At 71.4% G+C, this 56,719-nt stretch carries 51 protein-coding genes (2 of these 51 running past the window's edge); 27 read left to right on the forward strand and 24 right to left on the reverse strand.

Going from position 1 to position 56,719, the window contains the following annotated elements; genetic code table 11:
* On the reverse strand, positions 1 to 3,785 hold the 5' portion of the coding sequence (locus J4573_RS40405; protein WP_208261431.1) for an ATP-binding protein. 1,714 nt of this gene lie to the left of the window's left edge; only the first 3,785 of its 5,499 coding nucleotides appear in the window; the start codon lies at positions 3,783 to 3,785; its stop codon lies beyond the left edge, outside the window.
* 373 nt (positions 3,786 to 4,158) lie between these two features.
* Between J4573_RS40405 and J4573_RS40410 the strand changes: the two genes are divergently transcribed.
* Complete coding sequence (locus tag J4573_RS40410) at positions 4,159 to 4,773, forward strand: TetR/AcrR family transcriptional regulator (protein WP_208261432.1); 615 nt, start codon at positions 4,159 to 4,161, stop codon at positions 4,771 to 4,773.
* A complete protein-coding gene (locus J4573_RS40415) occupies positions 4,770 to 6,968 on the forward strand; it encodes an MMPL family transporter (protein WP_208261433.1) in 2,199 nt (732 codons plus the stop codon). The genes J4573_RS40410 and J4573_RS40415 overlap by 4 nt, the downstream gene beginning before the upstream one ends.
* A gap of 5 nt (positions 6,969 to 6,973) precedes the next feature.
* Here J4573_RS40415 and J4573_RS40420 read toward each other — a convergent pair whose 3' ends face one another.
* Positions 6,974 to 7,825, reverse strand: coding sequence for a CE1 family esterase (locus J4573_RS40420; RefSeq protein ID WP_208261434.1), 852 nt, complete (start codon positions 7,823 to 7,825; stop codon positions 6,974 to 6,976).
* Positions 7,826 to 7,932: 107 nt separating this feature from the next.
* Here J4573_RS40420 and J4573_RS40425 point away from each other — a divergent pair, with 107 nt between their 5' ends.
* The 3 genes from J4573_RS40425 to J4573_RS40435 all read left to right on the forward strand — a co-directional run bounded on the left by J4573_RS40425 (position 7,933) and on the right by J4573_RS40435 (position 10,294).
* Positions 7,933 to 9,648, forward strand: coding sequence for a serine/threonine-protein kinase (locus tag J4573_RS40425; protein ID WP_208261435.1), 1,716 nt, complete (start codon positions 7,933 to 7,935; stop codon positions 9,646 to 9,648).
* A gap of 76 nt (positions 9,649 to 9,724) precedes the next feature.
* Positions 9,725 to 10,075 carry a nuclear transport factor 2 family protein gene (locus J4573_RS40430; RefSeq protein WP_208261436.1) on the forward strand — a complete coding sequence of 117 codons (351 nt, stop codon included), beginning with the start codon at positions 9,725 to 9,727 and terminating at the stop codon, positions 10,073 to 10,075.
* Between the two features lie 57 nt (positions 10,076 to 10,132).
* Positions 10,133 to 10,294, forward strand: coding sequence for a hypothetical protein (locus tag J4573_RS40435; protein ID WP_208261437.1), 162 nt, complete (start codon positions 10,133 to 10,135; stop codon positions 10,292 to 10,294).
* Here J4573_RS40435 and J4573_RS40440 read toward each other — a convergent pair.
* Entirely contained in the window at positions 10,287 to 12,581 is a 2,295-nt protein-coding gene (locus J4573_RS40440) for an alpha/beta hydrolase family protein (RefSeq protein ID WP_208261438.1), read from the reverse strand. The genes J4573_RS40435 and J4573_RS40440 overlap by 8 nt on opposite strands.
* Positions 12,582 to 12,591: 10 nt before the next feature.
* On the reverse strand, positions 12,592 to 13,548 hold the full coding sequence (locus tag J4573_RS40445) for an alpha/beta hydrolase (RefSeq protein WP_208261439.1): 957 nt from the start codon (positions 13,546 to 13,548) through the stop codon (positions 12,592 to 12,594).
* Positions 13,549 to 13,733: 185 nt separating this feature from the next.
* Between J4573_RS40445 and J4573_RS40450 the strand changes: the two genes are divergently transcribed.
* Complete coding sequence (locus tag J4573_RS40450; RefSeq protein ID WP_208261440.1) at positions 13,734 to 14,270, forward strand: hypothetical protein; 537 nt, start codon at positions 13,734 to 13,736, stop codon at positions 14,268 to 14,270.
* A 66-nt stretch (positions 14,271 to 14,336) separates the two neighbouring features.
* Here J4573_RS40450 and J4573_RS40455 read toward each other — a convergent pair whose 3' ends face one another.
* The 3 genes from J4573_RS40455 to J4573_RS40465 all read right to left on the reverse strand — a co-directional run bounded on the left by J4573_RS40455 (position 14,337) and on the right by J4573_RS40465 (position 17,400).
* A complete protein-coding gene (locus tag J4573_RS40455; protein WP_208261441.1) occupies positions 14,337 to 16,598 on the reverse strand; it encodes an acetoacetate decarboxylase family protein in 2,262 nt (753 codons plus the stop codon).
* Between the two features lie 108 nt (positions 16,599 to 16,706).
* Positions 16,707 to 16,889 (reverse strand): hypothetical protein, encoded by a 183-nt coding sequence (locus J4573_RS40460; protein ID WP_208261442.1) that lies wholly within the window; start codon positions 16,887 to 16,889, stop codon positions 16,707 to 16,709.
* A gap of 37 nt (positions 16,890 to 16,926) precedes the next feature.
* The gene (locus tag J4573_RS40465) at positions 16,927 to 17,400 is read right to left on the reverse strand and encodes a hypothetical protein (protein WP_208261443.1); all 474 of its coding nucleotides are present in this window, start codon (positions 17,398 to 17,400) and stop codon (positions 16,927 to 16,929) included.
* An 88-nt stretch (positions 17,401 to 17,488) separates the two neighbouring features.
* On the opposite strand from J4573_RS40465, the gene J4573_RS40470 reads away from it, so the two are divergent.
* From J4573_RS40470 to J4573_RS40480, 3 genes are all read left to right on the forward strand, one after another.
* Entirely contained in the window at positions 17,489 to 18,751 is a 1,263-nt protein-coding gene (locus J4573_RS40470; protein WP_208261444.1) for an acyltransferase family protein, read from the forward strand.
* Between the two features lie 109 nt (positions 18,752 to 18,860).
* The gene (gene tatA, locus J4573_RS40475) at positions 18,861 to 19,124 is read left to right on the forward strand and encodes a Sec-independent protein translocase subunit TatA (protein ID WP_208261445.1); all 264 of its coding nucleotides are present in this window, start codon (positions 18,861 to 18,863) and stop codon (positions 19,122 to 19,124) included.
* Positions 19,125 to 19,211: 87 nt separating this feature from the next.
* Entirely contained in the window at positions 19,212 to 21,092 is a 1,881-nt protein-coding gene (locus J4573_RS40480; RefSeq protein ID WP_307797294.1) for a CASTOR/POLLUX-related putative ion channel, read from the forward strand.
* Between the two features lie 25 nt (positions 21,093 to 21,117).
* On the opposite strand, the gene J4573_RS40485 is transcribed toward J4573_RS40480, so the two are convergent.
* The 4 genes from J4573_RS40485 to J4573_RS40500 form a co-directional block, all read right to left on the reverse strand.
* Positions 21,118 to 21,411, reverse strand: coding sequence for a hypothetical protein (locus tag J4573_RS40485; protein ID WP_208261446.1), 294 nt, complete (start codon positions 21,409 to 21,411; stop codon positions 21,118 to 21,120).
* Between the two features lie 171 nt (positions 21,412 to 21,582).
* Complete coding sequence (locus tag J4573_RS40490; protein ID WP_243774348.1) at positions 21,583 to 23,028, reverse strand: LCP family protein; 1,446 nt, start codon at positions 23,026 to 23,028, stop codon at positions 21,583 to 21,585.
* A gap of 151 nt (positions 23,029 to 23,179) precedes the next feature.
* Positions 23,180 to 25,897, reverse strand: a complete 2,718-nt coding sequence (gene mgtA / locus J4573_RS40495; protein ID WP_208261447.1) for a magnesium-translocating P-type ATPase — start codon at positions 25,895 to 25,897, stop codon at positions 23,180 to 23,182.
* The gene (locus J4573_RS40500) at positions 25,881 to 26,249 is read right to left on the reverse strand and encodes an ArsR/SmtB family transcription factor (protein ID WP_243774349.1); all 369 of its coding nucleotides are present in this window, start codon (positions 26,247 to 26,249) and stop codon (positions 25,881 to 25,883) included. Before J4573_RS40500 ends, mgtA begins: the two co-directional genes overlap by 17 nt.
* Before the next feature lie 157 nt (positions 26,250 to 26,406).
* On the opposite strand from J4573_RS40500, the gene J4573_RS40505 reads away from it, so the two are divergent.
* Genes J4573_RS40505 through J4573_RS40515 form a run of 3 tightly spaced genes read left to right on the forward strand, consistent with a single transcriptional unit; the run spans position 26,407 to position 29,205 of the window.
* Complete coding sequence (locus tag J4573_RS40505; RefSeq protein ID WP_208261448.1) at positions 26,407 to 27,255, forward strand: Scr1 family TA system antitoxin-like transcriptional regulator; 849 nt, start codon at positions 26,407 to 26,409, stop codon at positions 27,253 to 27,255.
* A gap of 59 nt (positions 27,256 to 27,314) precedes the next feature.
* The gene (locus J4573_RS40510; RefSeq protein ID WP_208261449.1) at positions 27,315 to 28,172 is read left to right on the forward strand and encodes a GNAT family N-acetyltransferase; all 858 of its coding nucleotides are present in this window, start codon (positions 27,315 to 27,317) and stop codon (positions 28,170 to 28,172) included.
* Between the two features lie 40 nt (positions 28,173 to 28,212).
* Entirely contained in the window at positions 28,213 to 29,205 is a 993-nt protein-coding gene (locus J4573_RS40515) for a hypothetical protein (protein ID WP_208261450.1), read from the forward strand.
* A 9-nt stretch (positions 29,206 to 29,214) separates the two neighbouring features.
* On the opposite strand, the gene J4573_RS40520 is transcribed toward J4573_RS40515, so the two are convergent.
* The 4 genes from J4573_RS40520 to J4573_RS40535 are packed head-to-tail and all read right to left on the reverse strand — an operon-like array spanning position 29,215 to position 32,817.
* Positions 29,215 to 30,333 (reverse strand): serine hydrolase domain-containing protein, encoded by a 1,119-nt coding sequence (locus J4573_RS40520; RefSeq protein ID WP_208261451.1) that lies wholly within the window; start codon positions 30,331 to 30,333, stop codon positions 29,215 to 29,217.
* A gap of 40 nt (positions 30,334 to 30,373) precedes the next feature.
* On the reverse strand, positions 30,374 to 31,519 hold the full coding sequence (locus J4573_RS54655) for a sensor histidine kinase (RefSeq protein ID WP_208261452.1): 1,146 nt from the start codon (positions 31,517 to 31,519) through the stop codon (positions 30,374 to 30,376).
* 26 nt (positions 31,520 to 31,545) lie between these two features.
* Positions 31,546 to 32,208, reverse strand: a complete 663-nt coding sequence (locus J4573_RS40530; protein WP_243774350.1) for a response regulator — start codon at positions 32,206 to 32,208, stop codon at positions 31,546 to 31,548.
* A gap of 9 nt (positions 32,209 to 32,217) precedes the next feature.
* The gene (locus J4573_RS40535) at positions 32,218 to 32,817 is read right to left on the reverse strand and encodes a TetR/AcrR family transcriptional regulator (protein WP_208261453.1); all 600 of its coding nucleotides are present in this window, start codon (positions 32,815 to 32,817) and stop codon (positions 32,218 to 32,220) included.
* 64 nt (positions 32,818 to 32,881) lie between these two features.
* Here J4573_RS40535 and J4573_RS40540 point away from each other — a divergent pair, with 64 nt between their 5' ends.
* Positions 32,882 to 33,694: a class I SAM-dependent methyltransferase gene (locus J4573_RS40540; protein WP_208261454.1), complete on the forward strand. Its 813-nt coding sequence runs from the start codon at positions 32,882 to 32,884 to the stop codon at positions 33,692 to 33,694.
* A 56-nt stretch (positions 33,695 to 33,750) separates the two neighbouring features.
* Here J4573_RS40540 and J4573_RS40545 read toward each other — a convergent pair whose 3' ends face one another.
* Complete coding sequence (locus J4573_RS40545) at positions 33,751 to 34,671, reverse strand: VOC family protein (protein ID WP_208261455.1); 921 nt, start codon at positions 34,669 to 34,671, stop codon at positions 33,751 to 33,753.
* 246 nt (positions 34,672 to 34,917) lie between these two features.
* Between J4573_RS40545 and J4573_RS40550 the strand changes: the two genes are divergently transcribed.
* Both J4573_RS40550 and J4573_RS40555 read left to right on the forward strand, forming a co-directional pair.
* Positions 34,918 to 35,301, forward strand: coding sequence for a SpoIIAA family protein (locus J4573_RS40550; protein ID WP_208261456.1), 384 nt, complete (start codon positions 34,918 to 34,920; stop codon positions 35,299 to 35,301).
* Between the two features lie 26 nt (positions 35,302 to 35,327).
* Positions 35,328 to 35,795 carry a hypothetical protein gene (locus tag J4573_RS40555; RefSeq protein WP_208261457.1) on the forward strand — a complete coding sequence of 156 codons (468 nt, stop codon included), beginning with the start codon at positions 35,328 to 35,330 and terminating at the stop codon, positions 35,793 to 35,795.
* A 48-nt stretch (positions 35,796 to 35,843) separates the two neighbouring features.
* On the opposite strand, the gene ligA is transcribed toward J4573_RS40555, so the two are convergent.
* Positions 35,844 to 37,835: an NAD-dependent DNA ligase LigA gene (gene ligA / locus J4573_RS40560; RefSeq protein ID WP_208261458.1), complete on the reverse strand. Its 1,992-nt coding sequence runs from the start codon at positions 37,833 to 37,835 to the stop codon at positions 35,844 to 35,846.
* A 37-nt stretch (positions 37,836 to 37,872) separates the two neighbouring features.
* A complete protein-coding gene (locus J4573_RS40565; protein WP_208261459.1) occupies positions 37,873 to 39,339 on the reverse strand; it encodes a pyridoxal phosphate-dependent aminotransferase in 1,467 nt (488 codons plus the stop codon).
* A gap of 320 nt (positions 39,340 to 39,659) precedes the next feature.
* Here J4573_RS40565 and J4573_RS40570 point away from each other — a divergent pair, with 320 nt between their 5' ends.
* The 3 genes from J4573_RS40570 to J4573_RS40580 all read left to right on the forward strand — a co-directional run bounded on the left by J4573_RS40570 (position 39,660) and on the right by J4573_RS40580 (position 42,114).
* The gene (locus J4573_RS40570) at positions 39,660 to 40,331 is read left to right on the forward strand and encodes a hypothetical protein (RefSeq protein WP_208261460.1); all 672 of its coding nucleotides are present in this window, start codon (positions 39,660 to 39,662) and stop codon (positions 40,329 to 40,331) included.
* Between the two features lie 156 nt (positions 40,332 to 40,487).
* A complete protein-coding gene (locus J4573_RS40575; protein ID WP_208261461.1) occupies positions 40,488 to 41,105 on the forward strand; it encodes an RNA polymerase sigma factor in 618 nt (205 codons plus the stop codon).
* The gene (locus J4573_RS40580; protein WP_208261462.1) at positions 41,089 to 42,114 is read left to right on the forward strand and encodes a CU044_5270 family protein; all 1,026 of its coding nucleotides are present in this window, start codon (positions 41,089 to 41,091) and stop codon (positions 42,112 to 42,114) included. The genes J4573_RS40575 and J4573_RS40580 overlap by 17 nt, the downstream gene beginning before the upstream one ends.
* Before the next feature lie 30 nt (positions 42,115 to 42,144).
* Here J4573_RS40580 and J4573_RS40585 read toward each other — a convergent pair whose 3' ends face one another.
* Positions 42,145 to 43,017 carry a tetratricopeptide repeat protein gene (locus J4573_RS40585; RefSeq protein WP_208261463.1) on the reverse strand — a complete coding sequence of 291 codons (873 nt, stop codon included), beginning with the start codon at positions 43,015 to 43,017 and terminating at the stop codon, positions 42,145 to 42,147.
* Between the two features lie 157 nt (positions 43,018 to 43,174).
* Here J4573_RS40585 and J4573_RS40590 point away from each other — a divergent pair, with 157 nt between their 5' ends.
* From J4573_RS40590 to J4573_RS40600, 3 genes are read left to right on the forward strand one after another with little or no spacing between them, the layout of a single operon-like run.
* A complete protein-coding gene (locus J4573_RS40590) occupies positions 43,175 to 43,585 on the forward strand; it encodes a hypothetical protein (RefSeq protein WP_208261464.1) in 411 nt (136 codons plus the stop codon).
* A gap of 5 nt (positions 43,586 to 43,590) precedes the next feature.
* Positions 43,591 to 43,737 (forward strand): hypothetical protein, encoded by a 147-nt coding sequence (locus tag J4573_RS40595; protein ID WP_208261465.1) that lies wholly within the window; start codon positions 43,591 to 43,593, stop codon positions 43,735 to 43,737.
* Between the two features lie 25 nt (positions 43,738 to 43,762).
* Positions 43,763 to 44,287, forward strand: a complete 525-nt coding sequence (locus J4573_RS40600) for a fibronectin type III-like domain-contianing protein (RefSeq protein WP_307797297.1) — start codon at positions 43,763 to 43,765, stop codon at positions 44,285 to 44,287.
* Here J4573_RS40600 and J4573_RS40605 read toward each other — a convergent pair.
* Positions 44,280 to 46,730, reverse strand: coding sequence for an MASE1 domain-containing protein (locus J4573_RS40605; RefSeq protein ID WP_208261467.1), 2,451 nt, complete (start codon positions 46,728 to 46,730; stop codon positions 44,280 to 44,282). The genes J4573_RS40600 and J4573_RS40605 overlap by 8 nt on opposite strands.
* Before the next feature lie 207 nt (positions 46,731 to 46,937).
* Between J4573_RS40605 and J4573_RS40610 the strand changes: the two genes are divergently transcribed.
* On the forward strand, positions 46,938 to 48,164 hold the full coding sequence (locus J4573_RS40610) for a hypothetical protein (protein WP_208261468.1): 1,227 nt from the start codon (positions 46,938 to 46,940) through the stop codon (positions 48,162 to 48,164).
* Here the strand turns inward: J4573_RS40610 and J4573_RS40615 are convergent.
* Both J4573_RS40615 and J4573_RS40620 read right to left on the reverse strand, forming a co-directional pair.
* Positions 48,161 to 49,684 carry a sensor histidine kinase gene (locus J4573_RS40615; protein ID WP_307797298.1) on the reverse strand — a complete coding sequence of 508 codons (1,524 nt, stop codon included), beginning with the start codon at positions 49,682 to 49,684 and terminating at the stop codon, positions 48,161 to 48,163. The two genes, J4573_RS40610 and J4573_RS40615, sit on opposite strands and share 4 nt — an antisense overlap.
* Before the next feature lie 11 nt (positions 49,685 to 49,695).
* Positions 49,696 to 50,367 (reverse strand): response regulator transcription factor, encoded by a 672-nt coding sequence (locus tag J4573_RS40620; RefSeq protein WP_307797299.1) that lies wholly within the window; start codon positions 50,365 to 50,367, stop codon positions 49,696 to 49,698.
* A 225-nt stretch (positions 50,368 to 50,592) separates the two neighbouring features.
* Between J4573_RS40620 and J4573_RS40625 the strand changes: the two genes are divergently transcribed.
* From J4573_RS40625 to J4573_RS40635, 3 genes are read left to right on the forward strand one after another with little or no spacing between them, the layout of a single operon-like run.
* Positions 50,593 to 51,963, forward strand: a complete 1,371-nt coding sequence (locus tag J4573_RS40625; RefSeq protein ID WP_208261470.1) for a ferredoxin reductase family protein — start codon at positions 50,593 to 50,595, stop codon at positions 51,961 to 51,963.
* Positions 51,964 to 51,975: 12 nt separating this feature from the next.
* Positions 51,976 to 52,401, forward strand: coding sequence for an FMN-binding protein (locus J4573_RS40630; protein ID WP_208261471.1), 426 nt, complete (start codon positions 51,976 to 51,978; stop codon positions 52,399 to 52,401).
* Between the two features lie 34 nt (positions 52,402 to 52,435).
* Positions 52,436 to 53,182 carry an FAD:protein FMN transferase gene (locus J4573_RS40635; protein WP_243774352.1) on the forward strand — a complete coding sequence of 249 codons (747 nt, stop codon included), beginning with the start codon at positions 52,436 to 52,438 and terminating at the stop codon, positions 53,180 to 53,182.
* Between the two features lie 69 nt (positions 53,183 to 53,251).
* Here J4573_RS40635 and J4573_RS40640 read toward each other — a convergent pair whose 3' ends face one another.
* Positions 53,252 to 53,746, reverse strand: a complete 495-nt coding sequence (locus J4573_RS40640; RefSeq protein WP_208261473.1) for a DUF2231 domain-containing protein — start codon at positions 53,744 to 53,746, stop codon at positions 53,252 to 53,254.
* Positions 53,747 to 53,914: 168 nt separating this feature from the next.
* On the reverse strand, positions 53,915 to 54,781 hold the full coding sequence (locus tag J4573_RS40645) for a universal stress protein (protein ID WP_243774353.1): 867 nt from the start codon (positions 54,779 to 54,781) through the stop codon (positions 53,915 to 53,917).
* Positions 54,782 to 54,972: 191 nt separating this feature from the next.
* On the opposite strand from J4573_RS40645, the gene J4573_RS40650 reads away from it, so the two are divergent.
* Entirely contained in the window at positions 54,973 to 55,959 is a 987-nt protein-coding gene (locus J4573_RS40650; protein ID WP_208261474.1) for a hypothetical protein, read from the forward strand.
* Positions 55,960 to 55,969: 10 nt separating this feature from the next.
* Positions 55,970 to 56,719: the 5' portion of a sensor histidine kinase gene (locus tag J4573_RS40655; RefSeq protein ID WP_208261475.1), read on the forward strand. The gene runs 399 nt beyond the window's last position; only the first 750 of its 1,149 coding nucleotides appear in the window; it begins with the start codon at positions 55,970 to 55,972; its stop codon lies beyond the right edge, outside the window.

Here is a 56,719-nt window from a genome sequence, read left to right on the forward strand (position 1 = left end):
GGCTCGGTCGACGGCCCGGCGATGTCCATCCGCACGTCGTCGTTCGGGTCGAGGGTGACCCGTACGGCGATCTCGGTGAGGCGTCCGGCGGCGCGCCGCCGGATCACGAACTGGACCTCCTCCAGCCCGACCCCGGCGATGGTCGGCAGGCCGCGTTCGAGCAGCGTGCGCAGCTCGTCGGCGGTGAGGTCGGTCGGCGGCCAGACGTACATCATGATGCGGTTGGTGTCGAAGCGGCGGTTCTGCGGCCGCTGCGCCTGGATGGTGCGGATCGCGTCGGTGCAGGCGGTGAAGACGTCCTCGGCCACCGGCAGCGCGATCACCGTGCCGTCGGCGTCGCGAAGCGGCGTGAGGTCGCGGACCTGGCCGAGCGCGATGAGCCGCTCGTCGGACGGGTTGCTCTTGGCGACCGCCTTGAAGAGGTAGATCTCCTCGTCGGCGGACGGCAGCCTGGTCAGGTCGAACTCGCGCAGCCGCTGCAGCTGGAGGCGCTGGGCGATCTGCGGGTGCAGGCCGCGGATCAGCCGGTCCTCGACGAAGCCCTCGCCCTCGGGGCGGAAGGTGAAGTGGTGGTGCATCACGGCGCCGCCCGCGGCGGTCACCGTCACGGTGATCCGGCGGACTTCGGCGGGCTGCGGGTGCTCGGTGAGGAGCCGCCCGAGCCGTTCGGCCATCACCTCGGCGTCCGGCTGCTCGTCCCACGCGACGTACAGGTCGGCGACCAGGCCCACCTCGGGCGCGCCGGGAGCACCGGGCGCGTCGGCGGCGAACGCGGCGACGGCACCGACGGCGTCGGGCAGCGCGGCCAGGTCCACGGCGGTCGTGACCACGCAGGTCTCGCCGCCGTCCTGGAGCGTCTGCTCGGCGACGACGAACCGGCAGCCCGCGATCTCGCGCGAGGTGACGTCGGACAGGCCGCGGTTGCCGTAGTAGCGGCGGGTCAGCACTTCCAGCAGCGGCGTGTGGTCGCGCCCGGCCCGGCCGAGGCGCTGGCCGACGAGCCGGACGAGCGGCTCGGGGCTGGCCACCATGCCCTGGATGCGCTCGGTGCGGTCGGGGGCGGTCGGGTTCTGCTCCAGGTAGCGCAGCTCGTCGCGTACGGCGGCGTAGACCGTGGCGCGGTTGCGGCGCCGCAGCGGCTGGGTGAACCAGCGGAACACCACGCCGCGCGCGAGGTCGGCGACCGTGGGGAAGCGCACCTGGGTGGCCTCGACCAGGTTCTCCAGGGTGAGCCCCGCACGCTCGCCGAGCTCCTCGAACGGCGGGGCGCCGGCCAGCCACTGGCGCAGCAGCTCCGACACGATCGCGACGCCGCCGCTCATCTGCTGCTGGGCCAGGAAGACGCGGAAGACCGCGGCCTCCAGCTCCGGCGTGCGGTCCAGGCCGTCGACGCCGTAGTAGGCGAAGACCTTGGCGAGCTTGTCCTGGAAGGCCTCGGTCAGGCCGGCGCGCTCGGCGTCCAAGCTCTGCAGGTAGCTGTGGAAGTACTCGCGCGGGCTGTGCACGGGGCTGCCCGGCTCGGTGTCGAGCTCGCCGCCGGGCTTGTTGCGGCTCAGCTCGGACAGGTCGGCGAACAGCGCGAGCAGTTCGAGCTCGCCCTCCAGCGGGCGCTTGCCGAGCTCGCCGCGGGCGAGCAGGTAGTCGGCCATGCCCCGGTCGCGGTCGAACGGGTCGGCGTCGAAGCCGAGCATCAGGCCGCGCAGGTCGCGCAGCCCGCGTTCGGCGCGGGCGGCCGCGGACTCGCCGCCGCGCTCGGCGGGCAGCTCGACCGGGACGGTCTCGGCGGCGGCCTCCTCAGCCTCGGCCTCCTCGTCGGCGAGCGGCTCCAGCCGCATCAGCGGCGCGCCGGTCTCGACCTGGGCGCCGACCGACACCGGGCACTCGCGGACGCGGGCGCGGAACGGCGCGCGCAGCACCGTCTCCATCTTCATGCTCTCCAGCACCAGGATCGGCGCGCCCGCCTCGACCTCCTCGCCGACCGCGACCGGCGTCGCCACCACCAGCGCGGGCGCGGGTGAACGGACGACGCCGCCCTCGTCGCGGCTGATCCGGTGCGTGACGCCGTCGACCTCGACCAGGTGGATCGGGCCGTGCGTCGCCGACACCAGGCGGAACCGGCGGCCGTTCACCACGATCTGGCCGCTGTGCGCGTCGAAGCGCTCCACCTCGACGTCGGCTCGGTGCGCGTCGCCGCCACCCGAGACGCCGACACGGAACCGGCTCTGGCCGACGCGGGCGACGCTCACCCGGTAGCCGACGCCGCGCAGCTTCAGGTCCAGCGGGCGGCCGGGGTCGTGCTGCACCTGAGGGCGGCCGCCGTGCGCGGTGGACAGCAGCCGCCGGCGGGTGATGGCCTCCTCGTCCTGGTAGGCCTCGATCGCGGCGGCGACCAGCGCGACCGCCGAATGCCGGTGGCTGACCAGGCGGCCCTCGGCGCGCACCCGGTCGATCCAGCCGGTGTCGGCGCTGGCGTCGATCACCTCGGGCTGGTCGAGCAGGTCGAGCACGAAGCTCTTGTTGGTCGCGCCGCCCTCGATGATGACGGTGGTCTCGGCCATCGCGCGGCGCAGCCGGCCGAGCGCGTGGTCGCGGTCGCGGCCATAGGCGATGATCTTGGCGATCATCGAGTCGAAGTCGGCCGGGATGGTGTCGCCCTCGCTGACGCCGGTGTCGACCCGGATGCCCGGGCCGGCGGGCAGCACCAGGCGCGTGATGCGGCCGGGCGCGGGCGCGAAGTCGCGGTCGGGGTCCTCGGCGTTCAGCCGGGCCTCGATGGCGTGCCCGGCCTCGGCGGGCTGCGGGCCCTCCAGCTTGCCGCCGCCGGCCACGTGCAGCTGCAGGCGGACCAGGTCGGTGCCGGTGGTGATCTCGGTGATCGGGTGCTCGACCTGGAGGCGCGTGTTGACCTCCAGGAACGCGAACAGCTGCTCGCCGGGGTGGTAGAGGAACTCGACGGTGCAGGCGCCGCGGTAGCCGACCTTCACCGCGAGCCGTTCGGCGGACGCCTTCAGCTCGGCGGTCTGCTCGGCCCCGAGGACCGGGGACGCCGACTCCTCGATGATCTTCTGGTTGCGGCGCTGCACCGAGCAGTCGCGGACACCGAGCGCCCACGCGGTCTCGCCGTCGGAGATGACCTGGACCTCGACGTGCCGGGCACCGGTGACCAGGCGCTCCAGGAACACCACACCGGAGCCGAACGCGCGCAGCGCCTCCTGGCTGGTGCGCTCGTAGGCGTCGGCCAGGTCCTCGGCCGAGGCGACCATGCGGATGCCGCGCCCGCCGCCGCCCGCGGTGGCCTTCAGCATCAGCGGGTAGCCGATGGAGTCGCCGGCGCGCAGCGCGTCCTCCAGCGTGGCGACCTCGCCGCGGCTCCACGGCGCGACCGGGACGCCGACCTCCTCGGCGATCAGCTTGGCGCCGATCTTGTCGCCCAGCTTGCGCATCGCGTCCGCGCTCGGGCCGACGAACGTGACGCCGACGTGGTCGCAGAGCTCGGCGAACGCCGGGTCCTCGGCGACGAAGCCCCAGCCGACCCAGGCCGCGTCCGCGCCCGTCTCGATCAGCGCCTTCTCCAGAACGGCGTGGTCGAGATAGGGACGGGCCGACGCCGGGCCGAGCGAGTAGGCGACGTCGGCCTCACGGACGAACGTCGCGTTCTTGTCGGCATCGGTGTAAAGGGCGACCGTCTCGATCCGCGCCCCGGTCTCCGCCGAAAGATCGCGTACGGCGTGGATGAGCCGCATCGCGGCCTCTCCGCGGTTGACGATGGCCACACGCCTGAACACCGGTTGAACCTCCCGACTAACGTGCACAGAAGGCGACGTCCGGGACCCGGAGTCTCCTGCACCTGGCTCTACACCTTGCTCGCTTACCCCCCGGTAAACCAATGCCTCACACCACACATGGTGGAGCCATCGCGTTGTGGGGACCCAACAAAAGCCCCCGGTCGCACAACCCCCTCCAAGGGGTGCGAGCCGGGGCCATCTGGTGGCTGAACTGGCATGTCCGCAAGCGGTCACACATCGTAACCGAAACATCGCCGAACGAAGGTGACGCACGGCCGTGGCGTCGACGGACGCACTCTCGGCCGAGCGGTAGATCCCCCACTCGTATCCACGTCCCTTGCGGCGTCTCCCTCCGCGTTCTAAGGTTGGCCATATGGACAAGTCGTCTGGCCAGGGCAATCGGCCAACCAGCGCGGAGCAGGGTGAGGCCACCCGCGCCGCGATCCTGAAGGCGGCCGCGGCCCTGATCGGCGAGAACGGCTGGGGCCACGTCACCACCAGGGCGATCGCGGCCCGTGCGGGCGTGCCGCACGGGGCGGTCAGCTACCACTTCCGGGGCAAGGACGACCTGCTGCGCCAGGCGGCCGTCGCCGCAACGGTCGAGGCGCTGGCCGTGCCCATCGCGATGGTCCGCAGCGCCGGCAGCGTCCGCGAGGTGCTCGAAGGAACGATGGCCTGGTACGCCTCGGGTGCTCTGGACGATCCCTCGATGGCGCTCCTGCTGGAGACGGCCCGCCAGTCCTCGCGCGACGAGGAGCTGCGCGAGCCGTTCGCCGAGGTGCTGCGCACCTACCGCGCCGCGCTCAGCGACCTGGTCCGCGCCGACCAGGAACGCGGCGACCTGGGCGCGGGCGCGTCCCCGGAGGGGATCGCGATGGCGGTGGCGGCGCTGCTGGACGGGCTGATGCTCCATCTCGTCGCCGATCCCGGGCTGGACGCGCAGGAAGGCGTACGAGCGGTACTCGATCTCATGGGAGGGCAATCGTGATCAAGCGTGCGGCCAGGCGTCCGTGGGGCACCCTCATGGCGGAGCACAGGCGCCTGGTGATCACCATCTGGATCGTCGTCGTCATCGCGTGCGGGGCCAGCTTTCCGTTCCTGTTCAAGCAGCTCAAGGCGCCCGACTACGAGGTGAACGGCTCACCGTCCGCCGAGGCCGCCCAGCTCGTCCAGCGGCACTTCGCGGTCGAGGGCGACGAGCAGGACGTCATCGTCCTCGACAGCCCGCACGGGAAGATCACCGACCCGGCCCGGCGTGCCGCGGTCGCCCAGGTGGTCGCGGCGGCGCGCAGCCGGCCCGGTGTCGTCACGGTCGTCGGCCCGTTCGACGCTCAGGCCGAGAAGCAGGTGTCGGCCGACGGGCGCGCGGCGATGGCCGTCGTCGGGCTGGACGGCACCAGCCGGCAGCGCCCCGGGCGCGCGGCCGACGTGCAGAAGGCGATCGACGCCGCGGCGACGGGCGGGGTCGAGGCCTACCTGTCCGGCTACTCCCCCATCACCAACGACCAGACGGCCGTCGAGAACGCGGGCGCCGAACGCGCCGAGTCCGTCGGCGTGCCGATCGCCCTCGCGGTCATGGTGCTGGCGTTCGGCGCGGTCGTCGCCTCCCTTCTCCCGCTGCTGCTGGCCGGGGTGGGCCTGACCCTCACGTTCGGCGTGGTCTACCTGCTCACGTTCGGGTTCACCCTCGACGCGTTCCTGATGACCATCGTGACGATGATCGGCACCGGGATCGGCATCGACTACGCGATGTTCATCGTCAGCCGCTTCCGCGAGGAACTGGCGCGCCGCGGTGACGACGCGGTCCCCGAGGCCACCGGCGCCGCCGTCGCCACCTCCGGCCGGACCGTCCTGTTCTCCGGCGTGATCGTGGCGATCTCCATGTGCTCCCTCTACGTCGTCGACTCCCCGGTCTTCCGCGAGATCTCCACCGGCGTGCTGATCTCCGTCGTCTGCACGCTCGCCGCGGCGCTGACGCTGCTGCCCGCCGTACTGGCCGCGCTCGGGCCGCGCGTGAACGCCTGGCAGCTCCCGGAACGCTGGCGCCCCGCCGACGTGCGTTCCGCCTCGGCCGCCGAGTCCGGGCCCTGGGCGCGCTGGGCGCGGCTGGTCATGCGCCGCCCGGTCCTGTTCGGTGGCCTCGCGTTCGCGATCCTGGTCATCGCCGCGCTCCCGGTCGGCGGTCTGAAGTACGGCATCGACCTCGGCACGGCTTCCCTGGACGGGCGCCCCTCCGCCAAGGCGCAGACGATCCTGGAACGCTCGTTCAGCCCGGGCGCGGTCTCTCCCATCCAGGTCGTCGTCACCGGCCGGGACGACACGCCCCTCGACGCCACCGGCCAGGGGCAGGCCGCGGCGCTCGCCAAGCAGATCTCCCGGGACGAACGCGTCGCGGACGTGGAGACGATTCCCGGCGACGGCCGCGTGCTGCTGAACGCGGTCCCGAAGGTCGCGATCGACTCGGGCGCGGCCACCGACCTGGTCCGCCACATCCGCCACGACCTCGCTCCTCGGGCCACCGGCCAGCAGGTCCTCGTCGGCGGGGCCACCGCGACGTTCGTCGACCTCTCCAACGAGACCACCGCCAAGCTCCCCTACGTCATGACGCTGGTCCTCGGCCTGTCGCTGCTGTTCCTGCTGCTGGTCTTCCGCAGCGTCCTGCTGCCCATCAAGGCGGTCGTCATGAACCTCATGGTCACCGCCGCCGCGATCGGAATCACGGTCGCGGTGTTCCAGTGGGGCCACGGCGCGAGCCTGCTCGGCTTCACCAGCACGGGCTTCCTGCAGGTCTACCTGCCCATCTCCGTCTTCGTCCTGCTCTTCGGCCTCTCCATGGATTACGAGGTCTTCCTCATCCGCCGCATGAAGGAGGCATGGGAGGACGGTCACGACAACGAGTCGGCGGTCGCCACCGGCATCGAGCACACCGCCCGCCCCATCGCCGCCGCCGCGGCGATCATGGTCGCGGTCTTCGGCGGCTTCCTCACCGCCGGGGTCCTGGAGGTCAAGGAGTTCGGCCTGTCGCTCGCCGTGGCCATCGCCCTCGACGCCACCCTCGTCCGCCTCGTTCTCGTCCCCGCCCTCATGAAGCTCTTCGGCGACTGGAACTGGTGGTTCCCCGGCATCAGCCGATCACCGGCGGCGGACCCGATCAGAGCCAACCCGTCCGCCGCACGACATTGACCACGTCAGAGCCGGCGGGCGGCGGCCGGTAGGAGGAGGGGTTCGGCGAAGCGGCAGATCTCTTCGGCGGCGTCGAACTCCCTCATGGTCGGCCACCCGTGACCGTCGCCGAGCACCTGCCAGGTCGCGACCTGCGTACCGCCGACCCCACCGGCCGCCGTCGTACGGATGGAGAACTCGGTCTCGCGGGTGCCGTCCGGGCCGGGGGCCGGGCAGCGGTCGATCGTTCGCCAGCGTTCCGCGGTGGCGTCGAGGGACACCGTCCGGCCGCGCAGTTCACCGTTCGGGCCTCGGTGGCGGGAGTAGCCGCCCCCGATCGGCGCGATCTCGTCGGCGGTGCCGTGCATCAGCAGTGCCGAGACGGCATGGGCGGGGCGCACCTCGTGGAGCGCGACCGGCAGCGTGCCCGCCACGGCCGCGAGTACGGCCACCTGGTCTCCGGCCGCCAGGGCCAGCCGGTGCGCCATGAACGCTCCGTTGGAGGCGCCCGCCACCACGGTCCGGTCAGGCCAGGTGCCGTGGTGGGCGGCCATGTGGTTGATCAAGGCGCTGAGGAACGCGACATCGTCGACCCCGGCCTCCTCGGCGGTCGTGACGCCGCGGCCGTCCGCCCAGTTGCCGCTATGACCGTCCGGGTAGACGACCACCCATCCGCGGGCGTCGGCCTGGTCGTCGAACGTGGTCAACTCGCGCATCATCCGGCTGCCGGCGCCCTCGTCGGGGTGGTTGCCGTGCAGGACGAGAACCAGGGGGCGTGGCCCGTCGGCCGAGGGCCCGTTCGGCGGCCGGATCGTGAAGCCGCGGGCCAGGCCGTCGACCGTCAGCTCATCAGAGATCACCGTGCCGTCGCTCTCCATGGCGCTCACTCTGCCACCGGCTCGGGCGGGTCTCCCAGGGCCCGTGCGTCACCATGGTCAACTGACGTTTACCCTCATTCCAGGCAAAACACCTCAAAGGGGAACGCATGAGCGCCGTCCATCCGCACCGGAGCCGCCTGGCCCCGGACGACCCCGCCTCGATCGGCGGGTACCGGGTGCTGGACCGGCTCGGCGAGGGCGGGATGGGCATCGTCTACCGGGGGGCCGACGCCGCCGGGCGGCCGGTGGCGATCAAGGTGATCCGGCGCGAGCTGGCCGTGGACGCCGCGTTCCTCGCCCGCTTCGCCGCCGAGGTCGCCAACGCGCAGCGAGTGGCGGCCTTCTGCACCGCGAGCGTGCTGGACCACGGGACGGCCGACGGCCTGCCGTACATGATCACCGAGTTCGTCGAGGGGCCGTCGCTGGCCGCGTGGGTCCGCGAGCACGGCCCGCTCCCGGCCGAGCGCCTGAGCGCGCTGGCGGCCGGGACCGCCGCCGCGCTGGCCGCGATCCACGGGGCACGGCTCGTGCACCGCGACCTCAAGCCCGCCAACGTGCTGCTGTCCGCGCGGGGACCGCGGGTGATCGACTTCGGCATCGCGCGCGCCCTGGACTCCACCGAACGGCACACCGCGACCGGCGTCGTGGTGGGCAGCCCCGGCTGGATGGCGCCCGAGGCGATCTTCGACGGTACGAGCGGGCCGCCCGCCGACGTCTTCGCCTGGGGCCTGCTCGTCGCGTTCGCCGCCTCCGGCTCCCACCCGCACGGCACCGGCACGATGATGCAGCTGGCCGCCCGTGCACACGAGGGCTCGTACACGCTCACCGGGCTGCCCGACCACCTGCAAGGACTCGTCCGGCAAGCCCTGGACCCCGACCCGGCGCGACGGCCGTCCGCCGACGAACTGCTCGTCGCGCTGGTCGGGCCGGACGATCCTCAGCTCGCCGCGACCCGCATGGTGACGCGGCAGTGGCCCGCAGGCCCGGTCGCGACCACGGCCGCCAAGCCCCGGCGACGCGGCAGGATTCTGGCGGTGGCGGGCGCGGCGGCCGGACTCGTCGCGCTGCTCGCCGGAGTCCTCGCCAGCGAGGCGCTGAACGATGGCGGCGATGGCCGCGGCGCCTCCGGGCGTCCCAGCGCCACCGCCACGAGCACCGGCAAGGGGAGCACGGACGGGCCCGACAAGACCGTCACCGCGCAAGGCGGCACGGTCACCGGCAACCCGTTCACCAAGCTGCCGTCGGGACCGTGCGGCATGGTCGGCGCACCCTTCCCGAAGGAGATGGGCGTGATGGCCAAGGGCGCCGAGAGCGAGGGCACCAGCCTGTTCTCCCCGAAGGAGAAGGTGCCGCTCTGCGAGTTCGGCACCGACATCACGGCCAAGGCCAGCGACCATCAGCACCAGACCGCCTCCGTCCGGATCATGACCGTCGCCGACACCACGACGGCCGAACAGCGGCTGTCGGAGGCACGGTCCCGGCTGCCCGCGACGAAGACGAGCGGCAGCAGGATCGCGACGAGCGGCCCGTCGGACTCGATGGGGGACGGCGCCTACTACTCGTCGGTCTTCTACGGCGGCCGTGAGCTGCGCACCGAGGCCCAGCTCCTGGTCCGGCGCGGCAACGTCCTGATCCAGGTCAACGTCGGCGCCGAGTCGGTCAACGAGCCGCCGAGCGTCGGCCCCGAGTTCAGCGGCGGTGTCCACCTGGACCGCCTGCGCTACCAGACGTTCCGCGACGCGGCCCGGTCCTGGGCCGACGCGATCGCCACCCGTGCGGTCGTACGGCTGGACGCGTGCTCCGCCTGCCAGACCGCTCCGTGATCGGCGCCGCCTGAGGCGTTGGGCCCACGACAATCGGTGCGGTGCGCGGCTCGGGCGTGCCGGGAAGAACCCGGGCATGGACTTGGACACGGCGTGCAGCCGTTGGGAAATGCTCTGGAACGAAGCGGACGCGGAGCGGCGGGTCGAGCTGGCGGGCTCGTTCTGCAGGGAGGACGTCGAACTCGTCGACCCCGGCAACCAGGTGCGCGGCGCACACGGCCTGAGCGACGCCGTCGCCAGGACGCGGGCCAGGATGCCCGGCCTGACGTTCCGGCTGACCGGGCGCACCGACTCCCACCACAACGTCGTGCGCCTGTGGTGGGAGTCGGCGTCCCAGGACGGGAGCCTGACCGGCATCGACGTCCTGGTGTTCGGTGAGGACGGCCGGGTGGCCCAGGCGATCGGCTTCATGGACCAGCCCGCCTGACGCCTGCGGTCCACCTGACGAACGCGGCCATCGCGTCAAGCGATCACCGGGGCGCCGTTGACCCCCTCGCGGGGGCGCGGCGCCCCGGCGTTCGTCGTGGTCGATCAGGTCGCGGTCGAGGCCGCCGACGAACAGTTCCTCGGGCACGGACTCGATCGATGCGGGCATGTCCACAACGCGGGCGGCTCCTCGGCTCCTCGGCTCCTCGTGGTCAGTTGATGGACAGGCGCGCGCCGTCGTCCATCCGGGAGCGGCAGTTGAACGCGGCGAGGCAGAGCATCGGGCGGGCGTCGCGTACGCCGATCTCGCGCAGCCGCCGGGTCACCGGATCGTCGCCGGGGCCTGCGCGCAGCCGCAGCCACGGCAGCGGGTGAGCTCGGGCACCGCCGCGGAACTCGGCCACCGAACGCACGACGTCGGCGTTGCCGGATCGGCCGTACCAGACGCGGCCGAGGGACGGCACGGGCGTTCCCGGGCCCAGCCGGCCGGTGAGCGTCGTCCCGTTCGCGCCTCCGATGGCGAGCGCCAGGCGTCGCCGGCCCGAGCGCGCGAACGCGACCGGGCCGATCTCGGGTGCGAGTCCCCACGCGTCGTGGGCGGTCGTCTGCGCCGCGTGGGTCGTGACCGTGCAGCCGAGGACCTGCTGCCCGGACCAGCGCAGGTCGGGGCGGCGCACGGGGTCGGCCCACGCGGCGAGCGGGTGGCGGCCCCGCCATGGGTCGTGGACGCACACCGCGAGCCGGGCCTCGGCGTACGGGCCGATCGTGGAGTCGCGGTGCGCGATCACGGTGAGGGCGACCGGAACCCATCGCGAGGCAGCGAGCCGGACGAGGGCGCCGACCTCCTCACCGGCGAGGGCCCGTTCGACGGCACGGGCCTCGGCGGCGAAGAACGCGACGATGGCGTCGGTGTCGTGGCCCCGGACGGGCAGGTCCGCCGTGGACGGGCTGCCCGGCGCCGTCAGGAACGGGTGGCCGTGCGGCTCGGGGACGTCGCGATGGAGCTGGAAGACGCGCGACCGCGTCACCACCCCCCGGTAAGGGACGAGCTTGCGGTCGATGTGGGCGCGTTCGATCAGCAGGTCGTGTTCGAGGGCCGCGAGGTAGTGCCGGATCCCGTGGCAGCTGGGGAACGTGTCCTCGGGCTGCCCGAAGCTCACCGTGTACCAGTCCGGATGCAGGTCGAAGCAGGTGTCGGTGCCCTGCCCGTCCATCGTGGCGACGATGTCGCGGTGATGGACGATGGACGCGACCCAGGTGCGCGGATCGGCGGGCTTCTTGAAGTCGATCGGCGCGCCGAGCGCGATCGCGTGCGTCACCGTGTGGCGGCGGCAGAACGCGGCGTCCTGCGCGAGGTTCATGACCGCCGATCCGCCGAGGCTGTGGCCGATCAGCGCGATCTCCGCGCCCTCGGGGATGCCCGCCTTGCCGATCGCGTCCAGCAACGCGTTCGTGGTGGACGACTCCGAGCGCAGTGTGGTCGTGAACGCGCCGACGACGTCCTGGGGTGTGTCGTCGCTGCGGATCTCGGTGCCCATCCCGGGCATCAGCAGGACGAACCGTTCGGCGCCGTCCGGGCCGCGCACGGTCTGCACGATCACACGGCTGCCGCGGCCGAGCAGCCGGAGCGCGGTGAGGAAGTCGATGATCGAGCCCCTGCGGGGCAGGGCCGCCGCCAGCTCCGGCCCGGGATCGACCTCGCGGGAGACGCCGCGTCCGCGATCCCAGAACATGATGGCCTTGGTCGACAGGCCGGTCAGCGGGTCGGCGCTCGGCACGTCGCGGCCGCTGGCCAGCCGCCACGCGGTCGCGTCGTTGAACGGGTTGCCGTCCAGCAGCGCCCACAGGGTCTGGATCTCGCCGTACATCGGCGCGATGGTGCTGATGATCCCGCCGAAGCCGCGCGCCCGGTGCAGCCGCCACATCTCGCGCGCGAACCTCGGCACGCTTCCGGTGTTGACGGCGTCGACGAGCGCGCGGAGCAGCGGGTCGTCGCGCATCTCGGGATGCCGGTGCGCCAGGCCGGTCAGCCGTACGCGCGCCGAGGTCGCCATCACGCGCACCGCCAGCCCACGGCGCCCGGCCACGCCCGCGGCCTGCGACACGACTCCGCTGAACGTTCCGCCGGCGAACGAGCAGCCGAGCCCCTTGCCGTGCGTCAACGCCCGGACCAGCGCGGACTGGGCGGCGACGTGCGTGCGCATCGCCGCGATGCCCGGGCTTCTGGTGATGGCGGCGAGCGCCTCCGTCGCGTGCACGGAGCATTCGCGGATGGCCTCGGCGACGTGGGCCAGGTCCGCCGCGCACGCGGTGGCGTCGGTCCGTGCGACGCCCGGCTGCACGACGCCCGGCTGCACGACGCCCGGCTGGGCCGTGCCCGTCTGCGCCGTGCCCGCGAGGCCGTTGACGACGGTCAGTCGCGGGCGTGCGGGGCCGGGACCGCCGTCCGCCGGCCCTGGGGCGCGGACGGCGTTCGTCGCCGGCGGTCGTGCCTCGTCGCCGTTCACCCTCGCTCCCTCAGCCGACCCGCAGGTGGCAGCGCATCCACCGGTCGAGCTCGGCGAACGCCCGCTTGCGAGCGTCCTCGGCGGACAGGACCAGGTCGTGCATCCCGCCCTCGATCCGCACGATCGTCACGTGCGAGCCCAGGCGCGGCGCCCAGCGGACTATGTCGTCGGCGTTCAGCACCACGTCCGCCGAGGTGATGTCGGTGACCTGCGGGCCCGGCTTCACACTGCGCGCCGCGGCCATCACCAGCACGGGAACGTCGATGGCGAGCCCGTCGTGGACCGCGCGCTGCGCGTTGCGGACCGCCGCCAGCCAGCCCACCCGCATGGGGAATCCGTCGAGCGGCTTCCAGCCCCGGTCGAAGTCCCATTCGCCGTCATGATCGCGATGGAGGCTGCGGGCGTAGGCGTCCGAGAGGCCGAGCGGAAGCCTGCCCTTCGGCACGGCCTTGCTCAGCAGCCTGGACGCCTCGCAGACCGCCCATCGCACCGGCGGCGGGGCGTTGACGTCGAGGAACGGGCTGTTGAGGAAGACCCCGTCGACCAGCCCGCGCCCGCTCACCCGGTCGGCCCAGAGCGCGGCGGTGAGGCCGCCTGTCGAGTGCCCGTTCAGCAGCAGCACGTCGTGCTCGTCGTCCTCCCGCACGATCCGGACCGCCATGTCGATCTCGGCGTAGTAGCGGGCCAGGTCGTCGGTGTAGTTGGGGGTCTGGTGGGGCCGCAGCGAACGGCCGTGCTTGCGCAGGTCGAGCGCGTAGAAGTCGAAGCCGCGTTCGACGTAGAAGTCGGCCAGGTGGTCCTGGAAGAAGTAGTCGACGAAGCCGTGCAGATACAGCACCGCACGCGCGGTGCGCTCCGCGCACCTGCGGCGCACCAGCGTCGCCACGACCTCGCCCTCGTCGTCCCTGACCATCGGCAGCTCGATCGCCTCGTATTCACTGCCCAGCACGTCGGTCGACCGATTCATCACACATCCCGTCCGGAGTCGTCGGTGGCGGCTTTATTTGCAGATTAGCCATGCCACGGGCGCCCGATACATAGGCATTTCCTCCTGCGACCTTCGCTCCAGAATGCGCAACGGCACCAGTTCGAACGACGCATTGCGGCGATTATGCGGGCACCGAGAAAATGGCTAATGGAAAGGACTTCGCCATGTCTCAATCCGCAGTGATTCGCGAACAGGCCGACACGCTCGGCCGTGACGTCTCGGTTCTGGAGGAGTGCGCCGAACGGCTGACGGACCTGGCGGCCCGTCACCGCGGCGCCGCCGGAATCCCCGACTGGCTGGAGGCCGTGGCCGCCGACCACGCGGCACGGTGCAGAACGGCCGCCGGCGACCTGCGCCTCGCCTCGACCCGGCTGGGCGACTACGCCGACGCCCTCGACCGCTCCCCCGTTCCCACGTCCCTCCGGCCGCCCTCGCTGCCCGCGCTGCCGTCGCTGCCCTCGCTTCCGACGGCCAAGGATCTGGCGGCGATCAAGGCGCTTCCGGCGCTCGCCGCTCCTGCGGTGCTGTCGGCCGCGGGACCCGTGTTGAAGGCCGCCGGTCCCGTTCTGAAGCTGGCGGGCGGCCTCCGCAAGAAGGAGGAGCCACCGGCAGCCGCGCCTCCCCCGACTCCTGTGGCCACGCCTCCCGCTGAGCCCGGGCCCGAGACCGAGACGGCCGCGGCCACGGCGACCGCCAGCTGACGAGCCGCACGAACACACAGGATCGGCCGATCCCCGAACGGGACCGGCCGATCCTGTGTCATGTCGCTAGAGGCTGAAGACCGCCGCACCGCTCACCTTCGAGTGGTGTGAACGGGCGGACAGGCAGGCCAGCGGCCGCGCGCCGTCCAGCCCGAGCCGTCTCAACGTCTCGGCCAGCGGAAGCTCGGACGTCCCGGCGTTCAGCTTGCACAGCGCGCCCGGGTGGCCCCAGATGCGTCCGCGCACCTGGAAGGTGGCGCGGTAGACGTCGCGGCCGGAACGCGTGTAGAGGACCGTGTCGTACGCCGGGCTCAGCAGGCCGGGGCCGAGGAAGCCGCCCAGCACCAGCGGGTCGGCGCCCTCGCCGTCCTTCTCACCGAGCGTGACCCGGACGCGCTGCCGCCCGACCGAGAGGCCGATGTCGCCGAGTTCGGCCGGGATGCGCCAGAACTGGCGCTGCGCGTCGCGGGCCGCCTCGGTGTCGACGACCGAGCCGACGACGCGGATGCCGAGCCCGCGCCGGTCGACGTCCCTGACCAGGTCGGTGAGGACGAACATGCCGTCCTTCCACGGTGCGTGCACGACGATGCCCGCGACGACCTCCTTGTAGGGGCCGAGGTTGGATTCGCGGTGGTCGGCGGCGAACACCGCGACCAGCGCGCGGTTGCCGATGAGCAGGGGTCGGGCGGGCGAACCGTTCTCCATGAGGGCGGCGGCCTTGCCCGGCGAGACCGTGAAGTAGGCGAGCAGGCCGTCGCCGTCCGAGCAGGTGAGGGGCAGCTCGACCGTTCCGGAGCCGGACTCGGTGGCGACGTCGAAGCGCGGCGTGGTGAGGAACGGGAATCCGTCCGGCGCCGGGGGCTCGTCGTAGATCTGGTACATCTGCGTCCGGACGACCTCGCCGTGGTAAGCCTCCAGCTGCTCGTCGATGTGCTCTCGCGCCTCGCCCAGCCGGTGTTCCAGGTCGTTGAGGTAGTGGCTGGGGCTGTGGCACTCGGGGAACTGGTGGAACGGCTCGGTGTAGTCGACGACGTACCAGTCCGGATGGTGGTCGTAGCAGCTGCCCGCGCCGGTGCCGTCCAGCGTCGGGACGATGTCGTGCTGGTTGGTGATCGTCGCGACCCGGGTGCGCGGGTCGGCGGGCACCTTGTGGTCGACCGGCGACCCGATCGCGACCGCGTTGGTCAGCCGGTACCGCCCGCAGAACGTCTCCTCCTGCGCCAGGTTCATGATCGCCGACCCGCCGGCGCTGTGCCCGACCAGGGCGACCTCGTCGCCCTCCGGGATGCCGTAGTCGGCGATGGCGCTGTGCAGCGCGCCGCTGTAGGTCGACCAGTTCTCCAAGGTGGCGCGGAACGCCCCGACCAGGTCCTGGGGCGAGTCGTTGCGCGAGCCGCCCGGCCGCATCCCGGGCGCCTGCACCACGTGCCGGTGGGCGCCGTCCGGCCCGGTGATGGTCTGGATGATGATCCGGCCGTCGTTCCCGAGCATCCGGATGTTGCGCACGAAGTCCAGCAGCGAGCCGCGCGCGCCGACCGAGGACGCCTCGTACGCCGACATCTCGATCGGGCGCGCACCGCCCTCGCCCCGGTCCAGCCGGGAGATGAACCAGGTCGAGACGCCGATCAGCGGGTCGGCCGTCGGCGCGCCCCGGCCGCTGGCCATCTTCCACGCGGTGTGGTCGTTCAGCGGGTTCTCGTCGAGCAGCGCCTTAAGGCTGAAGATCTCGACGGCCATCGGCGCCAGCCGGCTCAGCCCGTCCACCGCGCCGCGGTGCCGGAACAGCTCGCGCAGCGCCCGCCACATCTCGACGTCGCGGTCGGCGTTCACCGCGTCGATGATCCGCACGAGCTTGGGGTCCTGCGTCAGCTCGGGGTGCACGATCTGCAGGGCCGCCAGCCGCAGCCGCAGCGACGTGGCCATGACCAGGATCGCCAGGCTGTCGCGATCGGCCATCCGGCCGAGCCCGCCGACGGCCGCGCCGACCCGCCCGCCGCTGAACGCGAAGCCCAGCCCGTTCTCGCGCGTCAGCGTGGTGACCAGCTGCCGGTGCGCGGCGGTGGCCCGCACGGGCGCGGCGGCCGCGCACGCCGCCATCGCCGGGTGGGTGAGCGCGGCGGTGGTACGGGCCGAGACCTGAAGGATGGTGTCGGCGATCGTCGACATCTCGCGCGCCGCGTCCTTGAGCCGGTCGGTCTGCTCGACGTGCCGCCTCTCGTTCTCGGCCACGAACGCCGGCGGGTGTCGTTCGGCGGACGAGCGTTTGGACGAGCCCCGCCCGCCCTTTCGCCGCGCAGGTCGCTCGGTCGTGGCTTGATCGGCGCTCATGGAGCCTCCAGAAGAGCTCTCGGCAGTCGGTTCTCCCGCGATTCTCCGCGCGCGGAAAGACCACCGACAATCACCCTTTGGCAATGGACCTAACAGACCATGGCCGGATCACCGTGCAATTCCTAGTCTGATGAACAGCGATTTCATCGACAAATGCAAACGGAGGTCATGATGAGCCTGATGATCGATCTGGGCGGACTTCTCGGCTCTGTTCTCGGTCTGGTCGGTTCGCTCCTCTAGGGCGAAACCGGCGCCGTCGCCGCGCAGGGCATCGCGGACCTGCGCGGCCACGGCCCGCTCCGGCTCCGGCTCCGGCTCCGGCAACCGATTACAGGTAGTCGAAGAAGCGGACGAACCACGTGGGGGGATGCTCGGGCGGGTAGTAGCGGGCCAGAGGGCTTCGGCCGTCGTAGCGGGCGTGCAGCAGATCTTCAGGAACCATTCGGTATCCGAGCTCATTCAGAGCGCCCTCGACCCGCCGTCGATCTTCGGCCGGCAAGGGTTTCTCGGCGTCCAGGTACTGGCCGAGGTTCCCGGGTGAATAGACGGCCAGGTCGCCGAAATTGCTGACACGGATGATGATCTGCTCGCCGCCGGCCGTATGGGCGGCAGGGACCAGCACGTCGCCGTGGTGGCTGGCGTCCTGGACCTGGCGGTCCGCCCTGCAGCGGCAGGTGAACGCCTTGTCCAGTTCCTCGACGAGCAGGTCGAACCTCGCCCTGGTCTCCGAATGGTCGTAATCCGCAGGGAATTCCATGTGCTCCGGGTCGTCCAATCCCCTGAGCAGCTCCCACCAGTCCACATCGCCGAGGCTATCCCGGGCATTCAGCGGCAGGCTCCATTCCTGCCCACCAATGGCCGAGACCAGTTCCGGGGCCTAGTCTGTCCGGATGACTCCCCCCTTGGCCGATTTCGCGGCCGCGACTCGGCTCGGGTGGTTGGACGCGCTGCGGGGCTGGGCCGCCATGGTGGTGGCCTTCCATCACGCCGCCTACATCTTCCTGCCGGACTGGCGGCACCTGATGGACGGCTGGGTCGATCCCGGCCGGTACGGGGTGCTCGTGTTCTTCCTGCTCAGTGGGTACATCGTGCCCGCGTCGCTGGAACGGCGCGGCAGCGTCCGGGCGTTCTGGGTGAGCAGGATCTTCCGCATCTACCCGCTGCTGGCGGTGGCGTCCTTCCTGGCGATCCTGCCGTTCCTGCTGGGGGTGCGCGGGCTGCGGGCCGGGCTGGAGCAGTACGAGCCGGTCACGGCGGTGGTCGCGCACATGACGATGATGCAGGACCTGCTGGCCGTGCCGAACGCGATCAACGTGCTGTGGACGCTGTCCTACGAGATGGCCTTCTACCTGCTGGTCGTGGCCTTGTTCGTGGTCAACGTTCACCGGCGGTCGGCGTCGGTGGCCACGGGGCTGACGGTGCTCGCGGTGGCGGTGGGCGCGGTGCTGCCGACGGCCGTGCTGTCGGGCCACGCGGGCGTGGGGAGCGTCGTGTCGCTGGCCGCGCTGGCGATGGTGATGGCGATCGCGCTGGCGATGTCGGACCGTCCCGGGCTGCGCACCGCGGGCGGGCTCATGGGCGGGGTGCTGACGGCCGTGCTGGTGACCGTGAACGGGCGGATCGGCGCCTGGGAGGGGATGCTCATGCTCGCCGTCATGTTCACCGGCACCGTGGTGTACCGCGCCGAGCACGGCCAGATCAGCCGCCGCACGGCCTTCCTGGCGGCCGGGTTCGTGCTGGCCGGGACGCTCGGGGTGGGTCTCTGGCACGCGGGGACGGGCCTGCCGGGGCCGCTGGCGATGCGCGCCCAGCTGGCCTGGTCCGGCTCGGTGATCTTGGCGGCGGCGACGTTCGCGGCGGGCTGGCTGCTCCGGCGGCGCCGCTTCCCGCGCTGGGCGACCTGGCTGGGCACGATCAGCTTCTCGATCTACCTGCTGCATTCGCTCGTGCTGATGGCGGCGAACCAGCTCTTCGGAGTCACCCGGCATCAGAGCGTGCCAGGCGCCATCACCTTCTTCGCAGTGCTGATCGCCGCGAGCTGGGCGACGCAACGCTGGATCGAGGCCCCGGCTCAGCGTCTGGGGCGGCGGCTCGCGCGGCGGCCCGTTCCGGTGGGTGAGCCGCAGCAGCCCGCGCCCGCGCTGGCCCCCTGACGTCACGCAAGTTCGGCACGAAGGCCACTGGTCGCGGGCAACAGTTGCTCAGTTGCGTGAATGTTTGAAAGTATCGATTCGCCGCGTCCGGCGACGGAAGGAGAGGGCGATGGTCGGGGAGTTCTCTCCCACCCACTGGCTCATCGTCATTCTGGTGTTCGTGCTGCTCTTCGGCTCGAAGAAGCTGCCCGAGATGGCCCGCTCGCTCGGGCGTTCGGCGCGGATCCTCAAGTCCGAGGTCAACGGCCTGCACGACAAGGACGAGGACGAGACCAAGGGCGAGGGCGGGCAGCCGCCCGCGCTGTCCATGGCCGTTCCCGCCTCCGACGACCGTGACCGAGACCGCGAGCAGCCGTCGGACATCACCCGCTGAGGGCTGTTTCGTCGGCCCGACCCCCTAACCTTCCCCCATGACGATCTTCGCGCGCCTCCACGCAGCCGGGCGCGCAGGGTGCGCCTGGTGAACCGCGTCACGTGGCGAGATCGCCTTCGCTACTGGTTCGACAACACCATGGCGCGCGGAACGCCCGCGCTGATCGGCTGGCTCGCCCTCGCCTCCGGCGTGATGGTCGTGGTCGTCGCGTCGCTGGCGGTGCTGATCGCCCCGCGCGACTCCGCGCACAACGGCTCCTGGCCGGGCGTCCTGTGGCGGAGCCTGCTGCGCACCCTGGATCCCGGAACGATGGGCGGCGACGGCGGCAGCGCCGCCTACCTGGGCCTGATGCTCGTCGTGACGATCGGCGGGATCTTCATCGTGAGCGCGCTCATCGGCGTGCTGACGACCGGGCTGGAGAACCGGATCGCCGAGCTGCGCAAGGGCCGGTCGCGGATCATCGAACGCGACCACACGGTCCTGCTGGGCTGGTCGGACCAGGTGTTCACGGTGATCGCCGAGCTGGTCGAGGCCAACAAGAGCGAGCGCCGGTCCTACGTGGCGGTCCTCGCCGACCGGGACCGGGTCGACATGGAGGAGGCGATCCGCGCGCGGATCGGCGACACCGGCCGTACCAAGGTCATCTGCCGGCGTGGCAACCCGCTCAAGGTCGCCGACCTGGAGCTGGTCAGCCCCGGTACGGCCCGTTCCATCGTGGTGCTGTCGCCGCCGGTGGACGACCCGGACACGCACGTCATCAAGGTGCTGCTCTCGCTCGGCTCGCGGCGCTGGGACGAGCGGCGGCGACCGCACGTCATCGCGGCGGTGCACGACTCGGCCAACCTGCCCGCCGCGCACCTGGCCGCCGGGCCCGCCGCGCGGGTGATCGACGCCGACGACCTGGCGATCCGGCTCATCGTGCAGTCGCATCGCGAGTCGGGACTGTCGGCGGTCTTCACCGACCTGCTCGACTTCGAGGGCCACGAGCTCTATCTGCGGCCCGAGCCGTCGCTGGAGGGGATCACCTACGCCGAGGCGCTGGACGCCTACGAACTCGGCATCCCAGCGGGCCTCCGTCACGCCGACGGGACGGTGGCGGTGAACCCACCGATGGACACCGTCCTGCGCGCCGACGACGAGGTCATCGTGCTCGCCGAGGACGACGTGCTCATCAAGCTCGCCTCCCGGCGCCGCCCGGAGGTGATCGAGTCCGCGATCGAGGTCGGTACGCCGCGCAAGACCGCCCCGGAACGCACACTGCTGCTCGGCTGGAACCATCGGGCCCCGAAGATCATCGCGCTGCTGGACGAGTTCGTCGAGCCCGGGTCCGTCCTCCAGGTCGCCGCCAACCGCATCGACCCGACCGGCGTCCTGGCTCCCCCGCACCACCTGAGCGTCGGGTTCACCTGGTGCGAGCCGACCGACCGGCCGTCGCTGGAGAAGCTCGACGTCGGCTCGTTCCAGCACATCATCGTGCTGGCCGACGCCGACCGCGACCCCGAGCACGCCGACGCCCGCACCCTGGTCACGCTGCTGCACCTGCGCGACATGGAGGAGTACCTGGGCGACCCGTACTCCATCGTCAGCGAGATCAACGACGACGCCAACCGCGAGGTCGCCGTGGTGACCAAGGCCGACGACTTCGTGGTCAGCGACAAGCTCATCAACCAGGTGCTCGCGCAGCTCAGCGAGAACCAGCACATGTACGGCGTGTTCATGGAGCTGCTCGACCCGGAGGGCTCGGAGATCTACCTCAAGCCCGCGCCCGGCTACCTGCGGCCCGGCGTCACCGCCAACTTCGCCACCGTGATCGAGGCCGCCCGCCGGCGCGGCGAGACGGCCCTCGGGTACCGGCGGCGCGAACGCTTTCACGAGCCGCCGGACTACGGCGTGGTGCTCAACCCCGACAAGGCCGCCCCGCTCACCCTCACGGCCGACGACCGCGTCATCGTCCTCGCCGAGAACTGAGCCGCGGGCCACCGACCGGCGGCCGTCAGGCCGCGGAGTCGCCCTGGAGCCTGGCGATGATCCAGTCGGCGGTGTGCTCGGCCCCCGCGATGCGGCGCCGGATCCGCGCCCGCCCCGAGCAGGGCGAGGCGGACGAGGAGGACGACGGCGCGCCCTCGGTCACCCGCACCCGCGCCGGCGCGACCTGGTCCCCCGCGAGGTCCCCGGCCAGCTCGCTCAGCGCCGCGGCGGCCCGCGCGAGATCGGCGAACAACTGCTTCTCATTGGTCTCGGACGACTCGGTCAGCGCGCACGCGTACAGTGCCTCGACCTCGGCCACGCGAGCCCCCAGGCCCAAGGCGACGCCGCCTGCGTTCCGCCTGCCCCCATCTGGCGTCTTCCGGATCGTTCTCTCCTCACTGTGCCCCCGTCCCCATCAGGGTTCCAACGTTTGCGCGGTCACGCAACCAAGTTAGGAGGGTGGGGCCCGCAAAGCGTTCGTCAGGAACGGTCAGGAGCAGATGTCCTGGTCCGCGCTGAGCTCGCCCTCGACCTTCGGGATGGCGGTCTTCCTGGCCTTCACCGAGGTGAAGTCGCCGCCGACGACCAGATCGACCACGCCGGCCGTTCCGCCGCTGGTGCGGGGCCTGGGCTTGGCGCCCGGGATCACGCCGGCGAGCGTCGCCGCGCCCGGGCTCGCCCCCGGCCCGTACAGCACCTGGGTGGAACGCCCGCTGGACAGCGAACCGATCTTGATGACCTGGAAGCCCTGCGCCTTGAGCTGCTCGGCGACACGTCCGGCCAGGCCCTTGGTCTCGGTGCCGTTGAAGACCCGGACCTTGACCTGGCCGGGCGGAACCTTGCTCGCCGCCGAGGCCTTGGACGCCTTCGTCTCGTCCTGGATCGTGGTGTCGCCGCGGATCGCGGTGAAGAACCGGTCGGCGTTCGGCTGGCTCAGCGCGACGCGGTTCGGGTCGGGAGCGTAGGCGGCCACCGGAACGGTCACGAAGCGCAGCTTGCCGGCGCTCAGCCCCTGCATGCCCTGGGCGATCTTCACCATCGTGGTGACGCCCAGGCCCTTGTCGGTGGTGAGGGACTTGGTGCCCGCCTCGGCCAGCGACAGCAGCCGGTTGGGGTTGGTGAGGGTCCCGGCGCTCAGCACCTTCTTGGCCAGCGAGCCCATGAACTGCTGCTGGCGCCTGATGCGCTGCAGGTCCGAGCCGTCGCCGAGCCCGTGCCGGTTGCGCACGTAGGCGAGCGCGGTCTCGCCCTTGATGACGTGCCGGCCCTTGGTCAGGTGCAGCTTGGAGTCCTGGTCGTTGACGTCCTGTGGCAGGCACACCTCGACGCCGCCGACCGCGTCGGTGACGCTCTTGAAGCTGGTGAAGTCGACCTGCATGAAGTGGTCGATCTTGACGTTGGTGAAGCCCTCGATCGTCTTGATCGTGCAGGACGCGCCGCCGTTGGTGAACGAGGTGTTCAGCATCCCCGCGGACGCGGCCGGGCTGCTCGTGCCGTCCGTACGGGCGCACGAGGGGATCGGCACCATCAGGTCGCGCGGGAAGCTGATGCCCAGCGCCTGCTTCCCACCCGGCGAGAGGTGGAGCAGGATCATCGTGTCCGAGCGCGGCGGGTCGTTCTTCATGCGCCGGCCGTACTTGGCGTTGGAGCCCGCGCGGCTGTCGGTGCCGAGCATGAGGATGTTGAGCGCGTTGTTGAGCTTCTTCGGCCGGTTGGCGCCGATGAGGCCGTCGGTGTCCTCGTGGTGGATGTTGTGGTCGAGCCGCCAGTAGTAGGCGTACGCCGCGCCGCTGCCGAGCAGCAGGACGGCCGCCACGCTCACCGAGGTCCAGCCGAGGATGCGCCATCCCCGGCCGCGTCTTCGGGGTGGAGGCTCGGAATCCTGGTCGTTGCCGGGTTCGTCGAGGTACTGCAGGTACATCGAGCCGTCGCCCATCGGCCCCCCTCGACTCACCGTCACCAAGTCAACGAAGCCGATGTCCGGCCCCCCGAGTCCCCGGTCTCGCCCCCGGCGAGATCTCGGTTCGGGACAAGAGTGTCAAATGGTCACGCAACTGAGCAACTGTTCGACGAGAACTAGACGATCTTCATAGCCATCTGCCGAACAGGCGCTGATAGACCCGGCGGATGCCGATCGTCGCCAGACCATAGCCCGTCAACGTGACGGCCAGCAGGGGAAACGCCTCAAGAGGCAGCGGCCGGAGCCCGAGCAGACCGGCCACCGGAGTGAAGGGCAACAGCAGTCCGGAGAGGCTGAGGCCCCCCGCCGCCAGGAGCACGGGCCATGCCGGACGGGGCGAGCCGCGTCCCCTGCTGCGCAGCAGCAGCATGGCCAGCCCCTGAGCCAGGAGGTTCTCGGCGAACCAGGCGGTATGGAACAGCGCCTGGCCCGCCGGGTTGCCGTGCACGTCGACGACCAGCCTGAACATCCCGAACGCCATCAGATCGAACAGCGCGCCGACCGGCCCGATCAGCCCGATGAACCGGGCCAGGTCGCGCGGGTCGAACGTACGCGGCCCCTGGAGCTCGGACTCGTCGACCCGGTCGTACACCAGGGCCAGCTGGGACAGGTCGAAGCACATGTTCTGGACCAGGACCTGCAGCGGCAGCATGGGCAGGAACGGCAGCATCGCGCTCGCCGCCAGCATCGAGGCCACGTTGCCGAAGTTCGAGGTCAGCGCGATCTTGATGTATTTGACGGTGTTGGCGAACGTGCGCCGCCCCGCCAGGATCGTCTCCTCCAGGAGCCGCAGGTCCTTGCGGACCAGGACGACGTCGGCCGACTGGCGGGCGAGGTCGGCGGCGTCCTTGATGGAGATGCCGACGTCGGCGGCGCGCAGCGCGAGGGCGTCGTTCACCCCGTCACCCAGGTAGCCGACCGTGCGTCCCGCGCCCTGCAGCGCCCGTACGATCCGTGCCTTCTGCGGCGGGCCGACCCGGGCGAAGACCGTTCCGGAGCAGGCCAGACGCCCGAGCTCGGCGTCGTCCAGCCCGGCGAGGTCGCGGCCCACGACGACCTGGGAGACCCGAAGCCCGGCGTCCCGGCAGATCCGCCGGGCCACCAGCGGGTGGTCGCCGGTGATCATGACGAGGTCGAGCCCGCGGCGCCGGAGGGCCTCCACGGCGGGCGCCGCGGCGGGCTCCAGCCGGTCGCGGAAGCCGACGAAGCCGACGAAGGTCAGGTCCCGTTCATCGGCCGGCGTGAGCGAGGGCCTGCCCGTGGGGCGTTCGGCCGTCGCGACCGCGAGCAGCCGCACCCCGTCGGCCGCCCACCGGTCGCCGATATCCAGCAGCCGCATGCGCTCGGTGGCATCCAGGGGGTAGTCGCCCGTCCCGGTCCGGACCCGGGCGCAGAGGTTGACGACGTCCTCCACCGAGCCCTTGGTGACCAGGACGTCCCGCTCTTCGAGCCGGGAACGCGGATCGTCCGGCCGCAGCAGCACCGACGCGCGGCGCCGCGTGAAGTCGAACGGGATCACCTCGATCCCCGTCAGCTCGTCGAGGCGGTCGCCGGAGCCGTCCAGGTCGGCGTTCTCCAGCAGCGCCTCGTCGATCGCGTCGCCCACGAGGCCGCCGGTCAGCTCGACCGACCACAGCGCGTTGGCACGTGCCCAGTGCAGGACGTCGTCGTCGGTCCGGCCCAGCGGATCGAAGTGGCAGACCAGGGAGACGCGCTCCTCGGTCAGGGTGCCGGTCTTGTCGATGCACAGCGTGTCCATCGCGCCGAGGTTGTGCACGGCGGTCAGCCGTTTGACGATCACCTCGCGGCGCAGCAGCCTGGTCGCGCCCCGCACCAGCAGCGCGGTCACGACCAGCGGCAGCATCTCGGGCGTGACCGCCACCGCGACGGCGATCGCGAGCAGCAGGGCCTGGGCCCAGTCGCCGCGCAGGAAGCCCGAGACGGTCAGGACGACGGGCAGGGCCGCGAGCATCGCGGCCACCAGCGCCCAGGAGACCGTCCGCACACCGCGGTCGAACGTCGTCTCCGACGGCGGCCGCGAGGGGACGTCCCGGCTGGTAGCTCCGAAGTAGGTCGCGGTCCCGGTCGCGACGGCCACCGCCGTGCCCGTGCCGCTGACCACGGTCGTGCCCATGAAGCACAGGTGCGGGTGCTCGAACGGGTCCGGCGGGGTCCAGCGCGGCTCGGGCACGGTCGTCCACGAGGCGTGCTTGCCCGCCGGAAGCGACTCCCCCGTCACCACCGCCTGGTTGACCGTCAGGTCGGAGGAGCTGAGCAGGCGCAGGTCCGCGGGCACGACGTCGCCGGGGCCGAGCAGCACCAGATCGCCCTCGACGACGTGCTCCAGCGGCACCTCGCGCGGGACCGGATCCGCGTCGGGGGTGGCGCGGCGCAGCACCGTCGCGGTCGTCGTCACGATCGCGCGGAGGGCCGCAGCCGCCCGGTCCGAGCGGTACTCCTGGTGGAAGCGCAGGGCACCGCTGAACGTGGCCAGCAAGCAGATCAGCGCCGCGCCCCGGAAGTCGCCCGCCAGCGCCGACACGGCGCTCAGGAAGATCAGCACCATCACGAACGGCGCCGCGACGGCCCGCAGCAACCGCCCGGCTCGCCCGTTCAGACCGGGAGGGCCGTCCTCGCCGCGGCGCAGCAACCGGTCCTGGGCCTCGCGCTCGTCCAGCCCGCGCGGCGAGGACTCCCACCGCCGCAGGACCGCGAACGGAGGCCGTTCCGCCGACGCGAGCAGCTCGGCCGCCGCCATCGCCGCACCCGGCCGCGACACCTGATCCAGCGGCCGCGGCTCGACCGGCGCGGCCTCCTGCGGAAGGGACTCAGGCGCCCAGGCCACGGGCACGCCCGGACGTCGCGGCTTCGCCACCTTGGCCGCTCGCGGGATCGCGCAGGTGCGAGACCATCTCCCGCACTATCGCGGCCACGGACGGGTCGTCGACCTCGTAGAACTGATGCCTGCCCTCGCGGCGCGCGCGGACCAGGCCCGCCAGCTTCAGCTTCGCCAGGTGCTGGCTGACCGCCGCGACCGTCCCGTCGACCTGCTCGGCCAGCGAGCTCACGTCCTGCTCACCGTGCGCCAGCACCCACACGATGTGCAGCCTGGTCGTCGCCGCGAGCATGCCGAACCGCCCGGCCGCCTCCTGCAGCAGTGCCGGAGACAGCGCCAGTTCGTCGTCGCCGGTCGCCATGGACTCCGTTCCCCCTCGTGCTCGCTCGTGCTCGGCCAAACGGGATCCGCACAGTGTCCCATGGCACCGGCCGCCGGGAAGCCGCACCGACGACTACCTAGTCATAACGCTGCGTGAAGTCCGGTGTGTCCGGCACGATTGTCGCGGGAGGTGCGGAATGGCCGAACGGTGGAAGGGCATGCCGAACATCAACGCCCGGCGGCTGGGGCTCTACCTGCGCCGGGCCCGCGAGATCGTCGAGCTGTCCTACGACCAGGCCGCGACCCGCACCGGCTGCGACGCCGACTGGCTGGCCCGGGTGGAGACCGGCTTCGCCCAGCCCACGCCCGTCGAGGTCGAACGGCTGCTGGAACGCTACGAGGTCCGCGGCGCCAAGGTCTCCGACCTCATGGTCGACCTGGCGACCCGGCCCGCCGGTCCCGACTGGCTCGAGCCGCTGCTCCCCGAGATCAACGAGCTCAAGCGGGACGCCCTCATCTCCGAGGCCGAGGCGTGTGTCGTCCGTTCCTACGGCATGATCCTGGTGCCGCAGCTCGCCCAGGCCGAGCCGTACGTCCGCCTGCTCAGCTCGTACGATGTCCCGCCCAAGAACCCCGAGGCCGACTGGGAGATCGTGCGGATGCGCCAGGCGTTCCGCGCCGGCGGCCGCCCGCGCTTCCTCGACCTGATCATCGACGAGGCCACCCTCACCCGGATCCCCGAGCCCGACGTCATGGTCCCGCAGATCCGCCATCTCCTGGAGCTCAGCGAACGGACCGACGAGGCCAAGGTCCGGGTCGTCCCCTCGACCGCGCCGCTGTTCGAGGAGCGCACCAGCAGCTTCGACATCCTGGAGTTCCCCGGCGTCAACGACCGGATCAGCCTCGTCCACCACATCATCGGCGTGGAGCTGGCGATGGGCGACCTGACCCGCATCTGGGACCTGATCGAGGAGAAGTCCGTACTCCCGCCGGACGAGAGCCGCGACATCCTCCGCGACCATCTGGAACGCCTGACCGCCCAGTGATCGGCCCGGCGGCTCAGCGGCTCGGCGTCGATCCAGTGGCTCGGCTGTAATCTCGGCGCATGAACGCCGACCGACTCGCTGATCGCCTTCCGCTCTTCTGCGGCGTCGACCTGGCCGAGCGCATCGAACGAGTTGAGAAGCAGCTCATCACCACCGGCAGCGAGGCTGCTCACCGCCGCGGCACGGGCGGGTTTGCCCGGCCGATCTCGGGTGGCATGGCGAGCTTCGCCGAGAAGGACTCGCCGCTCAACAAGGTCGTCGGCCTCGGATTCGGCGGCGTGCCGACCGCCGACGAACTGGACGAGGTCGAGCAGGCCTTCGCCGCCTGCGGCTCTCCCGTGCAGATCGAGCTGCCCCACCTCGCGGATCCCGCGATCGGCGCCCTGCTGACCGAACGCGGCTACCGACTCGTCTCGTTCGAGAACGTCCTCGGCCGGGCCTTGGGCGGGCAGCCGAGCCGTACGGTGCCGCCGGGGATCGAGATCCGGCCCAGCGGCGACGGGGAGTTCGAACCCTGGCTCGACGTGGTCGCGGCCGGTTTCGCACAGCCTGACATCGAGGGTGTCCCGTCGCATGAGGAGTTCCCGCGCGAGGTCATCGCCGCCGCAGTGCGCGATCTCGCGTCCGCGGCCGGCGTCACCCGCTACATCGCCGAGTTGAACGGCGTGGTCGCGGGCGGCGCCAGCATGCGCCTGGCCGAAGGCGTCGCCCAGCTCACCGGCGCCGCGACCGCACCCGAGCATCGCCGCCGGGGCGTTCAGAGCGCCCTTCTGTCGGTCCGGCTCGCGGACGCCGCCGCGGCGGGCTGCGATATCGCGGTCGTGACCACCCAGCCGGGGTCCAGGTCGCAGCAGAACGTGCAGCGCTTGGGCTTCGATCTTCTTTACACGCGCGCCGTGCTGCTGCTGAATCCCTGAGCTGGCAGGATGAGTCGGCATTTAGTTCGAGGGGGTAACCATGAACGCTGCCGCTGCGCCTGCGGATACCGCGGAGTTGGATGAGCAGGCGCTCGATCCGGACCCGGTGGCGAGCGACGCCCGGGACTTCGGCGCCTTCTCGGCCGCCGGGGGCTGGATGTTCGCCTTGATGGTGGCCCGCAGCGTGCGGAAGGGCGAGCGCACGTCCGCCCCCGGCAAGGTGAGCATGGTCGCGTTCGCGACGTCGGCCGGTTGCGATGCCGGCCGGGTGTCGCGGTACTGGCGTGCGTGGGAACGTGCGGCGGCCGACGGCGTGGTGCCGGAGGCCGACACGCTGTCCCCCGGTCAGGAGATCCCGCTGCCGGACGCCGACGAGTGGTCGTCCTACTTCTCGTCGCACGAGCCGACCGGCGACCGCAACGAGAGCCTGGCGGCGATGGCCGAGACGGTCGGGACGAGCTTCGGCAAGGCGGCGGAGATCGCGTCCAACCGTCCCGCGATGCGCGCCGCGATCCTCGGCGATCCGAAGACGGCCGCGGCGGCGCGGGAAGCGCTGCTGGAACGGCCTCAGGATCGTGCGGCCGTCCTGGCGCAGGCCATGGCCGACCCCGTGGCGCGCAAGGAGGCCGCGATCGAGGCCCGGCGTGTGGAGCGGGCCGAGTACGTGCAGCGGGTGCTGTCTGAGGGGAAGGCCCGCACGCCTTCGGGCCAGTTCATCGAGGTGACGGCCGAGGGCGCCGAACGGCATCTGGCCGTCGTTCAGGATCCCGATGCCAGCGCCGAGGACGTCGCCGAGGCCTACGACTTCGTCCAGGACCTGATCTCCGACGCGGTCCAGGCCGACCCCGACGCCTACATCCACGAGCAGCGCACCCGGCTCAGCAAGGTGGTCAACTCCACCGTGAAGAGCATCCAGGCGCTCGACCCCGATGACCTGCTCGCCTTCGCCGACGACACGCTCATCACCAGCGTCTCCGAGCTTCAGCAGCAGGTGAACGCGCTGGCCGCGGTCCTGCTCGGGCCCCTCGGCTAGTCGCCAGTCTCAGCGAAGGCCGGCCATGAGCTGGGCGATGACGCCGTCGACCTTCTTCTCGTCGAAGGCCTCCGAGCCGATCAGCAGCGTCACGGCGCGGCGGCCGTCTTCGGTCACCGCGTTGCGGAGCTTGTGGCCCGATTCCATGGACCCGCTGTGGCCCCACGTGACGAAGCCGGGGCTCGTCTCGTAGCGTTCGAGCGCCAGGCCGTAGCGGCCGCCCTCGTCATCGGGAACGGTCCGCTTCATCTCGGCGAGCTGGGCGGGAGCGAGCAGCCTGCCCGACCAGAGAGCGGTCCAGAACGCCGTGACGTCGGGTCCGGTGGAGACCAGCGCGCCGGACGCGTCGGCGCCGGACACGTTCCATTCCGTACGGTCGGCGAGCTTGCCGTCGCGCTCGGCGTAGCCGCGAAGGTCGGGCGCGGGGAGGGTGGTGCGGTCGCCGGGCCAGGACGTGCCGCGGAGGCCGAGCGGGCCGATGATGCGGCGCTTGAGCTCGGTGCCGATGTCGTCCCCGGTGACCTTGGCGACGATCAGGCTCACCACGTTGTAGTTGGTGTTGGAGTAGGAGAAGCCGGAGGGGGCGCGGTCGGGCGGGGGCAGCCTCAGGGCCTCCTTGACGGTCTCCAGGGGCGTTGAGTGGTCCCAGCGGTGATCGTCCTCGTTCTCCCAGCCGGGCCCGTCCATGTAGTCGGGCAGGCCGCTGGTGTGCTGGAGCAGCCGGCGGAGCGTGATCTTGCGGCCGTCGTAGTGCTCGGTACGGATCAGGCCCGGGAGGTAGCGCTCGACGGTGTCGTCAAGCTTGAGCCGGCCTTCCTGAACGAGCTGGAGGACGACCGTGGCGACCCAGGTCTTGGTGTTGCTGGCGATGCGGCTGTGCTCGTCGCCGACGACCTTGCGGCCCGTACGGAGGTCGGCGAGCCCGACGCCGCCGTTCCATACGCCGCAGCGGGGGCTCTTCACGGTGACCGTGATGCCGGAGGCGCCGACCTTGCGCAACCCGTCCAACGCCTTCTGGATGGGCTTGGTGTCGCACTGCGCCGCCCCGGCGAAGGCCGTGGAGGTGGGCGCGATGGTCAGGGTGGTGGTGAACGCCAGTGCCGCGGCAACGGTCGTCGTGCGTCGCATGCTGTCTCCCTCTGCAGGATGGTGCGTACGACGCTCACGATCACGGCCCGGCCGTCCCGCCGGTATCCCCCGATCGTCGGGCTGACCCCCGCCTATCGGTCCGATCTCCGCCCGCGGGGATGCTGAGTCTCACTTGATAGCCGCCTGCGGGTGTGGGGTCGGCGTCGAGAGTGCCGCCCAGCAGCTCGGCTCGTTCGCGAAGGCCGACGAGGCCCTGGCCTGAGCCGGGCAGCGGGAGCGCCGGGCGGGTGGCGGGCGTGTTGGTGACGGTCACGCCGAACGCGCCGGCGTCGTGCCAGAGGTCGGCCGTGGCGGTGGCGCCGGGGGCGTGTTTGCGCACGTTGGTGAGGGCCTCCTGGACGCAGCGGTAGACGGCGCGCTGCACCCGGGGACTGATGTCCTCGGGGAGTTCGCCGGTCAGCTCGGCCGGGATCCCGCTGGTCGCCACGAGCCGGTGAAGGTCGGCGAGGGTCGGCTGCGGGGTGAGTTCGGTGGCACGGCCGCCCGAGGCGCGCAGCAGCGTGACCATGTGGCGCAGTTCGTCGAGGGTGTCCACGCTCAGCGAGCGGATCGTACGGGCGCCCTGGCGTGCGGCCGGTTCCTGGGCGGCGACCTGGAGAGCGCCCGCCTGAACGGCGATCAGGCTGACCTGGTGGGAGACGACGTCGTGCATCTCCCGGGCGAGCTGGGCGCGTTCGCGGGCGAGGACGGCCTGGGCGTGCAGCAGGCGTTCGTGCTCGCGGGCCTCCTCGACCTCGGTGAGCCGCCGCCCGAGGTCCCGGTGCGCCTGGGTGAGCTGGCCCAGCAGTACGGGGGCGGCCGCGGCGGCGAGCGCGTAGAAGAGGTTGACGACCGTCCAGGTCCGGTCGTCGGGGGTGAGGTGGTTCAGCAGCCTCAGCGGAACGGTCGAGGCGAGCGCGGACAGCAGCGCGCACAGGGCGAGCAGACGGCGGTCGCGTGACCGTTCGGCCAGCGTGAACAGCGCGGCGAACGGGGCGACCAGCATGTCGAGGAGCAGGCCGGCGGGGAGGGTGAGCAGGACGACCGCGAGCGGGAAACGACGGCGGGCCATGAGCGCGGCGCAGGCCAGCGCCCCCGTGACGACCCCGCTCGTGGACGGGCCCGAATCCCACAGCGCGACCGCGACGTCCACGGCGGCGAGCGCGACGATCAGGCCGTCGACCACCGGGGCCGGGACCCGCGCCCACCGCCTCACAGCAGCCCGGCCCGCTGGGCCAGCAAGGCGGCCTGCACGCGGCCGGTCACCCGCAGCTTGCCGAGGATCGTGCTGACGTGGTCCTTGACGGTGCCCGCGCTGAGGTGGATCCGGGCGCCGATCTCGCCGTTGGACAGCCCCTCGGCGACCAGCACCAGGACCTCCCGTTCACGCTCCGACAGACGCCCGACCCGCGCCACGCCCTCGTCCTCCGCGGCGTCCGGGCGGCCGCGCAGCACGGCGTGCGTCGCCGTGGGCGACAGCACCACTCCCCCGGCGCACAGGGTGCGGACCAGCTGCGCGAGCTGGTCCGGCTCGGTGTCCTTGAGCAGGAACCCGGCGGCCCCTGTGCGCAGCGCGGTCAGCACGTACTCGTCGGTGTCGAACGTCGTCAGCATCGCCACGACGGGCGGCTCCGGCAGCGCCCGCACGGCGCGCAGCACCGAGAGGCCGTCGACGTCCGGCATCCGGATGTCGAGCAGCAGCACGTCAGGCCGTTCCCGGCGCACCGTCTCCACCGCGTCCGCGCCGACGGCCGTCGCGACGACCCGGACGTCCTCGGAGGCGTTCAGGATCAGCTCGAACCCGGACCGGACGAGCGCCTCGTCGTCCACGACGACCACGCGGATCATTCGGGTCACTCGGTTCGCTCGGGTCATCCCCTGAGGCTAGGCGCCCGGCGTCGTGTCCCGCGCGCCGGCGGTCAGGGCCTGGGTCAGGTTGTCGACGAACGCATTGGCCAGCCGGCCCTCGTGCGTCGTCTCGGGTGCGAGATCGGGCATCGTCCGGCGCAGCTGCAGCCAGCCGAGAAAGGCGCTGTAGGCGTAGAGCGCCCGCTGCCGTGCGGTGTCCGGATCGAGCCCGAGGTCGGTGAACAGCTCGGTCAGGAAGGACAGGCGTGCGGTGGTGACCCGCCTCAGCACGGGCGCGATCACCGGGTGGTCGGCCTCGGTGGCCAGCGCGGGCTCTATGCGGTTGGGCGACTGCTGGGTGAACAGGGCGATCTCGAAGATGGCGCGCAGCCGTTCCGGCGGGGAGGTCACGTCGTTGAGCCGCTCGACGACCTCGATCGTGGTCGTCCGTTCCCACTCCTCGAGCGCGGCGGCCAGCAGCGCGTCGCGGTCGGCGAAGTGCCAGTAGAAGCTGCCCCGCGTGACGGCGAGCTGTTTGGCCAGCACCTCCACGCGCACCGCCGCGACGCCGCCGCGGGCCAGCGCGTCCAGGGCCGCCTCGATCCAGTCCGCCCTGCCCAGCCGTTGCTTCACCACTTTCCATACACTACTGTACGGAAAGTCCATACAGCACTGTATGGTGGCGATCGGAGGGACGCCCATGACCAGCGGCGACCAGGCCGCCGAGCGCTACGGCGACCACCTCTTCTCTCACCGCTCCACCGGGGAACGCGAGCGGCTCGCGCTGATGGCCGAGGCGCTCGACGCGCAGACCGCCGCGCGCATCCGGGCCCTGGCACCCAAGCCCGACGGCCGGTTCCTGGAGATCGGCGCCGGCCTGGGGACCACCGCCCGCGACCTGGCGCGCAGCTACCGCACGGCCCAGGTTTTGGCCACCGACCTGGCCACCGAGTTCCTCGAGGAACTGGACGAGCCGAACCTGACCGTTCTGCAGCACGACGTCACCACCGACGACTTCCCGGAGGCGGGGTTCGACCTCATCCACGCTCGCTGGGTGCTAACTAACCTGCGCGAGCGCGAGGAGGTTCTGCGGCGCGTCGTGCGCTGGCTCGCCCCGGGCGGCTGGCTGCTGCTGGAGGACGGCGTCGGCTTCGCGGTCGACTCCTCACCGCACGCCGGCTACCGCAGAACGACGCTCGCCTGCGTGGCGGCGGTGCAGCAGCGGATCGGCGTCGACGGCCGGGGCGAGTGGGGCCGCCGGTATCCCGCGCAGCTGGTCGAGGCGGGCCTCGTCGATTGCGGTTCCACCGGAGACTGGCCCGGCTTTCGCGGGGGCGAGCCGTGGCCGATGTTCTGGCGGACGTCGTTCGAACGCGTGCTGCCCGACGTGCTGGCGGCCGGAGACCTCAGCGAGGCCGAGGCGGCCGCCGGCATGGCAGCCCTGGCCGATCCGGCCTTCCAGGACATGGGCATCACCACCGTCGCCGCCTGGGGCCGTCGCCCGCCGGGCTGACGCGGCGGCCAAGCCGACCGGCCCGCACCCAGCGATGAGGACCGGCACACGTTCCATCACCGGCTATGCGCCCCGGTCATCAGCGCGGCCAGGTCGTCCGGATGCAGGAAGGACGGCGGGGGCGGCGGGCCCCAGTTGAACAAGCCCTTGGCGCCTTCCAGCGTCTCCGGAGTCCACAGCTGATCGTCGATGATCGAGTCCATGTCGGAGTAGTACTCGGAGAAATTGCCGGCCGGATCCTTCAGGTACCAGAAGAAGTTCGACCCGGCATGGTGTCGTCCGAGGCCCCACACGTGCCGTTCAGGATGCCCTTCCAGCATCGCGGAGGCGCCGCGCCCCACGTCGTCGATGTCGTCGACCTGCCATGACGTGTGGTGCAGGAAGTCGACGGGCGCGGCCAGAACGAGCAGGTTGTGATGGTCGGTCGAGCACCGCAGGAAGACCCCCGCGTCCTTGATCAGGTCGCTGGTCTTGAACCCGACCCCGTCGCGGAAGAACGCCGTCGTGGCCGCGAAATCGGTCGTCCCCACCACCGCGTGCCCGAGCCTGCGCGGCTGTACCAGCTCCGCACGCAGAACGCCGGGAGCCCGCGTACCCACACGTTCCATCCGCCCGGGACCGTTGTAAGGAGTGGCCGGCACTTCCGCCTGAGCCATCCGCGGCTCCACCTGCAGCACGGCCCTGACACCAGTGACCGCCTCCCGAGCCACCAGGGTCCGAGCGTCCAGCTGCACCTCGACGCCAAGCCCCCGCAATCGCGAGGCGGCCTGCTGGAGGTCATCGGGATCGTCGACACCGATGCGCATCTCGACCAGCCGCCGCGTCGGCGCCGAGACGATGCGGAGTTGCTCCCCGCCGTCCCGTGTGGCGAACCAGCCGTCGTCACCGGAGGCCAGGCCGAACTCGGAGTAGTAGCCGGCGGTGTCGGTCACGTTCGGGACTCCGATGGTGACGGAGCTGAGGCGGTGCAGGCCCATGGGGTTCTCCTGTCAGGCCGATCCGTGACTCAATTCAGCATGTTCAATAGGCCGATAATGCGCACCGCCCGGCTCACCCGTCAAGAACAACCTGCACGCGCGTCCTGACCGTCCGGCCGGGGCCGGGGCCAGGGGCGGGGGCGGGGCCAGGGGCGGGGGCGCCTCACCCTCTGCGGGTGTGCTGTGGGCGGGCGGCGTGATGTGAAGGTCGGCGTACGGGTGCAGGTGAACGATGGGAGCGCATCCATGATCCGCATGCTCGATGGAATGCCCGCCGGGGTCCTGGGGATCGAGGCGGTCGGCAAGCTGACCGCGGAGGACTACACCGGCACGCTCGCGCCGGCGTTGGACGCCGCCATCAAGGAGAGCGGCAAGGTCCGCATCGTGATCGTCTTCAGGGGCGAGTTCGAAGGCATGGAGCCGGGGGCGGCCTGGCAGGACCTCAAGATGGGCGTTCGCGACTGGAACGCCTGGGAACGCATCGCGCTCGTGACCGACCACGCCTGGATGAAGGACGGGCTCCGGTTGTTCGCCTGGGCCGTGCCGGGCGAGGCCAGGGCCTTCGGACTTGCCGACCAGGAGGCCGCCGTCATATGGGCGGCGGGCATCGGCGGCGGCCCGGCCGCCTAGCGGCGCGGCGCGATCGGGAGAGCACTATGCACGTTCATCGCGCGCGCAGGGGCTACGGACGATGGAACCGCCTGCGCCGAGGGCTCGGATTCAGCCGCAGCGAACTCTGGCGCGGGGTCGACCGCGTGCAGCAGGTCGCGGCGCTGATTCTGGTCGCGCTGTACGTGGCGACGGCCGCCGTCGTCACCGCCCAGGCTTGTGAACGCGTCTACGCCTCGGGGGTGCAGTCGGAGAAGGTGCAGGCGGCCACCCGGCACCGGGTCGCGGGAGGCGACTACCGAACGTGGCTGGACTCCCAGGGCCACCCGACCGATCCGCCCCAGACCCGCAGCGACACGGTCGCGGACACCGTGATGGCGGGCTCGTTCGTGGCGCTCCTGGTCTGCGTCCCGTTCCTGAGCGCGTACGGCCTGGTCCGCCGCCGCCTCGACGTCAGGCGAGAGCGGGCATGGGATCGCGAGTGGAAGCGCCTGGACCGGCGCCCGACCCCGTGATCGTTCTCGTCGGCGGGTGCCGTCACCATGGCTTGGCGGGCGTGGGGCTCAGATGACGTTGGCTTCGGTCAGCCAGGTCCAGAGGGTAGCCTGGTCGATGACCTCGACGCCCACCTTCTCGGCCTTGGCGGTCTTGGAGGCGCCGACGTTGTCGCCGGCCAGCAGGTAGTCGGTGGCGGCAGAGACGGACGAGGCGGCCGTGGCGGCCGCCTGCTCGACCAGGCGGGTGACGTCCGGGCGGCTGATCTTGGCGCCGGAACGGGGGTCGGTGAAGGCGCCGGTGATCACGACGGACTTGCCCTTGAGCGGCGAGTCGCCCGCGGCGGCCGTGTCGACCGGGCGGTCCTCGGGCATGACGTCGAGGTTCACGCCACGCTCGCGCAGTGCGACGATTTCCTGCCGCACCTCGGGGCGGGCGAAGAAGGCGACGATGCTCTCGGCGGCCTTCGGGCCGATGTCGCGGATCGCCACCAGGTCTTCGGCCGAGGCCGCCGCGACGTCCTCGATGCGCTCGTAACCGGCCAGGCACAGGCGCTTGGCGGTGCCCTCGGACGCCATCGGGATCGCCAGCCCGATCAGCGCGCGGCGCAGCCCCACGTCCTTGGAGGACGCGATGGAGTCGACCATGTTCTTGGCGCTGACCTCGCCCATCCGGTCGTAGCCGAGCAACTGTTCGGCCGTCAGATCGTACAGGTCGCTGCGGCCCTTGAGGACGCCGTCCTCGGCCAGCTTCTCGATCCAGACGTCGCCGACGCCCTCCATGTCGGCCGCCTGGCGCGAGGCCCAGTGCATCAGCCGCCGCGTTGCCTGCGCCGGGCACTGCAGGTTGACGCACCAGCGCTCCTCGCCGGTACCGCGGACCTCCAGCTCCGACCCGCAGGACGGGCAGTGCGCCGGCGGAACGATCTCGACCTCGGTCCCGTCGCGCCGTTCGGGCAGCGAACGGCCGGCGAACGGGATCACGTCGCCGCGCCGCACGACCGCCACCGTGTCGCCGATCCGCAGGTCGCGCTCGCGGATCAGGCGCGGGTTGTGCAGGGTGACGTTCTCCACCGTCACGCCGCCGACGAACACCGGCGCGACCTTCGCGCGCGGCGGGACGCGGCCGATCTTGCCGACCGGCCACTCGACCGACAGCAGCGTGGTCAGCTTCTCCTCCGGCGGATACTTGAACGCGATCGCCCCGCGCGGCTCGGCGCTGTTGAAGCCCGCCGCGTCGAACGCCGCGGGCTCGTGCAGCCGCACGACCGCGCCGTCGATGTCGTAGTCGAGCCCGTCGCGGCGTTCGCCGATCTCAGTGATCGCGGCGATCACCTCCTCGACGGTCGCGCAGACGTACTGGGCGACCGGCTCGAAGCCCTCCGGGATCTCCAGCGCGGCGCCACCGCGATCGGCGCCGAACGCCACGAACTGCAGCACGCGCTTGGCTTGGACGGCCGCCTCGGGGTCCTTCAGCACGAGCGTCCCGGCGGCGCCCGAACGCGGGTTGGTCAGGATCCGGTCCGGGTGGGCCTCGTTGTAGGCCGTCCACACCGACCGCAGCATCACGGCCTCGCCGCGTACCTCCACGCGGCCGGGCGCCTGGATCCGCATCGGCAGGCCCGGGATCACATGGCGCACCTTCACGGTGACCAGCTCGCCGACCGCACCGTTGCCCCGCGTGGCGACGTAGTCGAGCGTTCCGTCGGTGTAGACGATGCTCAGCGAGAGGCCGTCGAGCTTCTCCGACACCCGGAAGACCTGGCCGCCGAAGCGCTCGCAGAACGTGCGGATCTGCTCCTCGCCCGTCGCCTTGGCCAGCGACAGCATCGGGCGCGCATGCCGTACGGTCGGGCCGGTCAGCGCCGCCGGGGCGTTGACCTTGCCGAGCGGGCTGTCGGCGGGCTCGAGCTCGGGGTGCTCGGCGACCAGCGCCGCCAGCTCGTCTTTGAGCGCGTCGAAGTCCGCGTCCGGCAGCGGGCTGTCGCCGGTGCCGTAGTACAGGTCGTTCAGTCGCTTGACCTCGGCGGTCAGCTCGGCGATCCGCTGTTCAACGTCCACCCCTCGATTAAACGCCACCGGACCGACATTGTGATCGTCAGGCCGGGCGCGCCTCCCGAGTCTGCGGCTCGAACCTGCCGTACCGGTCCGCGCCGGGGCCCGCCGGCCGGGTCGCGGTGGCGTTCTGGTCGCCCCAGCCCTGCTCGGGCGAGACGACCTTGGCCGAGAGGTACGAGCGCAACTCGGCGACGGTGCTGTACGTACCGGGATCCGTGGCGCCCGCGTAAACACCCTCGTCCGTGGCGCCCGCGTAAACACCCTGGTCCGTGGCGCCCGCGTAAGCGCCCTGATCGGTGACGCCCGCGTAGACGTTCGGTTCCGTGACTCCGGAATCGAGCGCCGACTCCAGGGCGTTCACCGCATCCGCGAGCGAGCCCGCGGGCGAGGCTGTGCCGTAGAGGTAGGAGGCCAGCCCGATGAGCAGCCGCTGCACATCGTTCTGCGGACGGACGACCAGCCGCAGGAACTGGCTGCCGGCGCCCAGCTTGTTGCCGCACTCGCGGACGAACACGCCGTGCTCCTGGATCAGGTAGTCGCGCAGCCCGACGCCGTCCTTCCCGTCCGGCAGCTTGATCAGGATGAAGTTGCCCTGCGACGGATAGACCTTCAGCCCGGGCAGCGAGGCGAGCTGCTGCAACATCAGCGATCTGTCGCGCGCCAGCAGCCGCAGGCTCTCGCGGTACTCCTCCCGGTGCTCGCGCAGCAGGAGCACCATGACCTCGGCGAACGAGTTGAGGTTCCACCTGGGCAGGGCCACGCGGATCCGTTGCGCCAGCGCCGGATTGGCCACCAGGTAGCCGAACCTGATGCCGTGCAGGCCGAAGTTCTTGCCCAGGCTCTTGAGCACGATCACGTTGGGCCTGATCCGGGCCTCATCGGCCACCGAGGTGCAGGCCTCGGCGTCCACGAAGTCGGCGAACGACTCGTCCACCACGACCAGGTCCAGGTCGAGCAGGCAGTCGAGCATCCTGACGACCTCGTGCCGCGGGACGTACCCGCCGTCGGGGTTGTTCGGGTTGCAGATGACCGCCACCCGCGACCCGCGCGCCCGGACGAACTGCACGAACGAGTCCACGTCGAACTCGAAGTTGCGCATCTCCTGGAGCTGGAACATGTCCACCCGCTTGCCGGTCTCCAGCGGCTGGTCGGTCCACCGCCCGAACGTCGGGATCGGCGTGGCCAGGCTTTCGGAGACCAGCAGATGGTCGATCCAGGTGATGAGCTCGGTCGACCCGTTCCCCATCACCACGGTCTGCGGGTTGAGGCCCAGCGTGGCGCACAGTTCCGCCGTGATGGTGTCCGCGTCGCTCGGGTAGTACTTGAGGATCTGCTCCAGCGCGCCCGTGAGCCGGGAGAACATCTCCGGCGTCGGGAAGTAGGGGTTGCACGGAATGCAGAAGTCGACGAGATCGAGCCGTCCCGACGACGCCCGGTTGAGGGCGAAGAAGGACGGGCTGTGGGCGTTCTTGCGAAGCAGGCTCGGATCGATGAAGTCCGACGACACGGGACACTCCTCGTGGGCTGGGGACCGCTCGACAGGGGGACCGCTCGACAGGGGACTGCGCGAACAGGGGACTGCGTAGATAGGGGGACGGCGCCGCCATCGTCGTCCACTCGGCCGTGACATCGCCGATACATACGCGTCCCGGCCGACCTCCGGTTCGAATCCGGCACCGGTACGGCACGATCGCCCCGGCCGCCACTCCAACGGTCATGTGCCACAAGACCGACATCCACGGTCACTTATTGTGAAAGCCTCATTACGATCTTGGCTTGTGGCCAGACTGGCCTTCCGGCGTGACCGGCGCGAGGAGGCCTCGTTCGATGACCGAAACGACCGCAGTCCCCGAGGAGTATCTGGCCCAGGTCCGAGAGGTCGCCGACGCGAGCCGGAGCCGCCTCTGTACGCCCTCGATCCTGCGGACCGCGGCGAGCGCGCTCTACGACGTCGAGGAGCAGCTCTACGAGCACGGCATCTACGAGCAGTTCGTACGGCCGCTGGGCTCGCTGGCGGCCAGGATCATGCGCGCGGTCGAGACCCGGGTCATGAACGAGTGCTACTACGTCACCACCGACGTCGACCCGGTGTCGCTCCTGCACACCGCGATCGCCGCCGCCTCCGATCGGCTCGGCCGTCCGCTGGAGCCCACCGACGGCCCCGCCCTCGGCGACGGCCGCGAGCTGGTCGCCTACGTCGTCCTGCCCCGCGAACTCGAAACCCCCGCCATCGAGAACGACGACCAGGCCCCGGTGGTGGTCACCCTCGGCCGGCCCGACCAGGAGGCGCTGCGGCTCGTCTATTCCTCCGGCGGCGGCCCCATGGGCCCGTACGAGCCGGGGCCGTGGGCGTGGCATCTCACCCACAAGGTCCCCAACGGCCTCTACATCGGCTCCGGCACCCAGATCACGGCCCCCGAGCCCTCCGACGCCAGCGCCGCCGAGGTGGGCGAGCTGATCGCGGACTTCCTCACCGGAGAGATCACCCTCCCCGGCTGACGCGGCTAACGCGCGCTGCGGCTGACGCGGCTGACGCGGCGACCGCGCTCTGCGGCACCCTCATGATCGTGTGCGTGAACCTTCTCCCTGCCTGCTGGCAAAAGGAGGTGTCATTGCTCGCGAAGCAGAGGAGAACCGTATGAGAAGAGCCACGCGATGACCGCCGACACGGCGACGTCGTTCAGCACCGACGCCGAGGAGATCGCGCGGTCGTCGCGGGAGCCGGAACGGTTCGCCGTGCTCTTCGACCGGCACGGCGCGCGGCTGCACCGGTACGCCGCGCGCAGGCTGGGCGACGGCGAGGCCGACGACATCGTCGCGGAGACGTTCCTGGTGGCGTTCCGGCAGCGGGACGGTTACGACCTCGGCCGCTCCGACGCGCTGCCGTGGCTGTACGGGATCGCCTCCAACCTCATCCGCAGGCATCGGCGCGCCGAGGTGAGCCGCTACCGGACGTTCGTCCGTACCGGCGTGCTGATGGACGCGGCCGAGGGCGTCGCCGAACGGGCCGTCGAGCGCGCGAGCGCCGAGATGAGCGGCCGCCGGCTCGCCGACGCGATCGCGAAACTGCCGGCCCGCGACCGGGACGTCCTGCTCCTGGTGGCCTGGGCCGACCTGACCTACGAGCAGGTCGCCGACGCCCTCGGCCTTCCGGTGGGAACGGTCCGATCCCGGCTGAACAGAGCCCGCACCAAGGTCAAGCAAGCACTCGGCGGCGTGAACCCCGTCTCCGACCACGACTCGAAGGAGAACAACGATGAACGACCTGCATGAGGTGCGCGAGCTGTGGAGCGAGGCCACCGAGCCCGGCGACGCCCGTATGGCCGCCGTCCGGGGGCGCCTGCTTGAGGAGACGCGGCAGCCCGGCCGCGCACGCACCCGCACTCCCGGGCACGTGTGGACCGTCCGAATGTCATTGGCAGGCGGGCTGGTCGCCGCCGCGACCGCAGGCGCCGTCCTGCTCCCGTACGCGAACGGCCCCGGCTCAACCCCCGCCAACGCCGCCGAACTACTCGACCAGGCCGCCACCGCGGCCGAGCACGGAAAGGCCATCAACCCGCTCCCCCACCAATTCGTCTACCAGGAGACGACCGCCCTGGAGGTGTCGTTCAACAGCGACGTCTCGTGGTTCCGGAAGGTGCGCTACCAGCAGTGGCAGCGCGCTGACGGCTCGATCGCGCCCTATCGCCGGAAGACGTTGCTCGGTCTCCTGCCCTTGCCCGGCAAGAAGCTGCCCGCCCTGGCGCGGCAGACCGAGCACCTCTCCACGAACGCGCAGTTCCTCCCGTGCACCGCTAAGCCCGCCGAGCCGAACGCTCCGTACGCCCTGCACAGCAAACTGCCCACCGACCCGGCCCGGCTCCGCAACGCCCTGACCGCCGGGGTGGACGCCGGGCAGCGAGCGGAACTCAGCCTGGACCAGGCCGTGTGGACCAACCTCACGGCGCTGGCCTCCGTACCGACGCCGCCCAAGGTCCAGGCGGCACTCTTCAAGCTCGCCCGCCAGATCAAGGGAGCGAGCCTCACCGGCCCCACCACCGACATCGCCGGGCGCCGCGGCCTGGCCGTGACCTACAACGCCAGGCCCGGCGAACGCGAGGACCTGATCTTCGACGCGAAGACCTACCGCTTCCTCGGTACGCGCAGCGTCACGACCGACGCCTCCAAGACCATGCCCCGCGGAACGACCACCGCCGACCTCGCCGTGACCAAGACGGCCGTCGTCGACAACCTCCCGGTGCCCAGCACCGGACACCCCTGCCCGCCCTCATCCACCGGCTGACCTACGCCAGATCGGGCGGCCAGTCCCGCATCAGAAATGCAGCAGGTTTCCGATGCGGACTGGCCGCCCCAGCGCCAAGACAGACTCTGAAATATCGTCCACCCGAACGTCCGCCCACTCGATCCGGAACGGTCCCCCGTCGGGTTCACGCGGGACGTGCTTCACCAGGTCGGGCACGACAATTGCGTCGCGCCCGGGGCGATGAACGGTCAACTCCAGCTTGATGAAGCCGTCCAGGTCCTCGCGCGTCAGATCACCACTGTTGCCGAGCATCCCGTCGGCGGCCGCCCGCACCTGGCCGAACGTGCCGAAGACATGACCGCTCTCGGCCCACTCGGAGTTGGAGATCCGGGATTCTTCACGCAACACAACGAAGGCGTACGAGCGCGGCTCGGGCTCTTGATAGTGCGGGACTTCGGCTTCGAGCTGTTCGAGACAGGTTTCTGCGAGGTCGTCGCCCGGGTCGCGCCGCAGCGCCTCGTGGTAAGCGGCAACCGCACCGTCGCGGTCGCCCAGCCAGCTGAGCGCGTGGCCGAGGTGAATCGGCACCAGCGGGTCCTCGGGGTCGGCGTCGATCGCCGCGCGGGCGGCCTCCGCGGCGCGTTCGGCGGCCGGGCCGGTCACCTCGTCCCAGTCCTCCTCCTCGACGCCGTTGAACGGCGGGCCGTCCATGTCGTAGTCCCAGCCCGAGTTGACCTCGTGCTCCACGTCGGTGCACAGGCGAAGCTCGTACGCCGCGATGAGCGAACGGCCGATCGCGACCGTGGCGGGATCGGCGCCCTCGGCAGCGTCGTAGCAGGCCCGCGCCTCGGCGAGCAGTGCTCCGATCTCGTCGGTGCCTTGGTCGTCCCAGAAGCGGTAGGCACAGTCACGAAGGAGCCGGAGGGCGTGTTCCACGTTCACCCGGCAAGCCTGGCACATCAAGGTCATTTCCGGCGCCGCACCATCATCGGGCTCGGTCTCGACGGTGCTGGGGGCTGGCGAAGTGTCGACCAAAGTGGGGGGTGGTCACGACCTTTGTAGGCTGTGACGGACCGGTGACGGGCGGCAGCCTGGGGACATGGGCAAAATCGAAGCGCCATCGGCGCAGGCACCGTATATCGGCTGCACGACTGAGGAGCTCCGGGCGCGTAGGACGGGCGACCGGATCGCGGCCGGGGTCGACCAGAGCGTGCTGTTTCAGCGGCGTGGCGAGGCCTCGCTTCATGACGATCGCCTGGTGCTGCAGGGGTGGGGTGACGGCGGCGATCTGGTGCTGCGGCCGGACGAGGTGACGTCCGTGGCGAACGAGTACACCAAGCTGTACGGGCGGTTCATCGGCGGGCTGCTGAATGCCGGTAAGCCGCTGATTCTGGGGACCGTCCCGGTCGGTGAGATCTATCTGATGATCGATCACCGGACGTTCATGGAGACGACCGACAATCGCAAGTGGTCGGGCCTGATCAGGGAGTGGCTCGGCGACGGCGCGTGAGGGACGTGGCGATCGAGGCAGACCGGCGCGCGTCGTGCGCCGGTCTCGATGGTTCTCGTGTGGGCATCACCTGGGAAGAGGCCTACCTCGACGGGCTCCAGGCAGCGGTGAAGGACGGCTCTGTGCCGATGGAGGGCCTGGCTTCCCGGTGAGCGCGGCGGCGAGGCCATCGCCGACGTGCTGTTCGGCACGTGCGACCCGGGCGGGCGGTTACCGGTGACGGTGCCGCGCAGCGTGGGCCAGCTCCCGATCTACTACGGCGTCAGGCCCATGCGCGCGGCCGCCGACGCCTATGCGGGGCTTGCGGCGTCCCCGTTGTACGAGTTCGGCCACGGTCTGAGCTACACCACGTTCCGCTACGACAACCTCAAGGTCTCCCGCCGCAGGATCAAGGCCGGAGAGACCACCGAGGTCCGCGTCGACATCACCAACACCGGCCACCGGGCCGACCAGGAGGTCGTCCAGCCCTACCTGGCCGACCGGCAGTCGAGCGTCTCGCTGCCCATCACGCAACTGCGCGGCTTCGCCAAGGTGGATCTGTGTCCGGGCCAGAAGGAGACCGTCCGGCTCACGCTCGGCCCCCAGGACATGGAGCTGGTCGACGAATCGATGCGGCGGGTCGTCGAACCCGGCACGTTCGAGATCCAGATCGGCAACTCCTCCGCCAAGATCCACCTCCGCGGCACCTTCGAGGTCAGCTGACGGGGTCGGCGGTCCAGCGGGCGAGGGTCGCCGCCAGCTCGTTCAGGTCGAAGGGTTTGGCGATGAAGTCGTCCATGCCCGCCGCCAGGCAGCGTTGCCGGTCCTCGGCGAACACGCTGGCGCTCAGCGCGATGATCGGGGTGTGGTCGCGGTCGCGGCGGCGGATCGCGCGGGTGGCGGTGTAGCCGTCCATCACCGGCATCTGGCAGTCCATCAAGATCGCCTGGTAGCGCCGGGTGCGGGTCAGCTCCACCGCCTGAACGCCGTCGGAGGCGACGTCGAATCGGTAGCCGAGCGAGGTCAGTACCTCGCGAGCGACCATCTGGTTCAGAGCGTTGTCCTCCACGAGCAGGATCCTCGCCCTCGCGGCGCCCGCCGCGGGCCGGTCCCCGGCCGCGCGGTCGGGCGTGGCGACCGCGGGCGGCGGTGCGTGCGGCAGGGCGAGGGTGAAACGGAAGGTCGTTCCTTCGCCGGGCGCGCTGAACGCGGTGAGGTCGCCGCCCATCGCGGTGGCGAGACGGCGGGAGATCGCCAGGCCGAGGCCGGTGCCGCCATGACGGCGGGTCGTGGACGCGTCGGCCTGGACGAACGGCTCGAACAGGCGCGCCTGGACGTCGGGTGGAATGCCTTCCCCGGTGTCGCGTACCTCGATCCGGATCGAGGTACGGGCCGGGTCCTCAGGCGGCTCGGTGAGTCCGACGGCCACGATGATCTCGCCCTCGGAGGTGAACTTCACCGCGTTGGACACCAGATTGAGAACGACCTGACGGACCCGCGTCCGGTCCCCGCGCACCCACCCCGACTCCGACCGCCAGGCGCGGACCTGGAGCGTCAGCCCCTTGTCCGCGGCCGCCGCCTCGAACAGGGCCACCGCCTCCTGGACCGTGGCCACCGGATCGAACGCGCGGTCGTCCAGCACCAGGGCGCCGGCCTCGATCTTCGACAGATCGAGGATGTCGTTGGAGATCGCCAGCAGCGATTCGCCCGCATCGCGGATCCCGTCCGCCCGGCGTCTCTGTTCGGTGTCCAGCGGCCCGGCGAGCAGGGCATGGGCCAGGCCGATGACCCCGTTCAAGGGGGTACGGATCTCATGGCTCATCGTCGCCAGGAACGCCGACTTCAGCCGGGACGCCTCCACCGCCTGGTCACGGGCGGCGGCCAGCTCGTCCTCGATCGCCTTGCGGACGGTGACGTCCAGGCCGATCCCCCGTACCCGCACCAGCTCGCCGTCCTGGTTGCGTTGAACGACACCCTGGGTGTTGAGCACCCTTCCCTCGCCGTCGCTGTGCACGCGTAGGTCGACCTTGAACGAGCCGCCGTCGGCGCACTCGGCGGTCGCGTCGAGGAACCGGGGTCGATCGGCCGGGTCGATGAGATCCAGGAAGTCCGCGAACGTCACGGCCGTGCTCGCACGCGGCAGCCCGAGCGTCTCGCGAAGCTCGGCCGAGCAGCTGACCATGCCGGACTCGATGTCGTACTCCCAGCTGCCCAGCCCCGCCATGTGCTGCGCGCCGCGCAACTGCGTCCGTTCCCGCTCCAGATCGGCGGCACTGCGCCGCAGTGCGGCGGTCGCGCGTTCCCGTTCAACGGTCAAGGCCGCCAGCAGCAGGCTCGTCGCGGCCACGACCACGACGTACTGCTCGGCCTGCAAGAGACCGCTGCTCAGGGACGGCAGGACCAGCGAGCCCAGACCCCGCGCCGTCACCCAGACCAAGACGACCGCGCACACCGCGTTCACCAGGGCCGCCCCGGCCAGCCGGAACCGGATCGCCGCCCACACCGCGACCGGGAAGACCACCGCCGTACGGATCGCTTCGACATGGGTCGCCGACCACAACACCACGGCCAGCGTCGTCGCAAGCGCGCCTGCCTCGACCCACCGGCCGGTCGTCAGCCGTGAACGCACCCCGGGACGTGTCTCGTGGTCGGGCCACAGCAGCAGCACGAGCGGGGTCACGGTGAGGACGCCGGCCGCGTCCCCGAACCACCACAGCGTCCACGCCGAACCAGCGTGCGCCGAGTCCACGATCTCCGCCGACCGCAACGCCACGATCCCCACGGTCGCGCTGACCATCGTCGCCGCCAGGGCCCCCGCACCGGTCAGCACCAGCAGATCCCACGTCCGGAACGCCCGCCGATCGAACCCGAGCAGCCGCAGCAAGAACAACGCCGCCGCGGCCTCCAGCGTGTTCCCGACCGCGATCGCCAACGCCACGGTGAACGGCACCGAGGTGAGCGCGTTGAACACCAAGGCGCCCGCGAACACGCCGGGCAGCATCCGATAACCGGCGAGCAGCACGGCGGCGACCGCCAGCCCCACCGGAAACCACAGCGGCGCGACGCTGGTGTTCATCGAGGCCGCGCCGAACGCAGCCTTACCCGCCAGGACGTAGCACGCCGCCAGCAACAGAACCTGGCCTAGATAAGCCGCGCTGCGGACCATCGCGCGCTCCCTGTCCAGGCCGGATGACCGGCGGAGAGATGACTCGACTCTACGCCTCCGCCTCCCGATGCGAAGTGACGCTTCGATACGAGGAACCCGCCGGATCGGGCGGTGACCGTTCGCGGCCAGTCCGAAGGGTGAACCTCGCCGGGCGGCACGCCGTGAAGCCGGTGTCGATGGACTTCGTTCGAGCGATGGAGGCCGGTCATGACCCGGACCATCCGTAACGGTTTCGCGGCGTTCCTCATCGCCGCCGTCACGCTGATGGCGCTCGTCCTGCCCGCCGGTGCCGCCGGTGGGTGGAGCACGCCGATCAGGCTGTCCACGCCCATCCCGCCGACCGACGTGGTCGACGGGCCGTCGATCGCGGTCACTGCGACCGGAGCGCAGGCCGCCGCATGGTACGACCAGGCGGCGGACGGCAGCCAGTTCGTGCACGTTCGCACCAGCACCAACGGCACTTCCTGGTCCGCGCCGACGACGCTCGGCGGCGGTGTCAGCCCGGCGGTCGCGCTCGCGCCGGACGGCCGCGCGGTCTCCGTCTGGGAGGGCCTGCCGCCGATCACCGGGGTCATGAAGGCGAGCGTCCGGCCGCCGGGCGGATCCTGGAGCGCGCCCGTCACGCTCGGCACCGACGCGGGCGCGCCGCAGCTGGCCATCGACGGTTCCGGGAACGCGGTCGCGGTCTGGGCCTCCAACGCCGGTGTCCTGACGGCGAGTCTTCCGGCCGGCGGCTCCTGGTCGGCGGTCCGCACGCTGGATCCGAGCGGCCGCGCCGTGCGGCTGGCGGTGAATTCCGGCGGGTCGGCCGTCGCGGCCTGGAACGGCCCCAGCGGCGCGATCTTCGCCGCTGCCGGGACCACCACCGGCGGGTTCTCGGCGGCCGTGACCGTCGCCGCCCCCGCGTACCGGCAGGGCAACCCCGCCGTCGCGCTGAACGACGCCGGTCAGGCCTCGCTGGTCTGGCGCGGCCGCACCACCGTGCTCGCCGCGACCCGTACCGCGGGCGGCGCGTGGAGCGCGGTGACGACGCTCACCACCGGCGCCTCCGGCTCGGTCGGCACGGCGATCGACGCGGCGGGCAACGCCGTCGCGGCGTTCGTGCGCGTCGGCCCGGGCGCCACGACCTTCCCGGCGTACGTGTCGCGCCTGCCCGCGGGCGGCGCCTGGGGACCGGCCACGCTGATCTCGTCGGCGAACGACTACGTCGGCGCGCCGCAGGCCGCCGCCACCCCGGCGGGCGCCTTCGTGGTCGCCTGGATGGACGGCAACGGCAACACGCTGCGTGCCGCGACGGCCGCGCCCGGCGGATCGTTCGGGTCACCGGCCGCGGTGGTGGGCGCCTTCGGCTCGTTCGACCTGGCCGCGGCGCCCGGTCACGCGGTGCTGATGTGGACCTCGGGAGGCGCCACGGTGTCCGGCGAGACCCTCTAGAGCAAGCCGGCCGGTGGGTGATCGGTCTTCATGGGCAGCGTCACTCTGAAGGTCGTGCGGCCCGGTGCTCCGGCCAGCTCGGCGTGGCCGCCGTGCGCGGTGGCCACGCCGTCCACGATGGCGAGGCCGAGACCGGTGCCGCCCTCCGCGCGTGATCTGCTCTGGGAGGCGCGGACGAACCGCTGGAAGAGCTCGGCCCGGATGTCGGGCGGCACGCCGGGGCCGTCGTCCTCGACCTCGAGTTCGGCGCGGTCCTCCCGCCCGGCGACCCGGACGGTGACGTGGGTGCCCGGCGGGGTGTGCGTACGGGCGTTGGCGAGTAGGTTGGCGACCATCTGGTGCAGCCGGTGCTCGTCGCCTCGCACGACGACCGGTTCTTCGGGGAGCACCAGCTCCCAGCGGTGGTCGGGTCCGGCGACGCGTGCGTCGCTGGTGGCGTCCAGCACCAGGCGGGTGAGGTCCACCGGCTCGGAGACGAGCGGGCGTCCGGTGTCCAGCCGGGCGAGCAGCAGCAGGTCGTCGACCAGCTCGCTCATCCGCACCGCTTCGGCCTCGATGCGGCCCAGGGCGTGCGCGACGGGTTCGGGCAGGCCGGCGGGGCTGCGCAGGGCGAGCTCGGCGTGGCCCCGTACGGCGGCCACGGGTGTGCGCAGTTCGTGGCTGGCGTCGGCGGCGAAGCGGCGCAGCCGTTCCTCGCTGGCGTGGCGGCGGGCCAGCGCGTCCTCGATGTGCGCGAGCATCCTGTTCAGGGCGGCGCCGACCTGGCCGACCTCGGTGCGCGGGTCGGTGTCGGGGACCCGTTCGGGCATCGCCACCTCGCCGCCCGCGAGCGGCAGTTCGGCGACCCGCGTGGCCGTGGACACCACCCGGCGCAGCGGGCGCAGTGTGAGCCGGACCCACAGGGCCGCCGCGGTCCCGGCAGCGGCCAGCACGATCCCGAAGACCACCAGCTCCACCAGCTCGAGGCGGTGGAGGGTCTCCTCGACCGGGTGCAGGGACAGCCCGGTGATCAGGATGTCGCCGTCGTCACCGTGCACCGCCATCACGCGGTACTCCTCGAGCGCCGACAGACTCAACCGGTGTCCATGACCGTCCGGCCGTACCGAGGCCAGCGCCTGCCGGTCGGCAGCGGTGAGCGGGACCGGCTCGAAGCTCTGCGCCTGGACGACCGAGGCGGCGGTCACCTGCCCCGACACGAGCCTGGCGCCGAAGGTGCGCGGTGCCTGCCCGCGGGTGTCGGTCCGGTTGTCGGCGTCGGGCCTGTGCTCGTGTTCCAGGCTCGCCGGGAACCGGCCGCCTTCGGTGGCGAGCTGCTGGTCGAGCCGCCCCACCAGGAACCCGCGCAGGGCCGTGATGGTCGCGACGCCCACGATCAGGCAGCTCACAGCGAGCAGAACGACCAGGCCCAGGGTCAGCCGTGCGCGCAGGGTCCGCGGAACCGGAACGCGCGGGCCGTTCACGCGCGGGCCGTTCACGCGCGGGCCGTTCACGCGCGGGCCGTTCACGCGAGGTCCGTTCACGCGCGGGCCGTTCACGCGAGGTCCGGTTTGAGAACGTAGCCGACGCCGCGAACTGTGTGGATCATGGGCGGGCGGCCCGCGTCGATCTTCTTGCGCAGGTAGCTGATGTAGAGCTCCACCACGTGGGCCTGGCCGCCGAAGTCATAGCTCCACACCCGGTCCATGATCTGCGCTTTGCTCAGCACCCGGCGAGGATTGCGCATCAGGAAGCGCAGCAGTTCGAACTCGGTCGGCGTGAGGTCGACGATCTCACCGCCGCGGACGACCTCGCGGGCCTCCTCGTCCATGGTCAGCGTCCCGACCGTGATCAGGCCCGACTCCACCACCTGCCTGGTCATCCCGGCACGGCGCAGCAGGCCCCGCAGGCGGGCGAGCACCTCTTCGAGGCTGAACGGCTTGGTGACGTAGTCGTCCCCGCCCGCGGTGATCCCCGCGATCCGGTCCTCCACGGCGTCGCGTGCGGTCAGGAACAGCACGCACACCTCGGGGCTGTCGGCACGGATCCGCCTGAGCACCTGGAAGCCGTCGATATCGGGCAGCATCACGTCCAGCACGACCACGTCGGGCCGGAACTCCCGGGCGGCCGCCACCGCGGACGCACCGTCGGCGGCCGTACGGACCGCCCAGCCCTCCAGCGCCAGCATCCGCGACAGCACATCGGCCAGGTCCGGCTCGTCGTCCACGACGAGAGCCCGAACCGGTGTGCCATCGGCTCGCCGGAGTCCCGCGGGCCGCGAGGCGCCCGATGGAAGATCATCGTCACCCGGTGGGATGTCGTCGTCAGCCGTCGTCATAGTGCCCCCAGGCTCCCTCTCGAACCTCTGTGTTTCCTCTGAAGAGGCTCTGAAAGGCGCCGTTCACCATGATGTCAGAGGGATTTCAGAACTTGCGCTGGCAGGGTCGGCCGCATGACCACCACACGAGCCGGCGGCGCGGGCGTCCGTGCGTGGGGGGCGCCGCCGGCACACCGGAGAGCCTGGCGTCCGCCGGCCTCCTGGCCGCTGTTGTTGATCTTCGCTGGCGGCGGCCTGGTCCTGGCGCTCTGGTGGATCGGCACGCGCTCGGTCACCGGCCTCGACGGCTGGCTCACCGAGGCGGGCCGCGTCACCGGACTGCTCGCCGGCTACGGCTGCGCCGTTCTGCTGGCCCTGATGGCCCGCGTCCCGGCGCTGGAACGCGGCGTCGGCACCGACCGGCTCGCGCGCTGGCACGCCGCAGGCGGCCGGTACACCGTCTTCCTCGCCCTCGCGCACGTCCTATTGATCATTACGGGGTACGCGGTGACCGCACGGACCGATCCCGTCCGCGAAACGGTCAGGGTCGTCGTCGACTATCCCGAGATGCTCAAGGCGACGGCGGGGTTCCTGCTCCTGGTCGGCGTCGGGATCACCTCGGCGCGGGCCGCTCGCCGGCGACTCAGCTACGAGACGTGGCACTACCTGCATTTCGCCACCTACCTGGCAGTCTTCCTGGCCTTCTTCCACCAGCTGGCCAACGGCGCGCAGTTCGTGAGCTCGCCCTGGGCGCGGCTCTTCTGGTACTCGCTCTACATCGGCGTCGCCGTCTTCCTGGCGTGGTACCGCTTCCTCGTCCCGATACGCCGCGGGCTACGCCACCAGCTGCGAGTGGCCGATGTACGGCTTGAGTCCCCCGGTGTCGTCTCGGTCTACATGACCGGCCACCACCTCGACGACCTCGGAGCCGAGCCCGGACAGTTCTTCCGCTGGCGTTTCCTCACACCGGGCATGTGGTGGGCGGCCAACCCGTACTCGCTGTCGGCCCCGCCGCGCGACGACTGCCTGCGCATCACCGTCAAGGTCGCCGGCGATCACAGCCGTGCCCTGGCCAGGCTCCGGCCCGGGATCCGCGTCTGGGCCGAAGGGCCCTACGGCTCCTTCACGGGCAAGCGTCGCCGCAGCAACAGGGCTCTCCTGTTGGCGGGCGGGGTCGGCATCACGCCACTGCGCACGCTGTTCGAGACCCTGCCCGGTGACCTCGTTCTCGTCTATCTCGCGCGCACGTCCACCGACCTGGCGCTGTACGGCGAGCTGGAGGCCATCGCCGTGGCACGCGGTGCGCGGGCCCTCTATTTCGTCGACGAGCCCTCGGACTACTCCCTCCCCCTCACCGGCCGGGCCCTTCTGCATCTCATCCCCGACCTGGTGGAGCGAGACGTCTACCTGTGCGGCCCTCCAGGAATGGCGGAGGCGGCCCGCAAGGCACTCGCCCAGGCAGGGGTCCGCAATCGCGACGTCCACTTCGAATCGTTCGAGTTCTAAGGAGTCGCGATCGTGCACCGAGCCGCCGTGGCCACCGCATCAACCGTTGCCGGGATCGCTCTGCTCCTCGCCCTGAAACCGCACCACTCCCCCGCCGCCGCCACCGCCACCGCCACACGATCGGAGCCAACGGGCAAGGCCACCGCACCGCCGGCATCGGCGAGCGGCACCTACAAAGGCAAGGTCGTCGACACTCGCTACGGACCTGTCCAGGTCGAGGCCACCGTGTCCCAGGGCCGGATCACCGCGGTGCGCGCCATCCGTCTTCCCTCCGACAACGGCAGGGACAGGGAGATCGCCGCGATAGCCGTCCCGCAACTCACCCAGGAGGCCATCGCGGCGGGCAACGCGCACATCGACGCGGTCTCCGGGGCCACCTACACCAGCGAGGGCTACATCTCCTCCTTGCAGAGCGCCTTGGACCGGGCCGGTGCCTGACAGCCGCCCCCGCATTCATCACGTCGAACACGTCATGGGCACCGTGTTCTCGTTCGTCATCCAGGCGCGGCGCTCACGCGAGCTCAACCTTGCCCTCGCGCAGGCGGTGGCATGGCTCCACCACGTGGACTCACGCTTCTCCACCTATCGGCCCGACAGCCAGATCAGCCGCCTGGCCGACGGGACCCTGACGCTCGGCGAGTGCGACCCCGTCGTATCCGAAGTCCTCGCCCATTGCGACGCGCTGACCGAGGCCAGCGGAGGCTGGTTCACCGCCACGCCCGGCGGCCGCCTGGATCCCAGCGGCTTCGTCAAGGGCTGGGCGATCGAACGAGCCTCGACGATCCTGCACGAGGCCGGATTCACCGACCACTACGTCAACGGCGGCGGCGACGTCCAGCTCCGCGGCGAATCCGCGCCCGGCCACCCGTGGCGTATCGGCCTGAACGACCCCGCCGACCGGCACCGTCTCGTCGCCGTCGTCTCGGGGCGGGACCTCGCCGTCGCGACCTCGGGCGTCTCCGAACGCGGCCACCACATCATCGACCCGCTCACGGGCCGCCCCGCCGGTGAACTGGCCGCGCTGACGCTCGTCGGACGGCACCTCACCGAGGTCGACGCGCTCGCCACCGCCGCATTCGCCATGGGCGACGACGCGCGCGAGTGGCTCCGCACCCGTCCCGATCTCGAGGCCTTCGCCGTGGCCCACGACGGTGCCGTCTGGTGGACGCCCGGCCTGCGCGACATCGCCGTCCTCCCGCAAGCCCCCGCTCTCCCTTGACCGCTCCCGCCGGGCTCTGCCGGCCGGCTCGGCGCGTACAGCGAACGCGCGCGAGCCGAGGGCGGCCGGTCAGGGAGCCTGCCCGGCTCCGGATTCGGATCCGACCTCGTGCCAGACGGCTTTGGACCCGCTGTGGCCGATCCTGACCACCTGGACCCCGGTGGCAAGGGACGCCACGACGGTGATGACGATCGCCCCGGCCATCGCGAAACCCGTCCAGCGCGCCTCCGTCGCCCGGCCGGCGTACCAGCGGACGGCCACGACGAGGGCGAGCCCCACCCACAGAGCGGCCATCAACGGCAGCAACGCGTCGGCGAGCTCCGCGTGCTCCTCCACCAGCTTCGAATGCGGGACACGTGCCTCCAGATGCTCACCCGTTTCGGTGGCCAGCGGAACGGCGAGCACCGCGATCGTGGCCGCGCCCAGTGCCCAGAGCGCGAACCGTCGCCGCGCCTCGGGCCACAGGCTCACCACCAGGGCCGTCAGCACGGTGACAGGTATGAAGAACACAACGAAGTGCACGACGAGCGGATGAGTGGGCAGTCCGAAGACGGTGGACAACACGACAGGCCCTTCACAGAGGTGATCGAACTCCTGGCGGCCCCAATGCTCGTGGCCGCCGAGACGAACCCACCAGAGCCCACGATCGATTCATGGCAACTTCAGAGGGTTCTTGCCGGTGCCCGCCTGCCCGTCTCGCCTGGCTCGCCATCACCTGGGCGTGCGGCGTTATCACCTGGGCGTGCGGCGTTCATGCACGACAGCAACCGTGCACCGCGCATGATGAATGATCGCCAAACTGGTAGCCCCCAGGAGCAGACCCCTCACGCCACCGTTTCCGCGATCGCCCACCACGACAAGACCGGCCGTCTCGGACGCCTCAAGCAACGCGTCACGCGGATCCTTCAGAATCAAGGACTTGGAGAACTCGACGTCCGGGAACTTCTCCGCCCAGGGCGCGACGGCACGCTCGATACGAGCCTCCCAGGCAGAGCCGGGCTCCACCTCATCCCGGGCGGCCTCCCCTCCCGCGCCTCCCGCGGCGGCCTCCCAGCCGCAGACGACTTGGAGACGCGTACGGTGCAGAGCCGCTTCTTCGAAGGCGAACGCCAGCGCCTCGGCGCTACCGGGTGACTCGTCGACTCCGACCACCACGCGCCGGTATCGAGCGGAAGCGCGACGCACGATCACCGTGGGAGTCTGCGCGTGAGCGGGCAGCTGCAGCGCGGTCGACCCGACCGGCAGGCTGTCGTTCTCATGCGAACCCACCACGATCAACGCCGCATCGTGGGACTTGTCCATGAGGGCTTCATACGCGGGCGCCGCCATCAGCCTGCCCCGCACCGTCAGCGATGGCTCCAATGCCTGAGCCCGCGCGACTCCGCGTTTGAGCAAACGCCCACCCATCCGCTGGACGATCGGTTCCAGGTCGATCTCGGGCCCGAGGGCATGGCGCGAGTAGGGCAGCCGCCAGCAATGGCAGACCACCAGGTCCAGCATCCGAAGCCGGGCTTCCGCAGCGGCCCACCGCAGGGCGAAACCGCTTTCTTCAGTCTCGTCGTAACCGACGACCACGTTCGACCGGGAGTCCATCAGCATGCCTCCGACGACGCTGCACCTCCACACTGCCCTTCTGCCGGAGCAGATGGCAGAGACAAGAGTCCATGTCTCCCGGGCCCTTCGCCTCTGGTCCACCGAAAGGCTGAGGCACGCCGGGCTTTCGGCGGGTGGACGCGCCTTTTGGTCGATGGTGGGTGATCGCAGGGCGCAGGACGCTGGGATCTATGACGATGAGATACCTGAGAGCGGCGGCGGGGAACGCGGCTTTGATCTGGTCTTCGGCGTACGGGCTGCTCGGCCTGGGTTGGGCCCTCGGACTCGGCGGTTTCCCCTACGGGCTGGGCGACCCCGACCGAGGTACCGTCCTCGCCGATCTGGGACCCGGCGCGGGCGGCTCGGTCATCGCCGTCCTCGGTGTCCTCGGGGTCGTGGCCGCGGTCGCGGCGGACCGGTCGGGCTCGCGGCCGCTGCGGAACGGGGTGTCGGTCTTCGGCGGGGTCATGGCGGTGGTCCTGATCCTGGTCGTGCCCGACGCACGGCTGGTGCAGAACCTGGTGTACGGGCTGTTCGGATACTTCGGCAAGCTCACCTGGCCGGTGGTCAACCAGTTGGTCTGCGTGGGCGGTGGCCTGGCCTGGACGGTGACCGCGCTGGTCTGCCGGCGCCGTACGCGCGGTGCCTGCACGCGGTGCGGCCGTGAGGCGACCGCCGCAGGGTGGACCACGCCGTCGGCCGCGGCACGATGGGGCAGGTGGGCGACGTACGCCGCGATGGTGGTGCCGCTGCCGTACCCGGTCGCCCGGCTCGTCGAGGCGATCGGGATCCCGCTGGGCTTCACCGACACCGCGGACCAGGAGCCGGTGACGCTCGCGCTGATGATGACGTTCCTGGCGTTCCTGGCCTTCGGCGGGATCGCGCTCACGTTCGGGCTGGTCCGGCCCTGGGGGGAGATCTTCCCGCGGTGGATCCCGTACCTGCGCGGCCGCAGGGTGCCGGTCGCCGCCGCGGTGGTGCCCGCGACCGCCGCCGCCGTGCTGATGTTCACCGCCGGGCTGAGCTTCGGGCTGGGCTTCGTCGAGCACGGCGGGCGAGCCCCGCTGTGGCAGCAATGGACGGTGAGCCTGTCCTGGACCTCATGGGGGATCTTCCTGGGCGCCGCCGCCCTCGCCTATCACCTGCGTCGCCGCGGTCCGTGCCGCCGATGCGGGCGGGGTTAGGATGCGCCGCATGCGAGGGGGCGCGTCGGCGGTGCGATGGAGTGGGCGGGCGGCGGCCGTCGTCGTCCCGATGGCGGGGATCTTTGCCGGGCCCGGCGAGGCGTTGCCGTTGCGGCTGTCCGCCCTGCTGTGCGTCATCGCGATCGTCGTCCAGCGGGTGGGGAACCCGCGCTGGACGACAGTTGCGGCAGTGACCGCCTCCCTGGCCACCACGCTCTGGCTTCGGCTGACCCATCCGGTCGACGTCACCGACCCGGCAGGGGAGGCCTACCGCGTGCTCCTGTGGTCTGCCCTGGAGTCCGCCGCGATGGCGGTGCTGATCGTGCCCGTCGTACGCGCCGCTCCCCCGCGCGAGGCCGCCGCGCTCGGCCTGGCCGCCGGACTGGCGGAATCGGCGGTGGCCCTCCGGCTCGCCCCGGCCCAGGGGCTTCTCGTGCAGGCCTTCACCGTCACCTGGTGGTCGCTGGCCGCCGCCTGCGCGGCCGGGCTGGGGCTGTATCTGCGGACGCTCGATCAGCGACGCGGTCGAGCGGTCGAGGCGGCACGTCGTGAGCAGCGGATGGAGCTCGCCTGCGATCTGCACGACTTCGTGGCCCATGACCTGACCGGGATCGTCGTCCAGGCACAAGCGGCCCAGGTCGTCGCCGACCCGGCCAAGGGCCGGGCGGCGCTGGCCTGGATCGAGGAGGCGGGCCTGCAGGCGCTGTCGGTCACCGACCGGACGGTCCGGCTGCTCTCCGCGGGAGGCGACGCCGAGCGC

It is taken from the genome of Actinomadura barringtoniae (assembly GCF_017573505.1).
Taxonomy (GTDB): Bacteria; Actinomycetota; Actinomycetes; order Streptosporangiales; family Streptosporangiaceae; genus Spirillospora; species Spirillospora barringtoniae.

Bases quoted from the DNA above. Each gene is read 5' to 3' on its own strand.
- J4573_RS40500 (WP_243774349.1), bottom strand. From the start codon at position 26,249: ATGGCGACCGGCGACGACGAACTGGCGCTGTCTCCGGCACTGCTGCAG.
- J4573_RS40470 (WP_208261444.1), top strand. From the start codon at position 17,489: ATGACTCCCCCCTTGGCCGATTTCGCGGCCGCGACTCGGCTCGGGTGG.
- J4573_RS40445 (WP_208261439.1), bottom strand. From the start codon at position 13,548: ATGAATCGGTCGACCGACGTGCTGGGCAGTGAATACGAGGCGATCGAG.
- J4573_RS40555 (WP_208261457.1), top strand. From the start codon at position 35,328: ATGCACGTTCATCGCGCGCGCAGGGGCTACGGACGATGGAACCGCCTG.
- J4573_RS40590 (WP_208261464.1), top strand. From the start codon at position 43,175: ATGGGCAAAATCGAAGCGCCATCGGCGCAGGCACCGTATATCGGCTGC.
- J4573_RS40650 (WP_208261474.1), top strand. From the start codon at position 54,973: ATGAGATACCTGAGAGCGGCGGCGGGGAACGCGGCTTTGATCTGGTCT.
- J4573_RS40570 (WP_208261460.1), top strand. From the start codon at position 39,660: ATGACCGAAACGACCGCAGTCCCCGAGGAGTATCTGGCCCAGGTCCGA.
- J4573_RS40605 (WP_208261467.1), bottom strand. From the start codon at position 46,730: ATGGTCCGCAGCGCGGCTTATCTAGGCCAGGTTCTGTTGCTGGCGGCG.
- J4573_RS40645 (WP_243774353.1), bottom strand. From the start codon at position 54,781: ATGCTGATGGACTCCCGGTCGAACGTGGTCGTCGGTTACGACGAGACT.
- J4573_RS40515 (WP_208261450.1), top strand. From the start codon at position 28,213: ATGAACGCTGCCGCTGCGCCTGCGGATACCGCGGAGTTGGATGAGCAG.
- J4573_RS40425 (WP_208261435.1), top strand. From the start codon at position 7,933: ATGAGCGCCGTCCATCCGCACCGGAGCCGCCTGGCCCCGGACGACCCC.
- J4573_RS40505 (WP_208261448.1), top strand. From the start codon at position 26,407: ATGGCCGAACGGTGGAAGGGCATGCCGAACATCAACGCCCGGCGGCTG.
- J4573_RS40545 (WP_208261455.1), bottom strand. From the start codon at position 34,671: ATGGGCCTGCACCGCCTCAGCTCCGTCACCATCGGAGTCCCGAACGTG.
- J4573_RS40510 (WP_208261449.1), top strand. From the start codon at position 27,315: ATGAACGCCGACCGACTCGCTGATCGCCTTCCGCTCTTCTGCGGCGTC.
- J4573_RS40635 (WP_243774352.1), top strand. From the start codon at position 52,436: ATGGGCACCGTGTTCTCGTTCGTCATCCAGGCGCGGCGCTCACGCGAG.
- J4573_RS40450 (WP_208261440.1), top strand. From the start codon at position 13,734: ATGTCTCAATCCGCAGTGATTCGCGAACAGGCCGACACGCTCGGCCGT.
- J4573_RS40410 (WP_208261432.1), top strand. From the start codon at position 4,159: ATGGACAAGTCGTCTGGCCAGGGCAATCGGCCAACCAGCGCGGAGCAG.
- J4573_RS40550 (WP_208261456.1), top strand. From the start codon at position 34,918: ATGATCCGCATGCTCGATGGAATGCCCGCCGGGGTCCTGGGGATCGAG.
- J4573_RS40520 (WP_208261451.1), bottom strand. From the start codon at position 30,333: ATGCGACGCACGACGACCGTTGCCGCGGCACTGGCGTTCACCACCACC.
- J4573_RS40580 (WP_208261462.1), top strand. From the start codon at position 41,089: ATGAACGACCTGCATGAGGTGCGCGAGCTGTGGAGCGAGGCCACCGAG.
- J4573_RS40575 (WP_208261461.1), top strand. From the start codon at position 40,488: ATGACCGCCGACACGGCGACGTCGTTCAGCACCGACGCCGAGGAGATC.
- tatA (WP_208261445.1), top strand. From the start codon at position 18,861: ATGGTCGGGGAGTTCTCTCCCACCCACTGGCTCATCGTCATTCTGGTG.
- J4573_RS40455 (WP_208261441.1), bottom strand. From the start codon at position 16,598: ATGAGCGCCGATCAAGCCACGACCGAGCGACCTGCGCGGCGAAAGGGC.
- J4573_RS40610 (WP_208261468.1), top strand. From the start codon at position 46,938: ATGACCCGGACCATCCGTAACGGTTTCGCGGCGTTCCTCATCGCCGCC.
- J4573_RS40530 (WP_243774350.1), bottom strand. From the start codon at position 32,208: ATGACCCGAGCGAACCGAGTGACCCGAATGATCCGCGTGGTCGTCGTG.
- J4573_RS40490 (WP_243774348.1), bottom strand. From the start codon at position 23,028: ATGGGCGACGGCTCGATGTACCTGCAGTACCTCGACGAACCCGGCAAC.
- J4573_RS40430 (WP_208261436.1), top strand. From the start codon at position 9,725: ATGGACTTGGACACGGCGTGCAGCCGTTGGGAAATGCTCTGGAACGAA.
- J4573_RS40540 (WP_208261454.1), top strand. From the start codon at position 32,882: ATGACCAGCGGCGACCAGGCCGCCGAGCGCTACGGCGACCACCTCTTC.
- J4573_RS40625 (WP_208261470.1), top strand. From the start codon at position 50,593: ATGACCACCACACGAGCCGGCGGCGCGGGCGTCCGTGCGTGGGGGGCG.
- J4573_RS40420 (WP_208261434.1), bottom strand. From the start codon at position 7,825: ATGGAGAGCGACGGCACGGTGATCTCTGATGAGCTGACGGTCGACGGC.